56 protein-coding genes (2 of these 56 only partly in view) are annotated in these 56,430 nt (G+C 71.2%); 27 read left to right on the top strand and 29 right to left on the bottom strand.

Features of this window, described 5'->3' with window-relative positions; all coding sequences use genetic code 11:
* The 4 genes in view from LCN96_RS50060 to LCN96_RS50075 are tightly spaced (at most 31 nt apart) and all read left to right on the top strand, a layout consistent with a single transcriptional unit that may run on beyond the window.
* Positions 1-653: the final stretch of a helix-turn-helix domain-containing protein gene (locus LCN96_RS50060; protein ID WP_225269435.1), read on the top strand. It extends 1,231 nt beyond the left edge of the window; only the last 653 of its 1,884 coding nucleotides appear in the window; its start codon lies off the left edge, out of view; the stop codon is at positions 651-653.
* Between the two features lie 31 nt (positions 654-684).
* Positions 685-1,959, top strand: a complete 1,275-nt coding sequence (locus LCN96_RS50065; RefSeq protein WP_225269436.1) for an MFS transporter — start codon at positions 685-687, stop codon at positions 1,957-1,959.
* Positions 1,956-2,954: an alpha/beta fold hydrolase gene (locus tag LCN96_RS50070; protein WP_225269437.1), complete on the top strand. Its 999-nt coding sequence runs from the start codon at positions 1,956-1,958 to the stop codon at positions 2,952-2,954. Before LCN96_RS50065 ends, LCN96_RS50070 begins: the two co-directional genes overlap by 4 nt.
* Entirely contained in the window at positions 2,955-4,106 is a 1,152-nt protein-coding gene (locus LCN96_RS50075) for an alpha/beta hydrolase family protein (protein WP_225269438.1), read from the top strand.
* Here LCN96_RS50075 and LCN96_RS50080 read toward each other — a convergent pair.
* On the bottom strand, positions 4,091-6,088 hold the full coding sequence (locus LCN96_RS50080) for a glycosyltransferase family 2 protein (protein ID WP_225269439.1): 1,998 nt from the start codon (positions 6,086-6,088) through the stop codon (positions 4,091-4,093). The two genes, LCN96_RS50075 and LCN96_RS50080, sit on opposite strands and share 16 nt — an antisense overlap.
* Positions 6,089-6,166: 78 nt before the next feature.
* Complete coding sequence (locus LCN96_RS50085) at positions 6,167-6,862, bottom strand: aggregation-promoting factor C-terminal-like domain-containing protein (RefSeq protein ID WP_225269440.1); 696 nt, start codon at positions 6,860-6,862, stop codon at positions 6,167-6,169.
* 284 nt (positions 6,863-7,146) lie between these two features.
* Here LCN96_RS50085 and LCN96_RS50090 point away from each other — a divergent pair, with 284 nt between their 5' ends.
* The 3 genes from LCN96_RS50090 to LCN96_RS50100 are packed head-to-tail and all read left to right on the top strand — an operon-like array spanning position 7,147 to position 9,745.
* Entirely contained in the window at positions 7,147-7,821 is a 675-nt protein-coding gene (locus tag LCN96_RS50090; protein ID WP_225269441.1) for a response regulator transcription factor, read from the top strand.
* Positions 7,818-9,233: a sensor histidine kinase gene (locus LCN96_RS50095; RefSeq protein WP_225269442.1), complete on the top strand. Its 1,416-nt coding sequence runs from the start codon at positions 7,818-7,820 to the stop codon at positions 9,231-9,233. Before LCN96_RS50090 ends, LCN96_RS50095 begins: the two co-directional genes overlap by 4 nt.
* Positions 9,230-9,745 (top strand): hypothetical protein, encoded by a 516-nt coding sequence (locus LCN96_RS50100; RefSeq protein WP_225269443.1) that lies wholly within the window; start codon positions 9,230-9,232, stop codon positions 9,743-9,745. The genes LCN96_RS50095 and LCN96_RS50100 overlap by 4 nt, the downstream gene beginning before the upstream one ends.
* 3 nt (positions 9,746-9,748) lie before the next feature.
* Here LCN96_RS50100 and LCN96_RS50105 read toward each other — a convergent pair whose 3' ends face one another.
* The 13 genes from LCN96_RS50105 to LCN96_RS50165 all read right to left on the bottom strand — a co-directional run bounded on the left by LCN96_RS50105 (position 9,749) and on the right by LCN96_RS50165 (position 22,083).
* Positions 9,749-11,017 (bottom strand): PhoH family protein, encoded by a 1,269-nt coding sequence (locus tag LCN96_RS50105; RefSeq protein WP_318528370.1) that lies wholly within the window; start codon positions 11,015-11,017, stop codon positions 9,749-9,751.
* Positions 11,018-11,274: 257 nt separating this feature from the next.
* A complete protein-coding gene (locus LCN96_RS50110; protein ID WP_225269444.1) occupies positions 11,275-12,036 on the bottom strand; it encodes an isoprenyl transferase in 762 nt (253 codons plus the stop codon).
* Positions 12,037-12,129: 93 nt separating this feature from the next.
* The gene (locus tag LCN96_RS50115) at positions 12,130-12,642 is read right to left on the bottom strand and encodes a hypothetical protein (protein ID WP_225269445.1); all 513 of its coding nucleotides are present in this window, start codon (positions 12,640-12,642) and stop codon (positions 12,130-12,132) included.
* A 28-nt stretch (positions 12,643-12,670) separates the two neighbouring features.
* A complete protein-coding gene (locus LCN96_RS50120) occupies positions 12,671-13,552 on the bottom strand; it encodes a DUF7064 domain-containing protein (RefSeq protein WP_225269446.1) in 882 nt (293 codons plus the stop codon).
* Between the two features lie 25 nt (positions 13,553-13,577).
* Positions 13,578-14,018 carry a hypothetical protein gene (locus LCN96_RS50125; protein ID WP_225269447.1) on the bottom strand — a complete coding sequence of 147 codons (441 nt, stop codon included), beginning with the start codon at positions 14,016-14,018 and terminating at the stop codon, positions 13,578-13,580.
* Positions 14,019-14,260: 242 nt separating this feature from the next.
* Positions 14,261-15,076, bottom strand: a complete 816-nt coding sequence (locus LCN96_RS50130; RefSeq protein WP_225269448.1) for a DUF692 domain-containing protein — start codon at positions 15,074-15,076, stop codon at positions 14,261-14,263.
* A gap of 2 nt (positions 15,077-15,078) precedes the next feature.
* Positions 15,079-15,981, bottom strand: coding sequence for a TIGR04222 domain-containing membrane protein (locus LCN96_RS50135; protein WP_225269449.1), 903 nt, complete (start codon positions 15,979-15,981; stop codon positions 15,079-15,081).
* Positions 15,982-16,080: 99 nt separating this feature from the next.
* Positions 16,081-17,055, bottom strand: a complete 975-nt coding sequence (locus LCN96_RS50140; protein ID WP_225269450.1) for a TIGR04222 domain-containing membrane protein — start codon at positions 17,053-17,055, stop codon at positions 16,081-16,083.
* A 76-nt stretch (positions 17,056-17,131) separates the two neighbouring features.
* Complete coding sequence (locus LCN96_RS50145) at positions 17,132-18,925, bottom strand: phosphoenolpyruvate carboxykinase (GTP) (protein WP_225269451.1); 1,794 nt, start codon at positions 18,923-18,925, stop codon at positions 17,132-17,134.
* Positions 18,926-19,186: 261 nt separating this feature from the next.
* On the bottom strand, positions 19,187-19,708 hold the full coding sequence (locus LCN96_RS50150; RefSeq protein WP_311132128.1) for a hypothetical protein: 522 nt from the start codon (positions 19,706-19,708) through the stop codon (positions 19,187-19,189).
* A 69-nt stretch (positions 19,709-19,777) separates the two neighbouring features.
* Positions 19,778-20,932 (bottom strand): C40 family peptidase, encoded by a 1,155-nt coding sequence (locus LCN96_RS50155; RefSeq protein ID WP_225269452.1) that lies wholly within the window; start codon positions 20,930-20,932, stop codon positions 19,778-19,780.
* Positions 20,933-21,054: 122 nt separating this feature from the next.
* Positions 21,055-21,555, bottom strand: a complete 501-nt coding sequence (greA, locus tag LCN96_RS50160) for a transcription elongation factor GreA (RefSeq protein WP_043628806.1) — start codon at positions 21,553-21,555, stop codon at positions 21,055-21,057.
* A gap of 108 nt (positions 21,556-21,663) precedes the next feature.
* Positions 21,664-22,083 carry a DUF4307 domain-containing protein gene (locus LCN96_RS50165; RefSeq protein WP_225269453.1) on the bottom strand — a complete coding sequence of 140 codons (420 nt, stop codon included), beginning with the start codon at positions 22,081-22,083 and terminating at the stop codon, positions 21,664-21,666.
* A 134-nt stretch (positions 22,084-22,217) separates the two neighbouring features.
* Here LCN96_RS50165 and mca point away from each other — a divergent pair, with 134 nt between their 5' ends.
* The 3 genes from mca to LCN96_RS50180 are packed head-to-tail and all read left to right on the top strand — an operon-like array spanning position 22,218 to position 23,613.
* On the top strand, positions 22,218-23,102 hold the full coding sequence (mca, locus tag LCN96_RS50170; protein WP_225269454.1) for a mycothiol conjugate amidase Mca: 885 nt from the start codon (positions 22,218-22,220) through the stop codon (positions 23,100-23,102).
* A 49-nt stretch (positions 23,103-23,151) separates the two neighbouring features.
* On the top strand, positions 23,152-23,334 hold the full coding sequence (locus tag LCN96_RS50175; RefSeq protein ID WP_225269455.1) for a hypothetical protein: 183 nt from the start codon (positions 23,152-23,154) through the stop codon (positions 23,332-23,334).
* Entirely contained in the window at positions 23,335-23,613 is a 279-nt protein-coding gene (locus LCN96_RS50180) for a GNAT family N-acetyltransferase (protein ID WP_225269456.1), read from the top strand.
* Positions 23,614-23,647: 34 nt separating this feature from the next.
* Here LCN96_RS50180 and LCN96_RS50185 read toward each other — a convergent pair whose 3' ends face one another.
* Entirely contained in the window at positions 23,648-24,796 is a 1,149-nt protein-coding gene (locus LCN96_RS50185) for a hypothetical protein (RefSeq protein ID WP_225276237.1), read from the bottom strand.
* A gap of 106 nt (positions 24,797-24,902) precedes the next feature.
* Here LCN96_RS50185 and LCN96_RS50190 point away from each other — a divergent pair, with 106 nt between their 5' ends.
* Positions 24,903-26,924 (top strand): thioredoxin domain-containing protein, encoded by a 2,022-nt coding sequence (locus LCN96_RS50190; RefSeq protein WP_225269457.1) that lies wholly within the window; start codon positions 24,903-24,905, stop codon positions 26,922-26,924.
* 74 nt (positions 26,925-26,998) lie between these two features.
* On the opposite strand, the gene LCN96_RS50195 is transcribed toward LCN96_RS50190, so the two are convergent.
* Both LCN96_RS50195 and LCN96_RS50200 read right to left on the bottom strand, forming a co-directional pair.
* Positions 26,999-29,032 (bottom strand): transglycosylase domain-containing protein, encoded by a 2,034-nt coding sequence (locus tag LCN96_RS50195; RefSeq protein ID WP_225269458.1) that lies wholly within the window; start codon positions 29,030-29,032, stop codon positions 26,999-27,001.
* 218 nt (positions 29,033-29,250) lie between these two features.
* Positions 29,251-29,730 (bottom strand): Lrp/AsnC family transcriptional regulator, encoded by a 480-nt coding sequence (locus tag LCN96_RS50200; RefSeq protein WP_225269459.1) that lies wholly within the window; start codon positions 29,728-29,730, stop codon positions 29,251-29,253.
* Positions 29,731-29,833: 103 nt separating this feature from the next.
* On the opposite strand from LCN96_RS50200, the gene hppD reads away from it, so the two are divergent.
* From hppD to LCN96_RS50225, 5 genes are all read left to right on the top strand, one after another.
* Positions 29,834-30,943 carry a 4-hydroxyphenylpyruvate dioxygenase gene (gene hppD, locus LCN96_RS50205; RefSeq protein WP_225269460.1) on the top strand — a complete coding sequence of 370 codons (1,110 nt, stop codon included), beginning with the start codon at positions 29,834-29,836 and terminating at the stop codon, positions 30,941-30,943.
* 34 nt (positions 30,944-30,977) lie between these two features.
* The gene (locus LCN96_RS50210) at positions 30,978-31,421 is read left to right on the top strand and encodes an RDD family protein (protein ID WP_225269461.1); all 444 of its coding nucleotides are present in this window, start codon (positions 30,978-30,980) and stop codon (positions 31,419-31,421) included.
* A gap of 46 nt (positions 31,422-31,467) precedes the next feature.
* Positions 31,468-32,880 (top strand): M1 family metallopeptidase, encoded by a 1,413-nt coding sequence (locus LCN96_RS50215; protein WP_225269462.1) that lies wholly within the window; start codon positions 31,468-31,470, stop codon positions 32,878-32,880.
* 73 nt (positions 32,881-32,953) lie between these two features.
* A complete protein-coding gene (locus tag LCN96_RS50220; RefSeq protein WP_225269463.1) occupies positions 32,954-33,499 on the top strand; it encodes an RNA polymerase sigma factor in 546 nt (181 codons plus the stop codon).
* On the top strand, positions 33,496-34,149 hold the full coding sequence (locus LCN96_RS50225; protein WP_225269464.1) for a hypothetical protein: 654 nt from the start codon (positions 33,496-33,498) through the stop codon (positions 34,147-34,149). The genes LCN96_RS50220 and LCN96_RS50225 overlap by 4 nt, the downstream gene beginning before the upstream one ends.
* 53 nt (positions 34,150-34,202) lie before the next feature.
* Here LCN96_RS50225 and LCN96_RS50230 read toward each other — a convergent pair whose 3' ends face one another.
* On the bottom strand, positions 34,203-35,378 hold the full coding sequence (locus LCN96_RS50230) for an ROK family protein (RefSeq protein WP_225269465.1): 1,176 nt from the start codon (positions 35,376-35,378) through the stop codon (positions 34,203-34,205).
* A gap of 79 nt (positions 35,379-35,457) precedes the next feature.
* Positions 35,458-36,633 (bottom strand): FIST signal transduction protein, encoded by a 1,176-nt coding sequence (locus tag LCN96_RS50235; protein ID WP_225276238.1) that lies wholly within the window; start codon positions 36,631-36,633, stop codon positions 35,458-35,460.
* 198 nt (positions 36,634-36,831) lie between these two features.
* Here LCN96_RS50235 and LCN96_RS50240 point away from each other — a divergent pair, with 198 nt between their 5' ends.
* The 3 genes from LCN96_RS50240 to LCN96_RS50250 all read left to right on the top strand — a co-directional run bounded on the left by LCN96_RS50240 (position 36,832) and on the right by LCN96_RS50250 (position 41,082).
* Positions 36,832-38,196, top strand: coding sequence for a sigma 54-interacting transcriptional regulator (locus LCN96_RS50240; protein ID WP_225269466.1), 1,365 nt, complete (start codon positions 36,832-36,834; stop codon positions 38,194-38,196).
* A gap of 63 nt (positions 38,197-38,259) precedes the next feature.
* The gene (locus LCN96_RS50245; RefSeq protein ID WP_225269467.1) at positions 38,260-38,988 is read left to right on the top strand and encodes a hypothetical protein; all 729 of its coding nucleotides are present in this window, start codon (positions 38,260-38,262) and stop codon (positions 38,986-38,988) included.
* Positions 38,989-39,030: 42 nt separating this feature from the next.
* Positions 39,031-41,082 carry a vWA domain-containing protein gene (locus tag LCN96_RS50250; protein WP_225269468.1) on the top strand — a complete coding sequence of 684 codons (2,052 nt, stop codon included), beginning with the start codon at positions 39,031-39,033 and terminating at the stop codon, positions 41,080-41,082.
* Between the two features lie 115 nt (positions 41,083-41,197).
* Here the strand turns inward: LCN96_RS50250 and LCN96_RS50255 are convergent, their stop codons facing one another.
* Together LCN96_RS50255 and LCN96_RS50260 are read right to left on the bottom strand one after the other, a co-directional pair.
* Entirely contained in the window at positions 41,198-41,641 is a 444-nt protein-coding gene (locus tag LCN96_RS50255) for a barstar family protein (protein ID WP_311132652.1), read from the bottom strand.
* A 36-nt stretch (positions 41,642-41,677) separates the two neighbouring features.
* On the bottom strand, positions 41,678-42,319 hold the full coding sequence (locus LCN96_RS50260; RefSeq protein WP_225269469.1) for a hypothetical protein: 642 nt from the start codon (positions 42,317-42,319) through the stop codon (positions 41,678-41,680).
* Positions 42,320-42,404: 85 nt separating this feature from the next.
* Here LCN96_RS50260 and LCN96_RS50265 point away from each other — a divergent pair, with 85 nt between their 5' ends.
* Complete coding sequence (locus LCN96_RS50265) at positions 42,405-43,274, top strand: GNAT family N-acetyltransferase (protein WP_225269470.1); 870 nt, start codon at positions 42,405-42,407, stop codon at positions 43,272-43,274.
* A 129-nt stretch (positions 43,275-43,403) separates the two neighbouring features.
* Here the strand turns inward: LCN96_RS50265 and LCN96_RS50270 are convergent, their stop codons facing one another.
* The 3 genes from LCN96_RS50270 to LCN96_RS50280 form a co-directional block, all read right to left on the bottom strand.
* Positions 43,404-44,555 carry a serine hydrolase domain-containing protein gene (locus LCN96_RS50270; protein WP_225269471.1) on the bottom strand — a complete coding sequence of 384 codons (1,152 nt, stop codon included), beginning with the start codon at positions 44,553-44,555 and terminating at the stop codon, positions 43,404-43,406.
* Positions 44,556-44,689: 134 nt separating this feature from the next.
* Entirely contained in the window at positions 44,690-45,652 is a 963-nt protein-coding gene (locus tag LCN96_RS50275; protein ID WP_225269472.1) for a quinone oxidoreductase family protein, read from the bottom strand.
* Between the two features lie 44 nt (positions 45,653-45,696).
* Positions 45,697-46,527: a helix-turn-helix transcriptional regulator gene (locus LCN96_RS50280; RefSeq protein ID WP_318528339.1), complete on the bottom strand. Its 831-nt coding sequence runs from the start codon at positions 46,525-46,527 to the stop codon at positions 45,697-45,699.
* Positions 46,528-46,807: 280 nt separating this feature from the next.
* Here LCN96_RS50280 and LCN96_RS50285 point away from each other — a divergent pair, with 280 nt between their 5' ends.
* Together LCN96_RS50285 and LCN96_RS50290 are read left to right on the top strand one after the other, a co-directional pair.
* Positions 46,808-47,566, top strand: a complete 759-nt coding sequence (locus LCN96_RS50285) for a hypothetical protein (protein ID WP_225269474.1) — start codon at positions 46,808-46,810, stop codon at positions 47,564-47,566.
* Positions 47,567-47,582: 16 nt separating this feature from the next.
* Positions 47,583-48,890, top strand: a complete 1,308-nt coding sequence (locus LCN96_RS50290) for an aspartate aminotransferase family protein (RefSeq protein ID WP_225269475.1) — start codon at positions 47,583-47,585, stop codon at positions 48,888-48,890.
* 90 nt (positions 48,891-48,980) lie between these two features.
* Here the strand turns inward: LCN96_RS50290 and LCN96_RS50295 are convergent, their stop codons facing one another.
* A complete protein-coding gene (locus tag LCN96_RS50295; RefSeq protein WP_225269476.1) occupies positions 48,981-49,394 on the bottom strand; it encodes a DUF6292 family protein in 414 nt (137 codons plus the stop codon).
* Positions 49,395-49,533: 139 nt separating this feature from the next.
* Here LCN96_RS50295 and LCN96_RS57010 point away from each other — a divergent pair, with 139 nt between their 5' ends.
* A complete protein-coding gene (locus LCN96_RS57010; RefSeq protein ID WP_263657409.1) occupies positions 49,534-49,659 on the top strand; it encodes a hypothetical protein in 126 nt (41 codons plus the stop codon).
* A 10-nt stretch (positions 49,660-49,669) separates the two neighbouring features.
* Positions 49,670-50,101 (top strand): DUF2269 family protein, encoded by a 432-nt coding sequence (locus LCN96_RS50300; protein ID WP_225269477.1) that lies wholly within the window; start codon positions 49,670-49,672, stop codon positions 50,099-50,101.
* A 59-nt stretch (positions 50,102-50,160) separates the two neighbouring features.
* Here the strand turns inward: LCN96_RS50300 and LCN96_RS50305 are convergent, their stop codons facing one another.
* Positions 50,161-51,300, bottom strand: coding sequence for a cystathionine gamma-synthase (locus LCN96_RS50305; RefSeq protein WP_225269478.1), 1,140 nt, complete (start codon positions 51,298-51,300; stop codon positions 50,161-50,163).
* A gap of 168 nt (positions 51,301-51,468) precedes the next feature.
* Positions 51,469-51,663, bottom strand: coding sequence for a hypothetical protein (locus tag LCN96_RS50310; protein WP_225269479.1), 195 nt, complete (start codon positions 51,661-51,663; stop codon positions 51,469-51,471).
* 137 nt (positions 51,664-51,800) lie between these two features.
* On the opposite strand from LCN96_RS50310, the gene LCN96_RS50315 reads away from it, so the two are divergent.
* Entirely contained in the window at positions 51,801-52,943 is a 1,143-nt protein-coding gene (locus LCN96_RS50315; RefSeq protein WP_225269480.1) for a sensor histidine kinase, read from the top strand.
* Between the two features lie 6 nt (positions 52,944-52,949).
* Here the strand turns inward: LCN96_RS50315 and LCN96_RS50320 are convergent, their stop codons facing one another.
* On the bottom strand, positions 52,950-54,320 hold the full coding sequence (locus tag LCN96_RS50320) for a cystathionine beta-synthase (protein ID WP_225269481.1): 1,371 nt from the start codon (positions 54,318-54,320) through the stop codon (positions 52,950-52,952).
* 144 nt (positions 54,321-54,464) lie between these two features.
* Here LCN96_RS50320 and LCN96_RS50325 point away from each other — a divergent pair, with 144 nt between their 5' ends.
* Both LCN96_RS50325 and LCN96_RS50330 read left to right on the top strand, forming a co-directional pair.
* Positions 54,465-55,430, top strand: coding sequence for an SGNH/GDSL hydrolase family protein (locus tag LCN96_RS50325; RefSeq protein ID WP_225269482.1), 966 nt, complete (start codon positions 54,465-54,467; stop codon positions 55,428-55,430).
* Positions 55,431-55,505: 75 nt separating this feature from the next.
* A protein-coding gene (locus tag LCN96_RS50330) for an outer membrane protein assembly factor BamB family protein (protein WP_225269483.1) crosses the window boundary here: on the top strand, positions 55,506-56,430 show its 5' portion. Its footprint extends 419 nt past the window's final position; the window shows 925 of its 1,344 coding nt (coding positions 1-925); the start codon lies at positions 55,506-55,508; its stop codon lies beyond the right edge, outside the window.

Here is a 56,430-nt window from a genome sequence, read left to right on the forward strand (position 1 = left end):
CCAGGCACGCGGGGCAGCGCGAGCGGGCGGCGTTCTGGGCGTCCTCGCACGCCACCGTGCGGCACGGGCTGGCCACGGGCCGGGGCGACGAGGTGGTGCTGCTGCTGCCCGGCGACGACGCGGGCGGGCTGGCGCGGCGGGTGGCCCGCGAGCTGTCCTCGTCGCTGCACAGCGCCGCGACCGCGGGCGCGTCGTGCGTGGCGCTGCAGGGCGCGCCGCAGGCCCGCGACGTGGCCGCCGCCTACCAGGAGGCGCGGCGGTGCGCCGAGGCGCTCATCGCGCTGGGGCGGACGGGTGACGGCGCGAGCGCGGCCGGGCTGGGCTTCGTGGGGCTGCTCGTCGGCGACGGCCGCGACGTGCGCGGCTTCGTCGACAGGACGCTCGGCGCGGTCATCGAGTACGACGCCCGCAGGGGCACCGCCCTGACCGGCACGCTGGCGGCCTACTTCGGCACCGGCGGCTCCCCCTCGCGCACGGCCGAGACCATGCACATCCACGTCAACACCGTCACGCAGCGGCTCGACCGCATCGGCAAGCTGCTCGGCGAGGGCTGGCTGGAGCCGGAGCGCGCGCTGGAGATCCAGCTCGCCCTCCGCCTGCACCGGCTCGGCCACACAGACTCGCCGAACACTATGGGCCCCGACGCCATATGAGTGACCCCGGTCACAACCTACGGTGACCGGCATGGCCACTTCCATCAAGAAGATCGTCGCCGCGAGCCTGATCGGCACCACCATCGAGTGGTACGACTTCTTCCTGTACGGCTCGGCAGCCGCCCTCGTGTTCAACAAGCTCTTCTTCCCCGAGTCCGACCCGCTGACCGGCACGCTGCTGGCGTTCCTCACCTACGCCGTCGGGTTCGTCGCCCGCCCGCTCGGCGGCCTGGTCTTCGGCCACTTCGGCGACCGGATCGGCCGCAAGACGCTGCTGGTCGTCAGCCTGCTGATGATGGGCACGGCGACGTTCCTGATCGGCTGCCTGCCGACGTACGAGACGCTGGGCCCGGCGGCGGCGCTGCTGCTGACGTCGCTGCGGCTGGTGCAGGGCTTCGCGCTCGGCGGCGAGTGGGGCGGCGCGGTGCTGATCGTCTCCGAGCACGGCGACACGGCGCGGCGCGGCTTCTGGGCCTCCTGGCCGCAGGCCGGCGCTCCCGGCGGGAACCTGCTGGCCACCGGCGTGCTGGCGGCGCTGGCCGCCTGGCAGTCGGACGAGGCGTTCCTGTCGTGGGGCTGGCGGGTGCCGTTCCTGCTGTCGGGCGTGCTGGTGCTGATCGGGCTGTGGATCAGGCTGTCGATCAGTGAGTCGCCGGTCTTCCAGCAGGCCCCGCCCGAGGCCAGGGCCCCGATCGTCGGGGTGCTGCGCCACCACAGCAAGGACGTGCTCGTCGCGATCGGCGCCCGCCTGGCGGAGAACATCTCGTTCTACCTGCTGACCGTCTTCGTCATCACCTACGCCAAGCAGACCGGCATCGACAACTCCACCGTGCTGAACGCGGTGCTGATCTCCTCCGGCATCCACTTCCTGACGATCCCGATGTGGGGCGCGATGTCCGACCGGTTCGGCCGCCGCCCGGTCTACCTGGCGGGCGCCGCCGGCATCGGCGTGTGGATCTTCGCGTTCTTCCCGCTCGTGGACACCGGCAGCTTCCTGGCGATCACCCTGGCCGTCACCGTCGGCCTGCTCTTCCACGGCATGATGTACGGCCCGCAGGCGGCCTTCTTCTCCGAGCTGTTCGGCACCAGGACCCGCTACACCGGCGTCTCCATCGGCGCGCAGCTCTCGGCCATCGTGGCGGGCGCGCTGGCCCCCATCATCGCGGTCGCCCTGCTGCAGCAGTTCGGCAGCAGCGTGCCCATCTCGATCTACCTCGGGGTGGCGGCACTGCTCACCCTGTTCTCGGTCTACGCCGCGCGCGAGACCCGGGGCAGCGACCTGGCCGAGAGGATCCACGTCAAGTGAAGGTCACCACGCCCCGGCTCACCCAGCACGTCCTGACCGTCGAGGGCAGGACCACCGGCGAGCCCGTGCTGTTCGTGCACGGCAACGTCTCCTCCGCCGCCTTCTGGCGCGACACCATGGCCGCGCTGCCCGAGGGGTACCGCCCGCTGGCGGTGGACCTGCGCGGGTTCGGCGACACCGACCCGGCCCCCGTGGACGCCACCAGGGGCCTGCGCGACTACTCCGACGACCTCCTGGAGCTCATCGACGCGCTGGAGGTGGAGCGGGCGCACCTGGTCGGCTGGAGCATGGGCGGCGGGGTCGTCCTCCAGGCGCTGCGTGAGCGCCCCAGGGCCGTCAGGAGCCTCACCCTGGTCAACCCGGTCTCCCCCTACGGCTACGGCGGCACAGAGGGCCCTGAGGGGCGGCTGACGCACCCCGACGGGACGGGCGCGGGAGCGGGAGCGGCCAACCCGGACTTCATCGCCCGGCTGCGGGCGGGCGACCTGTCGGAGGAGGCCCCCACCTCGCCCCGCAACGTCTTCCGCTCCTCCTACGTCAAGCACCCGGTGCCCGACGAGGACTTCTACGTGCGCGCGATGCTCACCACCCGCGTCGGCGAGGCGCACTACCCCGGCGACGCCGCCACCTCCGGCGCCTGGCCGGGCGTGGCCCCCGGCAAGACGGGCGTGCTCAACGCGCTGGCCCCCACCCACTTCCGGGTGGACGACCTGGACACGATCGACCCCAAGCCGCCGATCCTGTGGATCAGGGGCGCCGACGACGTGATCGTCTCGGACACCTCGCTGTTCGACCTGGCCCACCTCGGCGCGCTCGGCGTCGTGCCCGGCTCGCCGGGCACCCCGGCCCAGCCCATGGTGAGCCAGACCAGGGCCGTGCTGGAGCGGTACGGCAGGTACCGCGAGCGCGTGCTGGACGACTGCGGCCACAGCCCGCACCTGGAGCACCCGGAGCAGTTCCAGCACCTGCTGGCCGAGCACCTGAAGGAGGCGTAGATGCTGGTCGCACTCACGCTCGTGGCGAGCTTACTGACGCCCGCGAGCCAGCTCACGGTGCCCGGCGCCGAGCACGCGACGGTCGCCGCACTGGACGACCTGACCACGGCCGGCACCGCGCTGACCGGCCACACCGACCCCGCCGACTGGGCCGGGCTGCACTCGGCCGCCACGGTCAACCCCACCGGCGTGCCCGGCGTCCAGATCGACGGCTACTTCCCCGACACCTCCACCGGCAACGCCACGCACGGCTGGAACCACGACTCCCAGTTCGTGATCAGGCTGCCGGAGAAGTGGAACGGCGGCCTGGTCGTCTCCGGCACCCCCGGCAACAGGGAGCAGTACGCCAACGACTTCACGATCTCCGACTGGGTGCTGTCGAAGGGGTACGCGTTCGCCGCCACCGACAAGGGCAACGTGGGCGTGAACTTCCACGAGGACGGCCGCCGCCCCGGCGACGCCATCGCCGAGTGGAACCACCGCCTCACCCAGCTCACAGTGGCCGCCAAGGCCGTGGTCAGGCAGCGGTACGGCAGGAAGCCGGAGCGCACGTTCGCCGCGGGCATCTCCAACGGCGGCTACCTGGTGCGGTGGCAGCTGGAGAACCGCGGCTGGCTCTACGACGGCGGCGTGGACTGGGAGGGCACGCTCTGGCGGGTCAAGGGCGACAACCTGCTGAACTTCCTGCCTCCGGCGCTGAAGGCGTACCCGGACGAGGCCGGGGTGCGGGCGGCCGGGTTCGCGGCGGGCTCGGAGTTCCTGTGGCCGTTCCACCGGCAGTACTACTGGGAGCTGACCCAGCAGCTCTACCAGAAGGAGCTGGACCCGTCGTACCAGGGCGCCGCCGCGGACTACGACTACGACGAGCGCAGACCGTACGCGGCCGTGGCGAAGATCGCGCTGACCGGCAGGATCACCAAGCCGCTGATCACCCTGCACGGCACGCTCGACACGCTGCTGCCGATCTCGCGCGACTCCGACGTGTACGCGAAGATGGTCGGCCCGCACCGGCCCTTCCGCTACCACCGGATCGAGGGCGGCAACCACCTCGACAGCCTGGTGGACCTCTACCCCGACCGGCTCAAGCCGATGCTCCCTGCCTTCAGGAGCGCCTTCGAGGAGCTGGCGGGCTGGGTTCAGTCCGCGAGGTAGCGGTACCTGCCCGCGCGCGCCAGGCGCACGATGTGCCGCGCGCCGGGCAGCCTGCGGCCGAGCCGGTACAGCGCGGTGTCGCGGCCCAGGGGCGAGCGGCGCTCCGGGTCCACGGCGGCGGCGGGGCGGGCCTCGATCCTGCCCCTGCGCATCTCCAGCGCGAACCGCAGCCCCACCTCCTCGTCGGGCGAGCGCAGCGTGCACTGCCAGCTGCCAGGCCCGAAGTGCTCGGGGCCCGGGAACAGGCGCTTGACCGGCACCTTGGCCACGAGCTGGCCGGCCAGCCTGCCCGGCACCCCGGCCTCGACCAGGGCGGGCGCGCTCACCTCGCGGGCGCGCCTGCCGGTGCTGCGCATGACCAGCTCCAGCGGCGGGCCGCCGCTCGGCGGCACGTACGGCACCGGCAGCACGACGTACAGGTGCCGCCCGAGATGCTTGACCTCCACGCCCCGCGACACCAGCTTGATCGACTCGGAGAAGGAGCGCGGCTCGATGGCCAGCCCCAGCTCGCCCGAGTCGCTCCAGCACGGCACCACCAGCCGCATCCTGGGCCGCTGGGCCAGCACGCCGAGGCAGTTGAGCGGGCCGTCGGGGTGGCTGACGCGGGTCCTGGCCTGGTTGGCGCCGCTGAACATGCGGACGTGCACCTCCCACTGGCCGGGCCGCAGCGGCTCGCCCAGGGCCGCCTTGGTGACGTCCAGGCGGGTCTCGGCCTGGATGCGGACCCTGACGCGGCGGCGGCCCGCGGGGACGCGCTCGACGTGCTGGGTGAGCGGCAGGAAGTGCACGACGCCCGTCTCGGTGTGGCGCACGTACAGCTCCAGGCGGGCCCGCTCGACGTCCTTGGTGATGTCCGTGACGTCCGGGGGCAGCTTCCTGGTCTCCAGCGAGCGCGGCGGGATCCAGTGCAGGCTGTCGCCGTCCACCTGGTACTTGTCCGGGGTGCCGTCGCCCGCCAGCACCTCGGCGGTCAGCCCGAGCACCAGGACGTGGGCGTCCCAGCGCACCTCGGTCAGGTCGGCGCGCAGCCCGGCACGCCTGGTGGAGTTGGACATGAGCACGATCTGGTCGAGGCGGCCCATGCGCACGTACCCGGCCACGACGCGGAGCTGGACCGGCAGGTGGCGGTCGAGGTGCTCGGGGAAGCGCTTGGCCACCAGCTCCTGCATGACCCGGAAGTGCATGCCCCTGTCGACGGACGAGTCGGCGAACTTGCTGGTCAGCAGGGGCCGCAGGACGGCGTACCTGAGCCAGTAGGCGTACATGCGGTCGCGCTGGCGGCCCTCGCCCACGTAGGTGTCGATGTCGTCGAGCAGCTTGTGCAGCTCCTTGACGATCGCCCGCGGCTCCTCCTCCACGTCGGGCCGCTCCCCGAGATGGCAGCAGACGTGCTCGGCCAGCACCGCGATGACCTTGGCGTGCAGGTAGGCGCGCAGCACGAACGCCTGCTCCCCCATCCGGCTGCCCGGCACGGAGAAGCCCAGCTCGTGCTCCTCCAGGAAGGCGCGCCGGTAGAGCTGCTGCGGGAGGAGCAGGGTGAGCAGCCGGTCGCGCAGGATGTCGGCCCGGGGGGTGCTGCGCCCGAAGGCGGTCATCGGCGGGCCCGAGTCGCGGATCAGGCGGCCGACCAGCACGTCCGCGTCGGTCTCCACGGCCCGGTCGTGCATGCGCTCGACGGCGTCCCGCTCCAGGCGGTCGCCGGGCCCCAGGAAGAACACGTAGTCGCCGGCGGCCGCGGCCAGGCCGACGTTGCGGGCGCGCGAGGGTGATCCCGTGTACGGCAGGTGCAGCGCGCGGACGTTCTCGCGAACGGCCGCGATGGTGTCCAGACGCTCGGCGACCCCGTCGGTGGACCCGTCGTCCACGAGGATCACCTCGTACTCGTCCGGGGGCATCGTCTGCTCCAGCGCGGAACGCATGCACGCGTCGGCGGAGTCACCCGGATTGTGGACATTGATGATCACACTGACCTTCACACCCATGCGGCCAGCGTGCGCCCGTATACAGGATCGGGCGCGACGGCTTGCCGATTGGGGAAGGAAAGTTGACCCGCTGTGGACTTAATACCAACCGACGCGCTGCGAGTGGCCCCAGGCGGCGCAGGGCGTGCCGTAGCGGCCCTTGATGTAGCCCAGGCCCCACTTGATCTGGGTGGCGGCGTTGGTCTGCCAGTCGGCGCCCGCGCTGGCCATCTTGGTGCCCGGCAGCGACTGCGGGATGCCGTACGCGCCGGAGTAGCGGTTCATGGCCCGCTCGTTCCAGCCGCTCTCCTTCTGCCAGAGGCTCTCCAGGCAGCCCCACTGGTCCGCGCCGAACCCGAACGAGGCCAGCATCGCCTTGGCGGTGGCCTTGTTGCTGCCCGGGGACGGGTCGCTGCCCGGCGGGAAGTTCATGGCGGGGAAGCCGTCGCCGCCCGGGGCCTTCTTGGGCACCACCCAGTCGAGGCCCTTGCCGGCCGCGCCCTTGCGGTCCTTCTTCATCTGGTCGGCCCGGTAGGCCTGCTCCGCCTCGGCCTTGAGCAGGTCGGCCTCGGGGTCGGGCGCGTACAGGTCGCCGCTGGCGAGCTTGCCGAGGTCGGTGAGCGACATGGGCTGCGGCGGCGGCTCGCTGGAGTTCTGCACGGCGCGGTAGGCGGTGTAGCCGCCGCCACCGAGGACGACCACCAGCGAGAGCGCGGTGATGACGATGCGTTTGGGAGTGAAGCGCGAAGGCCGGCGCGCCGAGGGGAGATCTTCCTTCGGGGGGCGCTCACTCAACTGCGGACCGGGGCTCACGATGCATGAGCTTGCCCTGTCCTAGGGGGTGGTCCGCAACCGAAACGCGGGAATCGCTTGGTGTAAATTTCACCAACCAGCAGGTTAGCCCCGCGTTTCCCGAAAAATGTGACATTCGTCACACGTTGGATGGCTTCCCTTCGGGCGCCCGTCACCGAAGGGAGGCCGCTTTCAGGGTCGCGGACCATTTTCTGGGTCTGATCCATGACTTGTCACAGTTTGGTGACACATGCCGGGTATTCGGGACATGGATTAATAATGTGCGCGTGGCTGGCATCCTCCTCGTAGAAGACGATCCCTCGGTCCGCACGGCTCTGGAGCTGGCGCTGACCAGGCAGGGACACTCCGTCACGTCGTACGCGACGGGTGAGGAGGCCCTCGACCACATCAGGGCCAGGCGCCCGGAGATCGCCATCCTCGACGTCATGCTCCCCGGCATCGACGGCGTGGAGGTGTGCCGCCGGGTCCGCAAGCTCGACCAGCTCCCCGTCATCTTGCTCACCGCGCGCGGCGACGACCTGGACGTGGTGGTCGGGCTGGAGGCCGGCGCCGACGACTACGTGGTCAAGCCGGTCGAGCCGCGCGTCCTGGACGCCCGCATCCGCGCCGTGCTGCGCCGCGCCGAGTCCGCCTCCTCCGACCGCATCACGTTCGGCGACCTCGTGATCGACCGGGGGGCGCTCAAGGTCACGCTGGCCGGCAAGGAGATCCACCTGACCCCGACGGAGCTGCGGCTGCTGCTGGAGCTGGTCAGGCATCCCGGGCAGGTGCTCAACCGCCGCTACCTGCTGCGCGCGGTCTGGGACCACACGCACATCGCCGACTCCCGGCTGGTGGACGCCTGCGTGCAGCGCATCCGCGCCAAGATCGAGCCCAAGCCGGCCGAGCCCGTCTTCATCCACACCGTGCGCGGCTTCGGCTACCGGTTCAGCCCTCCGTGATCATCCCCCGCCCCACGGGCCTGCGCGCCCGCCTGGTCATCACCTTCACCCTCGTCGCCGTCACCGCCTCCCTGCTGGTCGCCACCATCGGTTACGAGCTGGCCAAGACCGCGCTCATCAGCAGGACCGAGACCACCTCGATGGAGATCGTCACCAGGGAGCTCGGCAGCATCGACTTCCCCATCGGCAAGCTCAGGCCGGGAGAGGCCGCCCCCACCTCCAGGGAGCTCGAACGCGTGGCCCACGCGCTGGCGGGGCCGGGCCGCAGCGCGCTCGTCGAGTACGGCACCATCATCGCCTCCGAGGGCCCCATGTCGATCAGCGACGTACCCAACGAGCTGCACGGCAGGTCCAAGCAGAGCCTCGTCACCCAGCGCAAGGTCATCGACGGCGAGCTCCACCTCATCGTCGGCGCCGAGGTCTACCGCGACAACGCGGGCACGCCCGAGGCGACCGGCCTGCAGGCGTTCGTCTTCTTCCCCATGCGCGACGACGAGCGCCAGCTCGACACGCTCAGGACCACGCTGGCCCGGACGGGCCTGGTCATCGTGCTCATCGCGCTGGTCGTGGCCCTGCTGTCGGCCCGCCAGGTGCTGCTGCCGGTGCGCCGGCTCAGCGCGGCGGCCCAGGCGCTCGGCCAGGGCAGGCTGGACACCCGCCTGCCCGTGCACGGCCAGGACGAGCTGGCCGGGCTCACCGCCCGCTTCAACGACGCCGCGGCGGCGCTGGAGCTGAGCGTGTCGGAGCTGCGCTCGCTGGAGGCCATGTCCCGCCGGTTCGTGGCCGACGTCTCGCACGAGCTGCGTACGCCGCTGACCGCGATGACGGCCGTGGCCGACATGCTCTCCGACGAGGCCGACCACCTGCCGGAGGCGCCCGCGCAGGCCGTGCGGCTGGTGCTCAAGGAGATCGAGCGCCTGCGCGAGCTGGTCGAGCACCTCATCGAGATCAGCCGCTTCGACGCGGGCACGGCCACGCTCAACCTGGAGCCGGTGAACGTGGCGGACTCGATCGAGGACTGCCTGGAGGTACGCGGCTGGAGCGACCAGGTGACGGTCACCGCCTCGCAGGGCCTGACCGCCAACCTCGACCCCAGCAGGTTCGACGTCATCGTGGCCAACCTGGTCGGCAACGCGCTCAAGCACGGCTCGCCCCCGGTCGTGGTGACCGCCAGGACCACGGAGAACGGCCTGGAGGTGAAAGTGCGCGACCACGGCAAGGGCATCCCGCGCGAGGCGCTGCCGCACGTCTTCGACCGCTTCTTCAAGGCCGGCGCCGGCCGGGCCCGCAGCCAGGGCAGCGGGCTGGGCCTGGCCATCGCCCGCGCCAACGTCCAGCTCCACGGGGGCACGATCTCCGTACGCGCCCAGGAGCCCGGCACCCTCTTCACGGTCTGGCTGCCCCACGGATGAAGGCACTCACAAGCGTCGCCGCCCTGTTGCTGGCCCTGCTGACCGGGCTGACGGCGGCCTGCGGCATCTCCCCCACCGACGTGCAGGACAGGGGCGACGCGCCCACCGTCAAGATCCCGCCGCCGACCAAGACGATCTACCTGCTCAGGGACGGCGCGCTGGCGCGGGAGCCGGCCGACGTCGAGGACGACACCGTGGACAGCGTGCTGAACGCGCTCTTCGACGCCTCCTCCCTGCCGCTCGGCGACCGGGACACGGCGCTGCGCGGGTTCACGTACCTGCGGACCAGGAACTCGATCAACCCGCCGCAGCGGGACGAGATCCAGCTCCCCCGCACCTCCACGCTGACCGTCTACATCAGCGGCGACGGCACGCTGACCAAGCTCGGCAAGGCGCAGATCGTCTGCACCGCGCAGCAGGACGCGGCGTTCGAGGTGGTGAAGATCGTCAGGGAGAACGAGGGCCGCCCCCCGCAGGACGAGGGGCGGCACACGTGCGGCGAGCTCAAGTGAGCATCACATGGTGATGTCCTCGAGCATCTCGGTCACCAGCGCGGCGATCGGGGAGCGCTCGGACCTGGTGAGCGTGACGTGGGCGAACAGCGGGTGACCCTTCAGCTTCTCCACCACCGCGACCACGCCGTCGTGCCTGCCGACGCGCAGGTTGTCGCGCTGGGCCACGTCGTGGGTGAGCACGACCCGCGAGTTGGCGCCGATCCGGCTCAGCACGGTCAGCAGCACCCCGCGCTCCAGCGACTGGGCCTCGTCGACGATCACGAACGCGTCGTGCAGCGACCGGCCGCGGATGTGCGTGAGCGGGAGCACTTCCAGCATGCCCCGGTCGAGCACCTCCTCGATCACCTCGGGTGAGGTGATCGCGCCCAGCGTGTCGTAGACCGCCTGGGCCCACGGGCCCATCTTCTCGCCCTCGGTGCCGGGCAGGTAGCCGAGCTCCTGACCGCCCACGGCGTAGATGGGGCGGAAGACGATCACCTTGCGGTGCTGGCGGCGCTCCAGGACGGCTTCCAGGCCCGCGCAGAGCGCCAGCGCCGACTTGCCCGTGCCGGCCCTGCCGCCGAGCGAGACGATGCCGATCTCCGGATCCATCAGCAGGTCGAGCGCGATGCGCTGCTCCGCGGAGCGGCCGTGCAGGCCGAAGACCTCGCGGTCGCCGCGGACCAGGCGCACCGACTTGTCGGGCTGCACCCGGCCGAGCGCGGAGCCCTTGGCCGACAGCAGCCGCAGGCCGGTGTGCGCGGGCAGGTCTCTGGTCTCCTCCATGTCCACGGTGCCCGACTCGAAGAGCGTCTCGACGTCCTCCGTGGTCACCTGGACCTCGGCCATCCCTGTCCAGCCCGACTCGTGCACCAGCTCGGCGCGGTACTCCTCGGCCGCCAGGCCGATGGAGGCGGCCTTGACCCGCATCGGCAGGTCTTTGGAGACCAGCACGACGTCGCAGCCCTCGCTGGCCAGCGAGCGGGCCACGGTCAGGATGCGGGTGTCGTTGTCGCCGAGGCGGAAGCCCACGGGCAGGATGGACGGATCGCTGTGGTTGAGCTCGACCCTGATCGTGCCGTCCCCCGTCGGCATCGCCTCGTCCAGCCTGCCGTACTGGACGCGTAGGTCGTCCAGGTAGCGCAGAGCCTTACGGGCGAAGTAGCCGAGCTCCGGATGGTGCCGCTTGCCTTCCAGCTCCGTGATGACCACGATCGGAAGGACCACGTCGTGCTCGGCGAACCGGGTCATCGCCGCCGGGTCGGCCAGCAGGACCGAAGTGTCCAGCACGTAGGTGCGCTTGGCCGACTGGTGAGTAGGGTTGCTCGAGGACACTGCCACACGTTCTCCCCCGGGTGCCCCTTGGTGCGGGCACCCTGCAGACGAGGTGGGAATCGGACCGGACCCGCGTCCCCGACCGCGTACTGCCGTCGGCGCCGGAGTCCGGCCCCCCTCGGCAGATGTGGTGCAAAGGCGGGCCCTCTCCGAAATGTCCGACCTGTGATCGGACACTTCCAACGTTACGTCCTGGATACCCGAATGTCGCGTCAGGAACCGTAACGCCGGTGTCTCGCAGCGTAATCACGCAGCGCCCGCAGGAAGTCGACCTTGCGGAAGTCCGGCCAGTAGGCCTCGTGGAAGTAGAACTCTGAGTGAGCACTCTGCCAGAGCATGAAGCCGGACAGGCGCTGCTCGCCCGAGGTCCGGATGAGGAGGTCCGGGTCGGGCTGGCCGCGAGTGTAAAGATGCTCCGCGATGTGCTCGACATCGAGTACCTCGACCAGGTCCTCGATGCTCGCTCCCCTGCTCGCTTGCTCCTGGAGCAGTGAGCGCACCGCATCGGCAATCTCACGTCTTCCTCCATACCCAACTGCAACGTTCACAATCAGGCCTGGACGGTGTGATGACGCTTCTTTTGCATTTTTTAGGACATTAGCCGTGCGGTCGGGGAGCAGATCGAGCGCGCCGACCGGGCTGATCCGCCATCCCTCCGCCACCAGCTCCTGCGTCACGTCCTCGATGATGCGCAGCAGCGGCTCCAGCTCTTCCCTCGGCCGGTTCAGGTTGTCGTTGGACAACATCCACACCGTGACCACCTCGACGCCGGTCTCCCGGCACCAGCCGAGCAGCTCGGAGATCTTGTCCGCGCCCTTGCGGTGACCCGTGGCCACGTCGCGGATGCCCATGGCGCGCGCCCAGCGGCGGTTGCCGTCGATGATGACCCCGACATGCCGGGGAATGCTGTCCTTCGACAGCTTGGCCTCCAGCCGGTGTTCGTACAGCCGGTAGACCAGATCGCGCAGGCCCACGGAGTGCCTCCCCAGCGGTGCTTGTGCCCCATTGGTCGTTTTGCCCCAACAGGCAATTATCACCGCGAAACGCCCGTGCCCGCTCCCTCTACGCTAATCCTGCGCAGACTCTCTACTTTTCAGACACCCTTCCGCCTCATCCACCAGCTCGCGGACGAACACCGACAGCTCGGCGGAGGTGAGCACCGCCCGCATCCCCACGCCCGTCGAACCCCAGGCCTCCACGTACGCCCTCCTGGTCAGCCGCCACTCGCCGGGCCCCGGCTGCCACACGGGGATGGTGCGCAGCTGGCAACGCAGCTCACCGCCGCCCAGGCCGGCCCTGGTCAGGTAACGGAAGGAGAACAGCTCGCGGTCGGCCTCGTCGCAGGGGAAGCGGTCGTCGGGGTCGGCCCAGCGCCTGCCCGCCCCCGCGCCCCTGCGGGCCTCGTCCACCCCGCGCGCCAGGCGCGCCAGCAGATGGCCGCAACGCTCCCCGACGCTCCCGTAGGGGGTGCCGTCGCGGTGCAGCTCCAAAGTGATCTCGTACGGCGCGCCCACGCTGTCGGTGCACGCCACAGGCGTCACGGTCAGATACGACCCGTCGACGCAGCGCAGCCCTCCCACGTCTCCCCCGTATCCGCGCTCCCGGTCGCTAAACCCCCGGCTCCCAGGCGTGCTCCCGCCAGGCCGGCGGCTGGTGCCACTCCGTCCAGCCGTGCCCGGTGCGCCCGTCCTCGGTCTCGTACGCGCACAGCGCCCTGGGGAAGTGCGCCGGCACACCCTCCGGCGACGTCAGCGTCACGGGGGCGAACGCGATCGGCCGCACGGTCGTGACGCAGCCGGGGAAGTACAGCACGCTGCGCGCCGGCCGGTCCCCGTCGAAGGCCGTGGCCGCCCGGAAGCCCTCGACGTGGGCCAGGTCCCCCTCGGCCGCCAGGAACGCGGGCCACGGCAGCTCCATGCCCAGGTTGGCGCGCATGCCGTGCAGGTACGTGCCGTCGTCCAGGCGGGCGCTGCTCCACAACCACGAGATCGACCACCAGTCGCGCACGCCCCAGCTGTGGTCGCGCTCGCCGTGCCCGCGGAAGGGCACGCCGCCGATCGTGCCGGTGACCTCGCAGGGGATCTCGTAGCGCGGGGTGATCGCGTAGCCGTAGACGCCCGCCGCGGTGCTGAACTCCAGATCCAAGGTCAGCTCCGCGGAGCTCAGGTGGATCCGGGCGCGCTCGAAGGGGTCGGTGATCAGGTGGCCGGCCGTGTAGTCCCGGCCCGCCACCGCGAGGTCCGCGCCGGGCAGCGGCGCCTCGTGGTCGAGCACCGCGACGCGGTGGCCGTCGGCGGTGACCAGGCAGGCCCAGTACCAGGCGCGGCCCCAGCCGGGATAGAGGCCGAGGCGGACGTAGCCGCCCGTCCGGCCGTCCTCGGAGACGAAGTCGAAGTACCAGGACTCGTTCCACAGCGGCTCGGGGCCGGGGTCGTGCCGGTGCTCGTCCTCCTGGTCCAGGGGCCACTCGCCCATGTTGACGATCCGCATGCCGCCTCCCAAGCGCTTGCTGCGATCAGCGTATGCCAGGGAGGCGCGACCACCAGCGGCGCCTGGGCGCCGGCTCCTCCGGCAGCCGTCCGCGCTCGCGCAGCCAGGCGGCGAAGTCGGCGGCGTCGGTGCGGTAGTCGGGGGGCGGGGTGGTGCGGGCGGCGGCGTACGCGGCGAACTCGGCGGCCAGGTCGGAACCCGCCGCCGCGGCCGTGTCGGGGCGGATCCTGGCCACGATGGCGCGGCGCTTGGCGAGCAGGCTGAGCGCCTGGGCCCGCATGCGCTCCGGGTCGAAGCCCTCGGGCACCTCCGCCCCGGCCACCAGGGCCGCCACGACACGCCCCTGCGCCTCGGCCAGCCGCCTGCGCCGCTCCTCACCCCCCAGATCCTGGGGCTCGGCCGTCCGTCGCGGCGTCTCCTCCACCTCGGCCGGCTCCTGAAGCTCGGCCGCCTGTCTCGGCGCCACGACCTCCTCCACCTCGGCAAGGACCTGCGGCGCGGCAGGCGGTCGCGGCGCGGCAGACTCCAACGGCGCGGCAGGCGGTCGCGGCGCGGCAGACTCCAACGGCGCGGCAGGCGGTCGCGGCGGGGCAGGCGGTCGCGGTGCCGGAAGCTCTTGCGGCGCGGGCGGCGGCGCGGGCTCGGCGGGCCGTGGCGGCTGCGCCGACGGCCCCTGTGCGCCGGCGAGCCGCCGCGCTTCTCCCGGACTCATCCGGCCTCTCCGGCCGCCGCCATCGCGGCCCTGATCCTGGACAGCTCGTTCGCCAGCACCGCGTCGCTCGGGTACTCGTCGTCCCACTCCAGCAGCACCCCCGGCGGGCTCACTCGCGAGCACAGCTCGGTGAGCAGGTCGAGCACGACCTGGGGCGCCGCCGTGGTGTGCGTGTCGTGCCAGATGCCGTGGTGCTCGTACCCGCCGGCGACGTGCACGTAGGCGAGGTGCTCCAGCGGCAGCGTGTCCAGCGCCGCCACGGCGGGCAGGCCCAGGTTGACCTGGTTGGTGTAGAGGTTGGCCACGTCGATCAGCAGCCCCACGCCGGTCGCGTCCACCAGCTCGGCCAGGAACTGCGCCTCGGTCAGCTCGTCCTCCGGCCAGCCGAAGATGGCCGCCACATTCTCCAGGGCCAGCGGCACGGGAAGCGACTCCTGCGCCCGGCGCACGTTCTCGACGACGACCTTCAGCGACTCCCTCGTACGGGGCACCGGCAGCAGGTGCCCCGCCTCCACGCCACCGCCCCGTACGAACGCCAGGTGCTCGCTGACCAGCGGCGCGTCCAGTGCCTGCGCGCACGCGGCCAGGTGGGCGAGCCGGGCCGGTGAGGACGGCTCCGCGCCGCCGACCCCGAGCGAGACCCCGTGCGGGATCACCGGCAGGCCCCTGGCGCGCAGCACGCGCAGGGACTCGGGCAGGTGGGCGGGCCTGATGTTCTCGGCGACCACTTCCAGGAAGCCGACGCCCGCCATCCGCTCGATGGTCAGGTCCAGCTCGGACCGCCAGCCGATGCCCACTCCCAGCCCCGCCATGGTCAGCTTCCTCCTCCGCAACCACCGCCGCCGCAGCCGCTGCCCCCGCCGCAGCTCGAACTGCTGCTGTAGGTGGCGCAGCCACCGCCGCCGGACCCGGCCCCGGAGTACGACCCGCCGCGACTCCTGCGAGGCCGCGCCGGCGCCGCCGCGTGCGTGCTGCGCAGTCCGTCGCGCAGCTCGGCGTCGCGCACCTGGCTCAGACCGTACAGCGCGAGCTGGACGGGCCCCTCCTCGCCCTTGGGATGTGCCCGCGTGGCCGCGCCCAGGGCCTCCCGTCCGTACGGGGTCAGCTTCGCCCGGGCGTCGTTCCGGCGGCCGCTGAGCACGAACTCGGTGCCGATCACCGTACCGAGGCAGACCACGGTGGCGAGCAGGGCGGGCAGGTTCGGGGCCAGCACGGCGGTCAGCCCCTCGACGACGACGCCCGCGTACGCCGCCACGGACAGCACCCGCAGCCGCACGCGCAGCCTGCGGACCTGGACGAGGACGCCGTCCGACAGGACCAGCCCCCACGCGGTGAGGCGCTCCTCCAGCCGCTGCATCGGCAGGCTCCTGTAGACCCTCTCCTTGAGCGACGTCACCGGCAGGCCCGATTCCTCGGCCACCCGGTTCAGCACGTGCTGCTCGATGGGGTCGTCCGCGAGCGTGCTCGTGACGACCTTGTGCACCAGCCCGCCGCGTGAGACGCGCAGGTCGTTGCGGCGTGCCAGGAGAGCGATGGCGGTGTCGGCGACCCGATCCGAGTCCCCGGCCAGGAACGCCAGTTCGTAGTGGCCGAGGTCCCCGGATCGGGTGCCCCCGGTGTCGGCGCGAGTCCCGATGCGCGCCCGATGGATCGCCGAGGCGGTGACGGCGGCGTAAGCCGCGATGGCCACCGATACGATGAGCAGGAACAGGTCCATGTGCGGCCTCCCCTCGTGCGGCCGATCAGCCTGCGTGTCAGAAAAGACACTTGTTCGCAAGGTAAAGGCCCGGCCCGCCGGGGCCCAGGTTTTGCTCCTTTAGCTCCCGCTGGATCCGCCCCCGCAGCTCGATCCGCCGCCACAGCTGGAACCACCGCCACTGCTCGACCCTGCGCCACAGCTCGACGAGCCGCCGCCGAAGTCCAGCCCGCCGTAGGAGTCGCTGCCGTACGTCGTGCCCTCGCCGCCGTGCGAGCCGCAGGAGCCGGCGCAGTCGCCGTTCGGGTCGCCGGCCGAGAGCCCGTCGCACAGGGTCCGGTCGTCCAGGTCGCTCAGCCCGTACAGGGCGACGGGGATGCCGACGGCGGTGACCAGCGTGCGGTGGTCGCGCACGCCCCTGCGGTGGTAGTCGCGCGCGGAGACCAGCACGTCGCGGCCCTCGCGGGTCAGCACGTTGCGCAGCCGCCTGCGCTGCCGGAGCAGCGCCGCCACGCCGGAGATCGCGGCGAACCCGGAGATCAGGAACGTGCCGAAGAGGTAGCTCTCCTGGCCCGCCACGCCGATCGCCGTCAGCAGGACCAGCAGCACCAGGTAGCCCAGCGCGCCGCACACCGCGAGCTTGAGCCGGTCCCTGCGCCGCCACGCGGCGCCGAACGCGTCCTCGCGCACGATCAGCCCGCGCGCTTCGAGCCCTCCGGCCAGCGACAGGAGCGCCGGATGCGACTCCAGCGCCCGCCGCAGCTCACTCGCCCGGTAGCCGCCCGGCCTGGCGGCCAGCGCGTCGAGCACCGCCTGCTCGATCGGCTCGGACGACGGGTGCGCGCCGTGCACCGGGGTGACCAGAGAGGCGCGCGACACGCGGACGGCGCCGGCCGTCGCGAGGACGGCCAGCGCCGTGTTGGCGGCCCGCCTCGGGCCGCCGGAGAGATAGGCCAGCTCGTAGTGGGAGAGCTGGTGCCCCGTGCCGCTCGGCGTGGCCTCGCTGATGCGCCTGCGCTCCCGCTCGACGCGCTGCTCGGCGGCGCTCACCAGGAAGAAGACTCCGAAGGCTGCGATGAGCAGGACGAGATCCACGGCAGCCCCTCCCGAGCGGCGGTACGGCGTCCGGCCAAGCTAGACGGCCGGGCCGTACCGCACAAGGGAGTCGCGCTCAGCCGAGGCGGTCGAGCAGCGCGTTGTACTCGTCCCACAGCTCCTTGGGCAGGTGGCTGCCGAAGGTGTCGAAGTGGCCCGGGATCAGCGCGGCCTCCTCGCGCCAGACCTCCCGGTCGACGGTGAGCAGCGTGCGCAGGTCCTCCTCGGACAGGTCGAGGCCCTCGGTGTCGAGGTCGGCCGGCAGCAGGCCGATCGGCGTCGGCACGGCCTTGGCCTCGCCGTTGAGCCGCTCCACGATCCACTTGAGCACGCGGCTGTTCTCGCCGAAGCCGGGCCAGACGAACGTGCCCTCGTCGTTCTTCCTGAACCAGTTGACGTAGTAGATGCGCGGCAGCCGGGCGCCCTCACGACGGCCGATCTCCAGCCAGTGGCCGAAGTAGTCGCCCATGTTGTAGCCGCAGAACGGCAGCATGGCGAACGGGTCGTGGCGCAGCTCGCCGACCTTGCCCTCGGCGGCGGCGGTCTTCTCGGAGGCGACGTTGGCTCCGAGGAAGACGCCGTGCTGCCAGCTCAGCGACTCCGTGACCAGAGGCACGGCGGTGGCGCGGCGACCGCCGAACAAGATCGCTGAGATGGGCACGCCCTTGGGGTCCTGCCATTCGGGCGCGATGGTCGGGCACTGCGAGGCAGGCGTGGTGAAGCGCGCGTTGGGGTGGGCGGCGGGCTCGTCGCTGCCGGGCGTCCAGGAGCGGCCCTTCCAGTCGGTCAGGTGCGCGGGCGGCTCCTCGGTGAGGCCCTCCCACCACACGTCGCCGTCGTCGGTGAGCGCGACGTTGGTGAAGATGCTGTTGCCCCAGAGCGTCTTGATGGCGTTGGCGTTGGTCACCTCGCCGGTGCCGGGGGCCACGCCGAAGAAGCCGGCCTCCGGGTTGATGGCGTACAGGCGGCCGTCCTCGCCGAAGCGCATCCAGGCGATGTCGTCGCCGATCGTCTCGACCTTCCAGCCCGGGATCGTGGGCTTGAGCATGGCGAGGTTGGTCTTGCCGCAGGCGCTGGGGAAGGCGGCGGCGATGTAGCGGGTCTCGCCGGAGGGCGGGGTCAGCTTGAGAATGAGCATGTGCTCGGCCAGCCAGCCCTCGTCGCGGGCCATCACGCTGGCAATGCGCAGCGCGTAGCACTTCTTGCCGAGCAGCGCGTTGCCGCCGTAGCCGGAGCCGTAGGACCAGATCTCGCGGGTCTCGGGGAAGTGGCTGATGTACTTCGTGGAGCTGCACGGCCACGGCACGTCGGCCTGGCCGGGCTCCAGCGGCGCCCCGACGGAGTGGACCGCCTTGACGAAGTCGCCCCGCTCCTCGATCAGCCGCAGCGCCCGCTCGCCCATGCGCGTCATGACGCGCATCGAGACGGCCACGTACGCGGAGTCGGTGATCTCCACCCCGAGCTGGGAGATCTCGCCGCCCAGCGGGCCCATGCAGAACGGCACCACGTACATGGTCCGGCCGCGCATGCAGCCCTTGAACAGCTCGCCGAACGTCTGGCGCATCTCGCCGGGCGCGATCCAGTTGTTGGTGGGCCCGGCGTCCTCGCGGCGCTCGGAGCAGATGAAGGTGCGGTCCTCGACCCGTGCCACGTCGGTGGGGTCGGACTTGGCGTAGAAGCTGTTGGGCCTGGCGGCCAGGCGCGTGAGGGTGCCCTGCTCCACGAGGAGGTTGGTCAGCCTTGTCCACTCCTCCTCGGAGCCGTCGCACCACTCGATGCGGTCCGGCTGGGTGAGGGCCGCGATCTCGTTCACCCACGCGGCCAATTCGCGATTGCTGGTGGGCGCTTCTACTTCCACGGAAACGGACACGACTTGACTCCTCCACTCTCTCAGGGCCCAGTCATCATTAACGACGGAGCGCCCCGAAAGCCAATTGGCGTAGACCTATTGTCTGGGTGCGTCGCCGCAGGCAGCGGCCCTGACGATTGGGGGAGCCTACCCACGCGGAGGAGATTTAAAAGAGGTATTTTTCACCCTGCCGGACCCCAGTGGTCCAGTCCAATTAAGCTGGTCTAAACCAATTGTCGAAGTGGTTTAGTCCATTCCCTGAGCCGTTTCCGCTGGCCGCTCTCATGAATGGACGTCGGGCCCCGCGGAGCGGACGCGGTCCACGTGCTGCAAGGCGTCGCGCAGCTCGGCCAGCCACTCGTCGGTGTTCTTGCCGACCAGGCGCACGCACCAGGCGAGCGCGTCGCTGCGGCTCCTGGCCACACCGGCGGCCACCAGCGTGTCGAGCACCTGACGCTCGGCCTGGCGCAGGCGCGTCATGACGGGCACGGACAGTGTGGTGAACATCACAGTCTCGCCGCCGCAGACCACGCCCCAGGACACCTTCTGGCGGAACCGGTGCTCGGCCTCCCTGGCGATCTCGATCCGCCGCTCGCGTGTCTCCTCCCTGAACCTCCTGGCCAGCCCCTCGATCAGGGCCTGCCGCTCGGCCTCGGGGGTGTCGGCCGGCGGGTCGGGCAGGGTGCCGAGCACCGCGATCTCCTCGCGGTCCCGGACGATCTCCGGCGCCCCGGTGAACCAGCCCTCGGGCAGCCGGCCGGTGAACCAGCCGCGTACCTGCGCGGTCGCCTCATCTGTTGCCATGTAATCAACATTACATTCTTGCGGCCCGAATGCACGTGCAGACAGGAGGACCTGTCGGTCAGGGAAGGGTCAGCGGACCTTGGCCGCCGCGATGGGGCTCACCCGGACGACCCCGGCCAGGTTCCTGGTGCTCACCGGGACGATCTTCACCACGTCACCGGTGCGCGGCGCGTGCAGCATCTTCCCGTCGCCCCAGTAGATCGCCACGTGCGAGATGTAGTCGGGGTTCGTCGGGTCGTTGCGCCAGAAGAGCAGGTCGCCCGGGTGCGCCTGCGAGTAGGGCACCTGCGGTCCCGTCACCCACTGCTGGTGCGTCACGCGGGGCATGCGCACCCCCGCCTGCCCGTAGGCCCACTGGACCAGGCCGGAGCAGTCGAAGGTCTCGGGGCCCTCGGCGCCCCACACGTACGGGCGGCCCAGCTTGGACACCGCCGCCCTGAGCGCCACCGTGAGCTGCTCGCCGGTCATGAACGAGCCCGCCGGCCAGTTGCGCTGGGTCACCTTCTGCTGCGGCTGGGGCAGCACCGGGTTGACCGTGGCCACCTGCGTGCCCTTGCCCAGCGCCTTCATGATCCGCTTGCTCAGCGTGGCGGAGTTCGCCTTGGGCGCGCTGACGATGAGCGCGTTGTCGCGGGGCAGCCCCAGCGCGCGGCCGACCTCCTTGGACACGACCGCGTCCACGGCGCCGAAGCCCGTGGTGGCGTACGCGCCGATGCGCAGCCGCCCGGCGCCGCCCGCCGACACCCGGCTGTGCAGCGCCAGCCCGCCGTCGTTGCCCAGCACGAACGAGACCGCCACGTCGCCCGCCGCGACGTTCTGCCACAGCGCGTCGGAGGAGGCGGTCACCTTGGGGGTGTACGAGCGGAACGTCGAGGGGTTGACCGCCAGCGTCTGCACGCGCTTGCCGTCGAGCGTGACCGAGGCCGCGTCGGCCAGCTCCAGCGCCCGCACGCCGGACAGCTTCGCGACCTTCTGCAACATCTCGTTGGTGAACGGCTTGCGCGTGAGCACGAACAGGTTGGGCTTGTGCAGCTTGCTCAGCGGCGCCACCGGCTGCGCCGTGGGGAGCGCCTGCGGCTGCTGCATCGGCCGCTTCTGCGCCAGCGGAGTCTGCCGGGGAGTGGCCCGCACCACCTCGCCGGGGGCGAGGGTGGCCTCCGGCTGCGTCAGTAACAGCACATCGGCCGTCAGCACCGCGACCAGGGTCACCACGATGAACGGCACGAGTTTGTAGGTATTACGCCGTTTACGGGTCTTGACTAAGAAACTGAGGTCTTGCCGGATTCCGGACCCATGCGAAAATTCCGCCGGGCCAACGGGGGCCCGGCGGTCGTGGTCCAGGGGGGTCAGTTGCCGATGTACGGCACAGCCTCGAGGATCTCGACGGTGTTCTGCCGTCCGTTGGGCAGGGAGTACGTGGCCTTCTCACCGATCTTCTTGCCGTTGATCGCCGCCCCGAGGGGGGACTTGGGCGAGTAGACGTCGATCGGCGCGCCGCTCTCCTCGCGGGAGGCGAGCAGGAAGGTGACCTCGTCGTCGTCGCCGACGAACCGGATGGTCACGGTCATGCCGGGGCCCACCACACCCTCCGCCTTGGGGGCCTCTCCCACCTGGGCGTTGTCGAGAATCTGCCGGAGGTGGAAGATCCGGGCCTCCATCTTGCCCTGCTCGTCCTTGGCGGCGTGGTATCCGCCGTTCTCGCGCAGGTCGCCCTCTTCACGGGCGGCCTCGATCTTCTTGGCGATGTCGACGCGCCCGGGGCCAGAGAGATACTCGTACTCCGCCTTCAGGCGGTCGTACGCCTCCTGCGTCAGCCATGTGACGTTCTCATCGCGAGAGTCGGCCACGGGTTCTCCTTGCTTGCCTAGGGGGCCCTGAGATCATCTGAGGTTGCGTACGGTTGAATTGCGAAAGGCTAACAAGTTAACCGCTCGAACGCTTCCCCAAATGTCTCACTATACGAGATTGCAGTACTGGATGTGGACGGAAGTCGCCTGACCACTCGTGTCGAGGCTTTCCTTGAGCTGCTTACTACCCTCACCAGGCGGGATTCTTACTTCCTTGCTGCCCACTTCCGCATGATTGACGTCCAGAGCCCTGATCCGGCAGACGGCCACCCTATCGTCTGGCTTGTAGACCTCAAAGGTGATCTCGGCCCTGCTGGGCCCGTTCACCTTGAACGTCACGACCTGGGCCGGCGCCTCCGAGCCCCCGGCCGTCATCGACCACATCACGTAGCCCCAGCCACCTGCGATGATGGCCACGAGCACGCCGATCACCACGTGGACGACAAGCCGGCCACCTCGTCTGGGTCGGTCTGGAAAGTCGTCGGGCGTGCCGAGAACTGGCCCGTTCCCGGCATCTCTGGTGACCATGGCGGAATCTCCCTGCACTCCCTCAGCGTTATCCGAGACAATTGTCGCCCGCGGGGGGTGTGCCCTCGCGACCGCCCAGCAGAAACTAACCTCTCTGGGCGACTGACCGGTCCCGACTGAGGAGCTTCGAGCCCGTGAGTGCACCGCTGAGGCTGATGGCCGTTCACGCCCACCCCGACGACGAGTCGAGCAAGGGCGCCGCCACGATGGCGCGTTACGTGCGTGAAGGCGTGGAAGTGCTGGTCTGTACCCTCACGGGCGGTGAGCGCGGATCCGTGCTCAACCCCAAGATGGACCGGCCTGAGATCGTCGCCAACATCGGGGAGGTGCGCAAGGCCGAGATGGCCAGGGCGCGCGAGATCCTCGGTGTCGAGCAGCGTTTCATGGGTTTCGTGGACTCCGGGCTGCCGGAGAACGAGGACGAGCAGCTTCCTGAGGGCTGCTTCGCCCTGCAGAAGCTGGAGGACGCCTCGGCGCCGCTGGTGGCGGCCGTCCGCGCGTTCAGGCCGCACGTGATCATCACCTATGACGACGACGGCGGTTACCCGCACCCCGACCACATCATGACGAACAGGGTCTCCGTGGAGGCGTTCGAGGCGGCCGGCGACCCCGACCGCTACCCGGGCACCGGCGACCCCTGGCAGCCGCTCAAGCTCTACTACCAGATGGGCTTCACCAAGGAGCGCTTCGAGGCGCTGCACGAGGCGATGACCGAGCGCGGCCTGGGCTCCCCGTACGCCGACTGGATCTCCCGCTGGGAGGACCGCCCGGCCAAGTGGCCGGTGACCACGCGGGTGCCGTGCGGCGAGTACTTCGAGATCCGCGACGAGGCGCTGAAGGCGCACGCCACCCAGGTCGACCCCGACAGCTGGTGGTTCGTCTGCCCGCGCGAGCTGCAGCAGGAGATCTGGCCGACCGAGGACTACCACCTGGCGCGCTCGCTGGTGGACACCGAGCTGCCGGAGGACGACCTGTTCGCGGGCATCCACGCCGACGAGGTCGAGCCCGCCTGCCACTGAGCGGACCGCTGGCCGGACCACGGCACCTCGGTGGCAGACTGGAGGGGTGATGGTTCTAGCAGCAGGTGAAGTGAGCCCGGGCCTGCTCGGGTTCGTCGTCGTGGCCCTGCTCGGGTTCGCCCTGTACATCCTGATCAAGTCGATGAACAAGCAGATGTCGAAGATCCAGGTGCCGCGCGAGGGCGAGATCGAGGCCGAGGCGGCCCGCGAGGACGAGAAGGCCAAGAAGTAGATGGCAATCGAGATCGTCGACAACTCGACGCAGAGCCGGTTCGAGATCCTCGTGGACGGCAAGGTCGCCGGGTTCGCCGACTACCTGCTGCTGCCCACGAAGATCATCTTCACGCACACCGAGGTGCTGCCCGCCTACGAGGGTCAGGGGCTGGCGGGCAAGCTCGTCGGGCACGCCCTGCAGGCGAGCGCCGACACCGGCCTGCGGGTCGAGCCGCGCTGCCCCTACGTCGCCAAGTACATCGAGCGCCATCCGGAGTTCCAGAGCCTGGTGGGCTGAGCCCCAACCCCTGGGCGCCCGGTGGGCCGAGCGGTCACTCCTGCGCGGGCGACCAGGCGCGTTCGAGCGCCTTGGGCAGCCCCCACCAGCCCAGCGGGGTGAGCACCTCGTCGTCGTCCACGACGCCGAGCAGCCGCCACAGGCTCACCACCGACTCGAACAGGCCCTCCGTCGCGTCGAGGTCGTCCTCGTCCTGCTCGTCGATGTCGATGTCCTCCGACTCGGCGATCAGGCGCGCCATGCGCTCGGGCGAGGCCAGCACCCCGGGGCCCAGCCGCACCAGCGCCGCCACCCCGGCCAGCCAGTCGGCGTGCTGGATCGCGCAGAGGTTGGCCAGCGCGGCGTCCTCCTCGCTCAGGTCCCCGTCGAGGTCGGTGAACTCCTCCAGGACGTCCTCGCCGTCCGACAGGTCCGAGATCGGCCCGGCGATGCCCGCCGCCACCGACAGCCACAGCTCCATGTCGTCGTCGGGCACCGGCCGGTCGCCGAACCCGGCGCAGGCCCGCAGCACGTTGGCGGGATAGCCGGGCAGGGCCAGCAGCGCGCGCAGCCGCGTGGCGGCCGCGTCCAGCGCCGCGACGGGCACCTCGGGCTGCTTGGGCAGCTCCGCCAGGATCCGCCGCAGCTCCGACAGCGCGAACGCCTCCTCCTCGTCCCAGGCCGCGAACAGCTCCTCGTCCTGCTCGTCGCTGACCGCGAAGCCCGGCACCCGCCCGTCCGGCAGCGCCGCGCCCAGCCAGCGCTCCTGCAGCTCCTCGTAGGCCGAGCGGGCGTCGGGGTCGCCGGCGGCCAGCGCGTCGGGGTCGATCTCCCCGGCCGCCACCCGCTCCTCCAGGTAGGCCACCAGCCGGGCGAACATCTCACTCGCCACGGGCCCGCGCTCGTCCTCCTCCGGCCAGACGAAGTAGCTGGGCGTCATCAGGATCGGCTCAGTGCCCGTGGACTCCACCCACCGCTGCACGTCGCCCACCGTGGCCACCCCGGCCTCGATCGAGCTCAGCGTCGCCTTGGCGGAGTCCCAGAACGCCAGGGAGAGCGGGTTGCCCGCAGCCATCATGGCCCGCCGCAGGTCGGGCAGCGCCACGAGCGCCACGCCCGACGGCACGGCGAGCAGTGCCCGTGCCACGTCTCTGCGCGTGAGGGCCGTCGCCGGACGACCGGCCTGGGCGCAGACGAAGTCCATATCCACGCACGTAACCTACGCCGTGGCAGCCCGCTCAGTCATCGTCGCGCACCGGGCTGCCGTGGCGGCGAGCCGCCGCCGTCTAGGGTGGGCGGTGGAGGTCCTGATGAACCGCTTGAAAGACGCGACGAGCCCTTACCTGCTGCAGCACGCGGACAACCCGGTCGACTGGCACCCGTGGGGCGAGGAGGCGTTCGCGCAGGCCCGCCGCCGTGACGTGCCGCTGCTCATCAGCGTGGGGTACTCGGCGTGCCACTGGTGCCACGTCATGGCCCACGAGAGCTTCGAGGACGCCGAGACGGCGCGGCTGATGAACGAGCACTTCGTCAACATCAAGGTCGACCGCGAGGAGCGGCCCGACGTGGACGCCGTCTACATGGGCGCCACGCAGGCCATGACGCACCAGGGCGGCTGGCCGATGACGGTGTTCGCCACGCCCGACGGCCACCCGTTCTACTGCGGCACCTACTTCCCGCGCCCGCACTTCCAGCGCCTGCTCACCGAGGTGCACCGCGTGTGGACGGGCGACAGGGAGTCGGTGCTCAAGCAGGGCGCGAAGGTGGTGGAGGCGCTCAACGCGAACACCACGCTGCCCACCGGCCCGCTGCCAGGCGAGGAGACGCTGCGGCAGGCCGAGCACAACCTGCGGGAGTCGTTCGACGCGGCGAACGGCGGGTTCGGCGGGGCGCCGAAGTTCCCGCCGTCGATGGTGCTGGAGTTCCTGCTGCGCTCGGGCGAGCGCGAGATGAGCGGCAAGACGCTGGCGGCGATGGCCAGGGGCGGCATGTACGACCAGCTCGGCGGCGGGTTCGCGCGCTACAGCGTGGACGCGCGCTGGGTGGTGCCGCACTTCGAGAAGATGCTCTACGACAACGCCCTGCTGCTGCGCGTCTACACGCACTGGTGGAAGGCGGGCGGCGGCGAGCTGGCCAGGCGGGTGGCGCTGGAGACGGCCGGCTGGCTGCTGCGCGAGCTGCGCACGCCGGAGGGCGGCTTCGCCTCCGCGCTCGACGCCGACAGCGAGGGCGTGGAGGGCAAGTTCTACGTCTGGACCCCCGAGGAGCTGCGCGAGGTCCTCGGCGAGGACGACGGCCGGTGGGCCGCCGGGCTGTTCGAGGTGACGCCCGCGGGCACGTTCGAGCACGGCGCCTCCGTGCTGCAGCTCCTGCGCGACCCCGAGGACCCCGGGCGTTACGCGGACGTGCGCGCGCGGCTGCTGGCCGCCAGGGAGCGCCGGGTGCGTCCCGGGCGCGACGACAAGGTCGTGGCCTCCTGGAACGGCCTGGCGATCGCCGCCCTGGCCGAGACCGGGGTGGTGTTCGAGCGCCCCGACCTGGTGACGGCGGCCACCGAGGCGGCCGAGCTGCTGGCCCGCACCCACCTGGCCGACGGCAGGCTGCTGCGCACGTCCAGGGACGGCCGGGCGGGCACCAACGCCGGGGTCCTGGAGGACTACGCCGACCTGGCCGAGGGCCTGATCTCCCTGTACGGCGTGACGGGCGAGGCCCGGTGGCTGCGGCTGGCGGGCTCGCTGCTCGACACCGTGCTCGACCGCTTCTCCGACGGCGAGGGCGGCTTCTACGACACCGCCGACGACGCCGAGCGGCTCTTCCAGCGCCCGCAGGACCCCACCGACAACGCCACCCCCTCCGGCCAGTACGCCGCCGCCGGCGCCCTGCTCTCCTACGGCGCCCTGACCGGCTCCACGCGGCACCGTGAGGCCGCCCAGGCCGCGCTCGGCACCGTGTCGGTGCTGGCGGCCGGGCACGCCAGGTTCGCCGGGTGGGGGCTGGCCGTGGCGCGGGCAGCGCTGTCGGGGCCCGTGGAGGTGGCCGTCGTCGGGCCCGCCGACGATCCGCGTACGGCGGCGCTGCACCGGGAGGCGCTGCTCGCCGACGCGCCCGGGCTCGTGGTCGCGCTCGGCCGGGGCGACACCGCCGACCGGGGCACCGGCGACCGGGGCACCGGCGATCCGCTCGTGCCGCGCGAGAGCGTCTTCCCCGCCCTGCTGGAGGGTCGCGGGCCGGTCGGTGAGGCGCCCGCCGCGTACGTGTGCAGGGGGTTCACCTGCCGGATGCCGGTGACGACGGTGGAGGAGCTGCGCGCGGAGCTCGGCTCGGGCGGCTGACAGGAAAGGCGGCTCGGGGCGCCTGACGGCCCGCGTGCCTCGCGCGCGGAGCCCGGCTCAGGCCCTGCCCGGGCCTAGCGGTTCACCTGCTGGGGGCGGCCGCTCCTGCCGTCGCCCTCCTCGGTCTCCTGCACCGACGGCTGGTCGGGGATCTCGGTGTCGGGCGGGGACGTCTGCTCCGGCTGCTCCTCCGGCCCGTCGTTCTCCGGCGCCTCGGTCATGGGCGGGTCGGTGAACGGCGGCTGGCTGGAGTCGGGCTCGGGCCCGTCCCAGTCGTCCTGGCTCGGCGGCGGCGAATACTGCTGCTCGGGCACGTCGCTGTCGCGGTCGGGCTCGGAGTAGCCGGACGACCAGCCGTACTCCGACGGCTCGGGGAACTCCTCGACCGGCTCGCCCTCCATCGCCTCGGTCATGAACGCCCGCCAGATCTGCGCGGGCAGCTGGCCGCCGAACTGCGTGCCGTACCCGGGGATGGAGACCGTGGCGTTGTCGTCGCGGAACATGTTCACCGCCACCGCGAGCTGCGGCGTGAAGCCGTTGAACCAGACGGACCTGGAGTCGTCGGTGGTGCCGGTCTTGCCCGCCACCGGACGGTCGTAGAGGCGGGCGGCGGTGCCGGTGCCGTACTTGACGACCTGCTGCATCGCATAGATCGTGTCGGCCGCGGCCTGCTCGTCCACCACCTTGGTCTCGACCGGCTTGACCATCTCCTTGCGGCCCTCCGCGTCGGTGACCGACCTGACCACGTGCGCCTCCACGTGCACGCCCTTGTTGGCGAAGGTGGAGAAGCCCGAGGCGTTCTGGACGGCGCTGACGGAGGAGACGCCGAGCGGGAAGGAGGCGGCCTCCTTCTGCTTGTCGAGCTGGGCGGCGGGGATGCCGGCCGCCTCGGCGGTCGCGGCCACCTTGTCCAGGCCGACCTTCTGGCCGAGGTCCACGAAGGCGGTGTTGACGGAGTTCTGGGTGGCGCTGACCAGGTTGATCTGGCCGTAGGAACGGTCGCCGTCGTTGGGGATCGCCTGGGACGCCGAGGCGACGCGCAGCGGCGAGTTGCCGTCGACCCTGGTGGACAGGTCGAAGCCGTTGTTCAGCGCGGCGGCCAGCGTGTACGGCTTGAACGTGGACCCGGCCATCACCTTGGCCGAGAAGGCGCTGTCGTAGTACTTCGACTGCGACGGCCTGCCCCCGTAGAAGGCGATGACCTCGCCCGTGGCGGGATCGACGGCGGCCAGGCCCGTGCGCACCTTCTTGGGCGTGCTGTCCGGCAGCGTGTCCTCCACCGCCCGCTGGGCGGCCTGCATGAGCTTCTTGTCGAACGTGGTGACGATCTTGAGGCCGCCGCTGTTGATGTCCTCGTCGGTGTAGCCGCGCCGGTTCAGCTCGGCCGTGACCTGCTCCAGCATGTACTGGGCCTGGCCCTTGAGCTCGAACGGCTTCTTCGGGGCCGCCAGCTCGGGGAAGCGCTGGGCGGCCACCTGCTCGGTGGTCAGCGAGCCGGTCTGGCCCATCGCGTTGATCACCGACTGCCAGCGTTCCCTGGCCGCGACCAGGTCGGAGCCCTTGGGGTCGGCGAAGCGGCTGGGCTGCTGGATCACCGCCGCCAGGTACGCCCCCTCCGAGACCGACAGGTCCTCGACGTCCTTGCCGAAGTAGGCGCGGGCGGCCGACTGCACGCCGTTGGCGCCGCGGCCGAAGTAGATCGTGTTCAGGTACTGCTCCAGCACCCAGTCCTTCGACTTGGACTGGTCGACCTTCATCGCGATGAGGATCTCCTTGAACTTCCTGGTGACGGAGCGTTCCTGGCTGAGCCCGCTGTAGTAGTTGCGCACGAGCTGCTGGGTGATGGTGGAGCCGCCCTGGAGCTGCTGGCCGGTCACGGTGGACCAGACGGCCCGGCCGGTGCCCTTGAGCGAGACCCCGGCGTCCTCGTAGAACGAGCGGTTCTCGGCGGCGATCACCGCGTCGCGCACGTGCTTGGGCACCCGGGCCAGCTCGACCTTCCTGCGGTCGATGCCCTGCCGGGCGAGCACGCTTTTCCCGTCGCGGTAATAGATCACCGAGCCCTGCGCGGTCGCCTGCTTCTGGGTCGTATCCGGAATCGGAGTCAAAGCCCAGGCAATGGCGAAAAGCCCGGCCAGTACGACGATTCCCGTGCCGATCGAAACCAGGAGAACCCGGAGAATCCGCCGCCGTTTCCGCATTCCGATACCACCGCCACTCCGCACCCTCGACCCCCCTCGTCAAGCCTCGCCCAACCCCCGCAAGCTGGGCGAATGGTAAGGGTAAACGATCGACAATGGTGCCTAGTCCCTCAGCGATAGTACGTCTACCCGGCCCCCCGATGCGGAACATCGGCGACCAAAGGCAGCACTCGGTAGGGAACCGGGGTGTCGAGTGCGATGATCGAATTAGTCCGGAGTACGCCGTGAACATCGACGATCCGATCGATAACCCGCTGTAAATCGGCGTTCGTTCTGGCGACCACGCGGCACAGCAGATCGCTGTCACCGGTGATCGTGTGCACCTCCAGCACCTCGGGGATGGCGGCCAGCCGGTCGGCCACCGGATCGTGCCCGGCCACCTGCCTGATCTCCATGCTGACGAACGCGGTCACGTGGTAGCCGAGCGCGGCGGGCGACACGTCGGGGCCGAAGCCCGTGATCACCCCCCTGTCCATGAGCCGGTCGAGCCGGGCCTGGACCGTGCCGCGGGCCACGCCGAGCCGCCGCGAGCACTCCAGCACGCCGAGCCGGGGCTCGGCGGTCAGCAGGGCGATCAGCCGGGAGTCGAGCTCGTCGATTGTCATGCTGTACAGAATTACCCGAAGAGGCCGCCCACGACTAGACAGATTGTGCACTCATTGAGGTAACTGTTGCGCAAGTCGTCCAGGGAAATCAACAGTTAAGGGTATGAGAGATGTCTTTCCGGTCAACGGCATGCACGCCGTGGTGTTCGCTGTCGGCAACGCCAAGCAGGCGGCCCACTACTACTCGACCGCGTTCGGCATGCGGCTCGCCGCCTACAGGGGCCCGGAGAACGGCAGCCCCGACATGGCCGCGTACGTGCTGACCTCGGGCAGCGCCACCTTCGAGCTGCGGGCCTCGATCAGGCCGGGCACGGACCTGGCGCGGCACGTGGCCGAGCACGGTGACGGGGTGATCGACCTGGCCATCGAGGTGCCCGACGTGGAGGCCGGTTACGCCTACGCCGTCGCCCACGGGGCCCAGGGGCTGGTGGAGCCGTACACGATGGAGGACGAGCACGGCAAGGTGGTGCTCGCGGCCATCGCCACCTACGGCGAGACCCGCCACACGCTGGTCGACAGGTCCAACTACGGCGGCCCCTACCTGCCCGGCTACGCGCCCGCCGAGCCGCTGGTCGCGCCGCCGGCGACCAAGCACGGGCGGCTCTTCCAGGCCGTGGACCACTGCGTCGGCAACGTCGAGCTGGGCAAGATGGACGAGTGGGTGGAGTTCTACCGCAAGGTGATGGGCTTCACGAACATGGCCGAGTTCATCGGCGACGACATCGCCACCGAGTACTCCGCCCTGATGTCGAAGGTCGTGGCCGACGGCACGCGCAAGGTCAAGTTCCCGCTCAACGAGCCGGCCGTCAGCCGCAAGAAGTCGCAGATCGACGAGTACCTGGAGTTCTACGGCGGCCCCGGCGTGCAGCACATCGCGCTGGCCACCAACGACATCCTGACCACGGTGGACCACATGCGCGCCGCCGGGGTGAGCTTCCTTCAGACGCCCGACTCCTACTACGACGACCCGGAGCTGCGCGCCCGCATCGGGCGGGTCAGGGCCCCGATCGAGGAGCTGAAGAAGCGCGGCATCCTCGTGGACCGCGACGAGGACGGCTACCTGCTGCAGATCTTCACCCAGCCGGTGCAGGACCGGCCCACGGTCTTCTTCGAGCTGATCGAGCGGCACGGCTCGCTCGGGTTCGGCAAGGGCAACTTCAAGGCGCTGTTCGAGGCGATCGAGCGGGAGCAGGAACGCAGGGGCAACCTTTAGTTTGTCCCGACTTGGTGGTGGTCATCCAGACATCATGGGACTGCCGCCACCGGGCTTGGCGGGACGCTGGCGGCGGTTGTTCGCCGGCGTCCTCGACTGGCTCGTCATCAACCTCGCCGCCGCGCCGTTCAACTGGACGAGCTGGCACCACGTCTGGGACGAGAGCAGGGGCGACTGGGAGCGTTATCCGGTCGAGCACACCTTCGTGGCCGGTCTGGTGGCCTTCCTCTACTTCTGGCTGCTGCACGCCTTCTGGAACGGTCAGACCCTGGGCAAGAAACTGTTCGGTCTCCGTGTCGTGTCCGAGTACGGCGGGAGGATAGGGGTCGGGCAGGCAGCGGTCAGGCAGGCCGTCTTCAGCGTGCTCGGCTGGCTGTGCTGCGTCGGCCCCCTCGTGGATCTCGGCTGGATCCTCTTCGACCCCCGTAAACAGGCCGTACACGACAAGGCAGCCAGGACGGTCGTCGTGAATGCCTGACTCAGCGTAATATTCAGGTCACGATACGAAGGGGGCTCGTACGCACATGCGTGTCAACAGGCGCGGGGTGGCCATGCTGGCGACGCTCATCAGCGTGCTGGCCTGCTCACCCGCAGACGAGCCGACCCCGCCGGCCGCCGGGCAGAGCGCGGCCGACCGGCGCGCGGGCGCGCCCGGCATCGGCGACCCCGACTTCCCCCGCGACGGCAACGGCGGCTACGACGTCGCGCACTACGACCTGAGGGTCGACTACACGCCCGCCACCAAGCGGCTCGACGGCGTCACCACGATCGACGCCGCCGCCACCCAGGAGCTGTCCAGCTTCAACCTCGACCTGACCGGGCTCGACGTGCGCGAGGTCGCCGTCAACGACGCGCCCGCGACATTCACCAGGAAGGGCGACGAGCTGACCGTGCGGCCCGCGCGGGCGCTCACCGAGGGCGCTCCGTTCACCGTCAAGGTCGCCTACACCGGTCAGCCCAAGCCGGCCAGCGACAACGCCAACCTCGGCACCTACGGCTTCATCCCCACCCCCGACGGCGCCTTCGTGGCCTCCGAGCCCAACGGCTCCAAGACCTGGTTCCCCAACAACGACCACCCCGCTGACAAGGCCACCTTCGACTTCACGATCACCGTGCCCGCCGGGCTGACCGCCCTGGCCAACGGCGAGCAGGCCGGGCAGCCCACCACCGCGGGCGGCAAGACGACCTACCGCTGGCGCGAGCGCCATCCGATGGCGACCTACCTGGCCACGGCCACGCTGGGCAAGTTCAGCCTGCGCCAGGGCAGCACCGCCGCCGGCATCCCCAACCTGGCCGCCGCCGACCCCAGGTTCGCCGGCTCGCTCGACTCGCTCTACACCCTGTCCGGGCAGATCACCGACCACTGGGCGACGGTGTTCGGCCCCTACCCGTTCTCCTCGACCGGCGGCGTGGTCGACGACTACTCCGCCGGCTACGCCCTGGAGAACCAGACCAAGCCGCTGTACGGCGGCTTCCAGCCCGACGAGTCGATCATCGCGCACGAGCTGGCGCACCAGTGGTTCGGCAACAGCCTGACGATCAAGCGCTGGAAGGACCTCTGGCTCAACGAGGGCTTCGCCACCTACGCCGAGTGGCTGTGGGCCGAGCACAAGGGCACCAAGACCGCCGAGGCCACGTTCCGGGAGCTGCTCAAGCGCCCCGCCACCGACCCGATGTGGAAGTATCCCCCGGGCCGCGCCAAGCCCGACGACCTGTTCAACCAGTCCGTCTACACGCGCGGCGGCATGACCCTGCACGCCCTGCGCGGGGCCATCGGCGACCCCACGTTCTTCGCCCTGCTCAAGGCGTGGACCACCGAGCATCGCTACGGTCATGTGACGACCGAGCAGTTCGTCGCGCTCGCCGAGCGCCTGTCCGGCAAGAGCCTCGACCCGCTCTTCGACGCCTGGCTCTTCCAGCCACGCAAACCCGCCTGACCTTCGCGGAAACGCTTCGCGCCGCCCGGTCCAAGAACAGGCGTAAGGGCGAACGACGAAGGGAGCGGGGCCGGTGCGCCTCCATGAAGACCCTGCGGCCTTTGAGGCCTTCTATCGCCGCCACGTCGATGCCGTGCTGAGGTTCGTGACCCGGCGGGTGAGTGATCCTCACCTCGCCGCCGATCTGACGGCGGACATCTTCCTGGCGGTCCTGGACTCCGCGCAGACGTACCGGCCGGGGCGCGGCAGCGAGGTCGCCTGGCTGTACGGCATCGCGCGCAACGTCGTGTCGGCCCAGTACCGCAGGGCCACGCGCGAGGCGCGGGCGACCGGCCGCCTGGCCGGGCGCCGCCTGATGGACGACGACGACCTCGTCCGGATGGAGGAGCGGATCGACGCCGAGCGCCGGATGCGCAGCGCTCTGGAGGCCATGCGGGGCCTGCCGGAGGGTGAGCGGGCGGTGCTGGAGCTGGTGGCGATCGACCAGCTCACCGTCACCGAGGCGGCGCAGGCGCTGGGCATCAGGCAGGTCACCGCGCGGGTCCGGCTGCACAGGGCCAGGCGTGCCCTCGGCCACTTCACCTCGCCCTCGGCCGTGTATCTGGAAGGAAAGGCATGAGCGACTTCGAAGATCGCCTTCTCGGTGCACTCAAGGAAGAGATCGCGACGAGGAAGGCGGACGACAGGATGACGACGGTGACACCGGCCCGGGACGGCTCCCGGCGGCGGATCGTGGGGCTGTCCGCCGCGGTGGCGGGGGTCGCGGCGGCCGCCACCGCGGTGGTGGCGGCCACCGGGGTGCTCGGCGGGCCCGCGTACGCGGTGACCAGGGACGCCGACGGCGGGGTCAGCGTGCGGATCCACGCGTTCACCGACCCTGGCGGGCTGGAGGCCGAGCTGGCCGAGGCCGGGGTCAGGGCCGTGGTGGACTACCTGCCGCAGGGGCAGACCTGCAAGCGGCCGCGCGGCACGCACGGGGGCGGCTCAGGGGAGTTCGCGGCGGGTATCGGGCGCGATGGCGACGGGATCGGCTTCGAGATCGAGAAGGGGCAGGTGCCGGAGGGCTCGACGCTGGTGCTGACCGTCTCCAAGAGCGAGGACGGGGACGATCGGCCGCCGTTCGCGACCACACTGGAGATCGTCGAGGGCGCGGTGGCGGACTGCGAGCCGGTCTCCATGCCCGTTCCGGGTGAAGGCGACGGGTCGGGCTTCGACACGAGCACGGACGAGGAGGGGCAGGGGCCGAGCCTCAACAGCAGGACCGGGTGAGCTTGGCGCACCCGCATCGCCCGGCGGCCCTCCCGAGCCGCCGGGCCTGTGCGTCAGGAGTCGCGGGCCGGCCAGTAGGTGTCGCCTGCCAGGAGCAGCGCCGCGGCGCCGATGAGGCCGGATTCCTGGCCGAGGGCGGCCGGCAGCAGCTTGACGCGGCGGGCGAAGCCGAGCCTGGCGTGCTCGCGCAGGGCCTCCTCCATGGGGCCGAACAGGGTTTCGCCCGCCTGGGACAGGCCGCCGCCGATCGTGATGACGTCGAGGTCGCACAGATGGGTGGCGGAGGCGATGGCCACGCCCAGCGCCCGTCCCGCGCGGCGCATCGCCCGTGAGGCGACGGCATCGCCCGCCCGCGCGTCGGCCGCCAGCTGGCGCGCCGTCACGGGGCGGTCCTCCGGGTACGCCCCGCCTACGGAAGCGTCGACCCCGGTGTCCTGGCTGGTCACACTTCGTGCGGTGAGCACGCCGCCGCCGTCCTCGGCCCGCGCCGGTCCGCCGTGCCGCTCCGCCACGGACCGGCCGCTTCCGACCGCCCCGGGCCGGCGCCCGTCGGTGCCGCTTCCCATCGCCTCGGGCCGGCGCCCGTCGGTGCCGCTTCCCATCGCCTCGGGCCGGCGCCCGTCCGTGCCGCGTCCCACCGCTCTCGGGACCCAGCCCTGCTCCAGGGCCCACGTGACCAGCGCCGGCCCTCGGGCGACGGCCTCCAGGCAGCCGTGCCCGCCGCAGCCGCACCGGGGGCCACCCGCCTGCTCGACCACCACGTGACCGATGTGCCCCGCGTTCCCGGTACGCCCGTGATGCAGCCGCCCGTTGAGGATCAGCCCGCCGCCGACCCCCGTCGACACGACCATGCCGAGCATGTCGTCGCTCCCCTGCCCGGCTCCCCGCCAGTGCTCGGCCACGGCCAGGCAGACCGCGTCGTTGTGGACCCGTACCGGCACGGAGGGGAATGTCGCGGCCAGCCGGGCGCGCAGCGGGAAGCCGCGCCAGCCTGGGATGTTCAGCGGCGACACCTCCCCGTCGGGCCAGCTCAGCGGCCCGCCGCAGCCCACGCCCACCCCGTCGCAGCGGCCGGCGAAGGGCGCCACGAGGTCGGCTAGCGCGCGCCACAGGGTCTCCGCGTCCGCGCCCTGCGGCGTCGCGGCCCGCCGGGGCTCGGTCACCGTGCCGTCTCCCGCGACCAGGCCGGCGGCCAGCTTGGTGCCTCCGACGTCGATGGCGAGGATCACGGGCGGCGGCCGGACGCGATCGGAGCCCGCCGGCGACGGCCGTCCATGACCACGGCCCGCCTGATGCGGCCGGACGCGATCACGGCCCGCCCGACGCGCTCGAGAACACCAGGACGGACGCGGTGAACCCGTGCACATGGTTGTGCCCCGCCACCGGTCCCACCTCCCCGGCCGCGAAGAACCCCGCCACCCCGATGGGCCCCAGCGTGTCGCGCAGGGCGACAGGATCGTGGTCGGCCGTGCCGAACATCGCCGACCCGCGCCCGTTGCAGGAGAACAGCAGCGCCCCGTCCACCTTCCCGAGCTCCTCGCGGTGGGCGTCCAGCAGGTCGTACAGGTCCTCGTCGGCGGTGGCCGCGTCACGGACCTGGAAGCGCACGGTCCTGCCGACCTCCACGATGTCGCCGATGGCCACGGCCTCGCGGTCCGGGTCGATGCCGATGACCCCCCTGATGAGGAAGTCGCCGCGCTCGTGGCGCTCGGCGTACTCGTCCATGGCCAGCCCGATCTGGAGCCCGGAGGCGACCAGCTCGCGGTCGTCCTCGTCCAGCTCGCTGACGATGTCCTCCAGCCTGGCAAGCGCGGGTTGCCCGGCCAGCTCCAGCAGCAGGTTCTCCTCGGAGGCGGTGACCACCATGCTGGGCCCGATCGGCCTGCAGCCCTGGCTGACCACCGTGCTGACCTTGATCGGCCCGCTCAGCAGCACGCCGATGGCCCCCTCGGTGTAGATCTCGCCGTCGGCGAACAGCCGTACGGATCCCCGTCCCTGGAGCCCGTTCGCCAGGCCGCCGATCAGCGGCAGGTCGCCCAGGACGTCGACCGAGCGCTCGACGAAGGCGTCGGTCGGGAAGCTGTACGGGTCGGCCAGCAGGATCGCCACGTGATCGTCGCCGCCGCGCTCCGGCAGCCCGACCACCACGAACCGGTCCTCGGCCGTCAGCGTCTCCAGGGCGAACGTGGTCAGCCTGGCCCCGTCCAGGGTCGCCGCCCACGCGCTCACGGCAGGTGTCAGCTCCACCCCTTGCCCGTCGCCGATCACCCCCGTGGCACTGCATCCGATCACGTGCGCCTCGGGCGCGAGCTTCATCGCGGCCTGCCCGGCGCGGGCGACGTCGTCGGGATCGTCACCGCAGATGAAGAAGCAGACCAGGTCTGCTTGGCCGCTGAGCCTCGACAGTGCCTGACCGACGGCGTTCTCCGCGGCCTCCACCAGGTCGGAACCCACGGCGAGGCCGTCGGCGAAGCGGCTTGTCATCAAGGCCACGGATCTCGCCTCCCTCGACATGTCCAAGTTCCCTAGGCCCGATTCTCCCCACTAAAGGGACAAGCACGCGCACGAACCGTCACGCAATAGTCAAGATCCGAAATCTCCGCCAGATGCGAAAGTCTCTGCCACATTGCTCGCAGGGGACGTAGTCTCGATCCCGTGCATCAGCCACGTATTCTCCGCGAGTTGCGAGAGAGCGGCCACGTTCATCGCACCGTCAAGGCCGAGATCCGGGAAAACCTGCTGGCCAGGCTGCGCGCGGGTGAGCCGCGCTTCCCCGGCATCGTGGGCTTCGACGACACCGTCCTGCCCCATCTGGAACGGGCCCTGCTCGCCGGGCACGATCTGGTCCTCCTCGGTGAGCGGGGCCAGGGCAAGACCCGGCTCATCCGCACCGTCACCGGGCTGCTCGACGAATGGACGCCGGTGGTCGAGGGCTGCGAGATCAACGACCACCCGTACGCGCCGGCCTGCACGCGCTGCCAGAAGCTGGCGCGCGAGCTGGGCGACGAGCTGCCGGTGGCGTGGAAGCACCGCGACGAGCGCTACGGCGAGAAGCTCGCCACGCCCGACACCTCCGTGGGCGACCTGATCGGCGACGTCGACCCCATCAAGATCGCCGAAGGGCGCACGCTGGGTGACCCCGAGACCGTGCACTACGGCCTGGTGCCGCGCACCAACCGGGGCGTCTTCTCCGTCAACGAGCTGCCCGACCTGGCCGAGCGCATCCAGGTGTCGCTGCTCAACGTGCTGGAGGAGCGCGACATCCAGGTGCGCGGCTACAACCTGCGCCTGCCCCTCGACATCCTGCTGATCGCCAGCGCCAACCCCGAGGACTACACCAACCGCGGCCGGATCATCACGCCGCTGAAGGACCGGTTCGGCGCCGAGATCCGCACCCACTACCCGCTGACCGTCGAGCACGAGCTCGCGCTCATCCGCCAGGAGTCCATGCCGGACATCGGGGCCGACGTGCCCGAGCACCTGGTCGAGGTGATCGCCCGCTTCACCCGGCTGGTCCGCGAGTCCACCGCCGTGGACGCCCGTTCCGGCGTGTCGGCCCGCTTCGCCATCGCCGCGGCCGAGACCGCGGCCGCCTCGGCCGTGCGCCGGGCGGCGATCGCCGGCGAGGAGCAGGCGGTCACCCGGGTCGTGGACCTGGCATGCGTGGTGCACAGCCTGCGGGGCAAGGTGGAGTTCGAGGTCAGCGAGGAGGGCAGGGAGACCGAGATCCTGGCCCACCTGCTGCGCCGGGCGACGGCCGAGACGTTCAGGAGCCGGCTGGGCGGCATGGACCTGTCGGCGCTGACCGACAAGTTCGCCGAGGGCAACCAGGTGGAGTCCGGCGAGCTGGTGCCCGCCGGTGAGCTGCTGCACCGCATCGGCCCCGTGGCCGGGCTGGCCAAGGTCATGTCGCGGCTGGGCATGGGCGCGGGCGAGGAGTCCCCCGGGCACGCGGCGGCGGCCTTGGAGTTCGCCCTGGAAGGGCTTTACCTGATGCGGCGGCTGTCCAAGGAAGACCTTGACGGGGTCAGCGTTTACCGGACGTGAACACATCGGCGGTCTTCCGCGTCAAAGTGGATAGCTGATCACTTTGTACGGGGGAGACCGTTCATGCGCCTGCTCGTCGCCTTCGCCACCGCCGCCGCCGCTGTTTCCCTGAGCGCGCCCGCCGAGGCGGCCACCGCCGTGTACGGCTTCGCCTGGGCCGACGGCAAGGGGCACCTGCGGATCGTGCCGAAGTCCGCCACCCGCGACAGCCGGGTGACGTACGTGCTGAAGTCCCTGCCCAAGGCCAAGGAGCTGCGGCTCGACCACACCAAGGCGGCGTACGGGCGGGTCACGGTCGCGTGCGACCTGAAGGAGACCGAGGGCCGGGTGTCCGTGGACGCCAAGGGCCTGGGGCGCACGGCGTGCAAGCCCCGCCACCTGGCCGACCAGCTCGGGCGCGGCCCGGTGGCCGTGCGCGTCGAGTACACCGGCGGCAGGGCCACCAGGGTCAACGAGATCCTGGTCGCCGACTGGGGCACCCCGCGCACGGCCCGCGGCACGATCGAGCGCGTCGGCGACACCGCCGTCCTGTTCGCCACCGGCGGCAAGACGATCAAGCTCGGGTACACGTACACGACGGCCTTCCACCGCACCACGGCCAGGTGCGGCGACGGCTGGCTGACCGGTGAGCCGGTGAACGCGGACAGGAACGGCCTGGGCAAGAAGCCGTGCGGGTGGACGCACCTCACCAAGGCCCTCAAGGGCACCCGCCACCCGGTGCTGGTGAGGGTCGACTACACCCCGGGCGTGAACGCGCTGAACGAGGTGTGGGAGGTCTTCGGCGACGCCTGAAACGACCCGCCGGGGGGTTTCTCGGGTTAGCGTGGGTTTGTGATGGCCTTTCGCTATGGCGAGTACCACGACGGCCCCGACCCCCTGGCTCCTCCGTACGACGTCAGGGCGGCGCTCGACGAGATGGGCGACGCCATCCTGTCGGGCTCGACGCCGGTCCACGCCCTGCGCGACCTGCTCAAGCGCGGCCTGCCCGGCACGCAGGAGCGGCGCGGGCTCGACGACATGCTCAGGGAGGTCCGCAAGCGCCGCCGCGACCTGCGCGAGCGCGGGCGGCTCGACGGCACGCTGGAGCGCGCCAGAGCCCTGCTGGACAAGGCGATCGGGCAGGAGCGGGCCGAGCTGTTCCCCGACCCGTCCGACGAGGCGCGGCTGCGGGAGGCGGGGCTCGACGCGCTGCCCGAGGACACGGCCAGCGCCATCCAGGAGCTGAGCACGTACGACTGGCGCTCGGCCGCGGCCCGTCAGACCTTCGAGGAGCTGCGCGACCTGCTGCGCAGGGAGGTCCTGGACAGCCAGTTCAAGGGGCTGCGCGACGCGCTGGCCAACCCGGACCCGCAGGCGATGGAACGCATCCGGCAGATGATGTCGGACCTGAACGACATGCTCGACAAGGACGCCAGGGGCGAGCACACCCAGGCCGACTTCGACGCCTTCATGGCCAGGCACGGCGACCTGTTCCCCGAGAAGCCGCGCAACCTGGAGGAGCTCGTCGACATCCTGGCCCGCCGCGCCGCCGCCACGCAGCGCATGCTGGCCTCGATGACCCCGCGCCAGCGCGAGGAGCTGAGCAACCTCATCAACCAGACCCTCGACCAGGCGGGCCTGTCCGACCAGATGCGCCGGCTCGGCGAGGCCCTCTACGCCCGCCGCCCCGACCTGGCCTGGAACGCCCCCGAGCGCCTGACCGGCGAGGAGCCCCTCGGCATGGGCGACGCCGTGACGGCCCTGGAGGAGCTGGCCGACCTCACCCAGCTGGAGACCGCCCTGCGCCAGGACTACCCGGGCGCGCGGCTGGACGACATCGACGAGGCCGCCGTACGCCGTGCGCTCGGCCGCTCCGCGGTGGACGACCTGGAGGCGCTCAAGCGCATCGAGCGGGAGCTGGAGGAGCAGGGTTACCTGCTGCGCCGCCGCGGCAAGCTGGAGCTCACCCCGAAGGCCGTGCGCCGCCTGGGCGAGACCGCGCTGCGCCGGGTCTTCTCCTCCCTCGACGCGGGCCGCCGCGGCGACCACGACCAGCACGACGCGGGCTCGGCCGGCGAGCTGACCGGCTCGTCGCGGCCGTGGCGGTTCGGTGACGAGCAGCCGATCGACGTGGTGCGCACGCTGGTGAACGGCGTGCGCGGCGGCGGCGTGGCCGTCGGCTCCCCGCGCGGCGGCGACGGGGCGCGTGTCGGGGACGGGGCGCGTGTCGGGGACGGGGCACGCGTCGGGGACGGGGCACGCGTCGGGGACGGGGCACGCGTCGGGGTGCGGCTGTCGGTGGACGACTTCGAGGTGGCCGAGACCGAACGGCGCAGCGCCGCGGCCGTCTGCCTGCTGGTGGACCTGTCGTACTCGATGGCCCTGCGCGGCACCTGGGCCGCCGCCAAGCAGACGGCGCTGGCCCTGCAGGCGCTGGTGGCCTCCAAGTTCCCGCAGGACGCCGTGCAGATCATCGGCTTCTCCAACTACGCCAGGGTGCTGCAGCCCGACGAGCTGGCGGGCCTCGACTGGGACATGGTCCAGGGCACGAACCTGCACCACGCCCTGCTCATCGCCGGCCGCCACCTCGACCGTCACCCGGACTTCGAGCCGGTGGTGCTGGTGGTCACCGACGGCGAGCCGACGGCGCACCTGATGCGCAACGGCCGGTCGGCGTTCGAGTGGCCGCCGTCGCACGAGACGCTGGAGCTGACGCTGGCCGAGGTGGACAAGATGACCAGGCGGCGGGCCACGATCAACGTCTTCATGCTGGCGGCGGACGACCGGCTCAAGGAGTTCGTGGACGAGGTGGCCCGCAGGAACGGCGGCCGGGTCTTCTCACCGAGCGCCGAACGGCTCGGCGAGTACGTGGTCAGCGACTTCCTGCGGCTGCGCCGGGCTCGCTGAGCACCGCCGGCGCACCCGACCACTCGGCGTCCGTCATCCGGGACCGGGCCCAGGCGGCCCGGTACGCGTACGAGTCGGGCCTGGTCCGCCCCGGCGACCCGCCGACCGGCTGAGCTCAGCGCAGCTCCACCTCGACGCGCGAGTCCGCCAGCGTGCCGAGCAGTTCCTCCATGGTGGTGGCGGCACCCCAGCACCGCAGATCGTACGGCGGCCGGTCGAAGCCGGGGACGAGGTGGCGCCGGGCCACGTCCGAGTCGTGCCACACGATCCGGAACGGCGGCTCGGCTCCCCATCGGCCTCTCAGGCAGTCGCCCAGGGCGGCGAGGTTCCAGCCGAAGTAGCCGCCGGGGCCGTTGATCGCCTCCCCGATCGCGCAGTGGAAGCCCTCGATGTCGGTGACGAAGCGGCCGTCGAGATGGTACGTGGTCCCGGCTGGCCGGTCGGGGGAGGCCCCGCGGTGGGTGGTCCCGGCGGGCGGGCCAGGAGAGGTCCGGCGGCGATGGTGGAGTGCCGCTCCCTCCCACTCGTGCCGCAGCCCGCGGTCGTAGCGGGCCCACAGGTTGCGGTGGGCGGGGCCGCCGGCGTACCAGAGGTCCTAGATCTCGCGGGCTCCGGACGGCATGGGACGGAACACGCCTTCGTCCAGCGCGATGTCGAGCAAGCCCTCGCCCAGCCGCGAGGGCCGTGCCCCCGTCACCTTGCCGGACACCGAGCTGAGGCTGCCGACCAGCCGCTCCCCCGCGCCGCCGAGGGCGTACACGGTGGCTCGGACCGCACGCCGCCTGACGGACGTGGCTTCGACGGCGGCGATCAGCGCGGGCTCGGGCAGACACCCCACGAGGGTCGCCGGCGGCCTGAGCGGCTCGGCCCGCTCGCGGAGGACGCCGCCGGCCTCCCGGCAACTCCCCAGCCACTCATCGTCCATCCCCGACAGCCGGAACCCCCGCCGCCCCTCCTCCACCCCTCCCCCCGCCTCGGACCCGACGCGCGCGAACCCCTGCAGATCGATGTCGACGAGCCCGGGCGCACCCGCCGACGGGAGCATGCCCAGCACCTGGACGTCCACGAGATCCACCGTGCACCAGCAAGGGGCGCCGTCGCCCGGACACCCGCGCCGCGCCGCCTGCCTCGCGTCGTGCACGGGAGTCACCCCGATCAGCGGCAGCCACGCCCCGCAGGCGCCACCGACCGCACCGGCCAGCGGCACCGCCCGTTCTCCGGCCCCACGCTGCTCCACCTCGCCTCCTCTCGGACATGATCAGCCCTGCGCCGGTCCGCGGGCAACGGGAGAGTGTCGGTGCCGGGTGGCAGACTCGCTCGCCATGGACGACGTCGTGCTGCTCAGAGACGTGACCGAAGCCGACCTGGAGGTACTGCTGGAGTACGAGCACGATCCGGAGGCCGTGCGGCGCTCCCGGTTCCCGCCACGGGAGCGGGAGGCGTTCATGCACCACTGGAAGACGCGGGTCCTCGGCGACCCGACCGGGCTCGTGCAGGCCGTCACGGTGGGAGGCGAGCTGGCGGGCAACCTGGTGGCCTGGTGGGAGGGCGATCGGCGCTTCATCGGCTACTGGTTGGGCCGGGCGTACTGGGGGCGCGGCGTCGGCACCCGGGCCCTGGGGCTCTTCCTGGAGAAGGAGCAGGTCCGGCCGCTGTACGCCGACCCCTTCCACGAGAACCTCGCGTCGGTGCGGTTGCTGGAGCGGCACGGGTTCGAGCGGACGGGGACGGTGTGGCACGACGAGGACGAGCACATCCTGCTGGTGCTGCACCCGTCACGGGAGCCGGGTGAGGCCGGCGGCCGCCGCACGGACGAGACCGCCGCGAGCCGGCGGGCCGCGCACGCCTACGTCGAGAGCGCCGAGCGTCGTGACTGGGAGTCCTTCGCCGCCCTGCTCGCCGAGGACGTGGTGTACGAGATGCCGCAGACCCGGGAGCGCATCCGCGGCAAGGCCGCCTTTGTGCAGTTCAACATGGACTATCCCGGTGACTGGCATCTGGAGGTGCGGCGCATCGTCGCGGACGGCCGTCGGGCCGCGGCCTGGTTGGCTGCCCGGGTCGGTGATGAGCGGCAGGACGCCTGCGTGTGGTTCGAGTTCTCGGGTGCGGGGCTGATCAGCCGGGTCACCGATTTCTGGCCCGAGCCGTACGAGCCGCCGGCCGGGCGTGAGCACCTCGTGGAGCGCTGGTAGCTCGTGGAGCGCTGGTAGGAGGACGCCCGCTGAGCGAAGTCTCGCCTCGAACGACACCCTGAGCCGGGTCCAGGCCGGTTTCTGCTCTTCTCCGTGGTGGCTGAGCACGCGCTCGACCTCAGGGCAAGGTCAACCCTCCCACCCGGCACTGAACCGCCAGAAGTCCCGCATCCACGGGTCGGGCGTCGGGTTGCCCATCGCGACTTGGGTGAGCAGGACGGCCACCGTCCCGGTGGACGGGACGAGGTGCGCCGTGGTGCCCGTGCCGCCGACCCATCCGTACCGTCCTGGGATGTTCCACGGCTCGGTGGGCGTGATGTCCACCGAACCCCCGAACCCCCACCCCTGCCCCTCCAGGAACAGCTCGCCGACCTTCCGCTGCGCCACGGTGGTGTGATCGCTGGTCATCAAGCGCACCGACTGGGCCGACAGGAGCCGCCGCCCGTCACCCGTGACGCCGCCGGCGAGCAGCATGCGGCCGAAGGCGAGCCAGTCGCGGGCGGTGCCCACCAGCCCGGCGCTGGCCAGCGGGAAGGCGGGCAGGCCGCTCCACTGACCGTCGGGCCCGTCGGCCTGCTCCAGCCCGCCGTCCCCGCCGGCGCGGTAGAGGGTGGTGAACCGGTCGCGCTCGGCCGCCGGGACCTCGAACGCCGTGTCCACCATGCCCAGCGGCTCGAACAGCCGCTCCCGCAGGAAGTCGGGCAACGACCGGCCGGCGACGCGCGAGATCAACACGCCCTGGAGTGTGGAGCAGGTGTCGTACAGGTACGCCTCGCCCGGCTGGTACAGCATCGGGACCTCGGCGAGCTCCGCCAGCCACACGTCCGCCGCCGGGAAGCTGCCCACCTCCCGGCCGTCCCGCTGCACCGCGAACAGCCGCCGCACCGCCGGCAGCGAGAAGTCGGACGCGAAGCCGTACCCGGCGGTGGAGGTGAGCAGGTCGTAGACGGTGATGGGCCGCGCGGCCGGGACCACGTCGTCGATCTCGCTGGACGGCGTCCGTACGACCATCGGCGCGGCGAGCTCCGGCAGCCAGGTGCGGATCGGCTCGTCGAGGGCGAGCAGACCGTCCTCCACCAGCATCATGACCGCCGCGGCGGCGATCGGCTTGGTGATCGAGGCGAACCGGAAGATCGAGTCCGCCGCCATCGGGGCGCCGCCGACGGCCAGCGAGCCCGCGACCGCCACCTCGACCTGATCGCCGCGCGCCACCAGCCCCACCGCGCCCGGCAGCGACCCGTCGTCCACATACCCCTGGAGAAGGCCCCGCAGGTCCGCCATCGTCGTGCTCCCCTCGTGCGTCGTCGGTGAGAAGACCGCCGCCGCACCCGGAACTCATCGCGCCGGCGAAGATCCGCGGCTGGGAAGGGCGTACCGCCGCCAGGGCTGTCCGTCGCGCAGGACGGCGCGGGCGATCAGCGCCGTCCCACGTCGAGCACCAGCTTGCCGGTCGTGCGCCCGGACTCGATCCGACGGTGCGCCTCCGCCGCCTGCTCCAGCCGCAGGGCCTCCACTCCCACCCGCAGTTCCCCGCTCGCGCCCCCGGCCACGGCCCGGCGCAGCGCCTGCCCCGCGTCCTCGGGGAACGCGGCGGAGAAGGCGGCCAGGTTGAACCCGGAGACCGTCTTGTTGGTCAGCCACAGCTCGTTGGCGGGGATGCCGACGTCCTCGGCGCCGGAGGCGTTGCCCAGCACGACCATCCGTCCCATCGGCGCCAGCAGGTCGAGGCTGGCCCGGCGTGACGCGCCACCGACCGTGTCCACCACGACGTCGAACCGCCCGGCCTCGGCCGCCTGCTCGCGCAGCACCACCTCGTCGTACCCGTACGCGCGGGCCGTCTCGATCTTGGCGGCACTGCCGACGGTGCCCACCACGCGACCGGCTCCCACCAGCCGCGCGGCCTGGCCGAGCTGGCTGCCCAGCCCTCCGGCGGCGGCGTGCACGAGCACGCTCTCCCCCGGCTCGATGCGGGCCACCCGGTCGAGCACCAGGAACGCCGTGGTGCTGTTGGACGGCAGCGCCGCCGCCACGCCCAGCTCCAGGTCGTAGCCGTCCAGCGGGGCCACCAGCGCGGCGGAGGTGACCACCACCTCGGCGTACCCGCCGCTGTCCACGATGGTCAGCGCGGCGACCGGCTGCCCCACCCGCAGCCCCTCGACGCCGTCGCCGAGCGCCCGGACGTGGCCGGACACCTCGATCCCCGGCACGAACGGCAGCGGCACGTCCGCCAGGCCCTGCCGGTAGAGGATCTCGGCGAAGTTCGCCCCCGCGTACGCCACGTCGATGGAGACCTGACCGGGGCCGGGCTCGGGGATCTCCACCTCGTCCAGCCGGAGCACGTCGGCGTCGCCGAATTCGGGAATCGTGATTGCCTTCATGCCGTCCATCGTCGCGGGACGGCTCCGGACCAGGCAGTGTCAGCTCATCCTGGGTGTACGGCCACCAGGCTCTCGACCTTCTCCTTGGTGTCGGTGTCGGGATCCGGCGTGTGCAGCACCACGTTCAGGTCCGCCCGATCCGGCAGCCGGAACAGCGAGTACTCGAAGACCAGCTCCCCGACCTCGGGATGCGTGATCGCCTTGACGCCCTGCGAACGGGAACGCACCTCGGGCCGCGCCCACAGCTCGGCGAACTCCGGACTGACCGCGCGCAACTCCGCGGCGATCTCCCCGAACACCGGATCGTCCGGATACCGGGCCGCCCCCGCGCGGAAGTCGGCCACCATGTCCGGCGCGAACTCGTGCCACGCCGTGAACCGCCCCCGGTAGATCGGATGGGTGAAGAACGCCACCATGCAGTTGCGTACGTCGTCGTCGTAGCCGAACACCCACCTGGACGCGTCGTTCATCGCCACCAGGTCGTAATGCCGGTCCAGCACGTGCGCCGGGTTCGGCATCCACGCCTCCAGCACGGATCTGAGCTGGTCGTTCACCGGTGCACCAGGCTGCCCGGCGGGGTCCGGCGGGTTCAGCCCGGCGAGCACGTACAGGTGCGTCCGCTCCGCCTCGTCGAGCCTGAGCGCGCGGGCGACCGCGTCCAGCACGGCGTCGGAGACCTTGATGTCCCGCCCCTGCTCCAGCCACGTGTACCAGGAGACCCCGACCCCGGCGAGCACGGCCACCTCCTCCCGCCGCAATCCGGGGGTACGGCGGCGACCGGCGGCGGGCATGCCGACGTCGGCGGGCGCGAGCGCTTCGCGCTTGGCGCGCAGGAACTCCTTGAGCTGGTCACGGCGGCGTTCACTGGCAGACACAAACCACACCATAAGCGACGCCTCGCGCCTTCCGACCACGGCGGACGCGGGCCAGGACGGTGACGCGGGAACGGCCGTCTTGACCGGCGCACACTGAAGATCGACCACCCGAGCCACACTCCCGTGGACCTGCGCGAACGCCCGGCAAGCACGGCAGAGGGGCCGGCACCGGCGCCTCGGCACTCTGTGTAGCGGTGTCGTGATCCACCGCGATGGCGCAGATGTAGCCCACGTCCAGGGCGTAACACCACTGCCCACCTCGGCTGAAGGGATCCTCACCATGGGCCGACGTCACCGCAACCGTTCGGGGCGAGTCGCCACCATCGAGCCGAAGCCCGTGCTGGAGCCCAAGCCCGAGCCCGTCCAGGCGGTGCCCGAGCCGTCCCCCGCGCCCGGGTCACCCGCACGTGAGGCCATGAGAAAGGGCTGGCTCGACGCGTTGCAGCTCTGGCTCGGTCTGGCGACGGGGACGATCGCCCTCATATTATCGATCATCAACTGGGTCACGCTGAACCGCGACCCGGAAGTGAGCCTCAGCCTGCCGTCCATCCTCCGGATCGCCCAGGGCGACAACGTGTGGTTGTACCTTCAGCCGACCTTCACCACCATCAGGAAGACCGAGACCACGGACTACATCACCGGTATGGAGCTCCGCGTACGCCCGCCTGCGGGCTCCGGCGCGGCGCCGACTCTGGTGTGGGACGAGACGGGGACCTGGGTGTACGACTCGAAGACCCAGGAAGCGGACTATTCATACCAGTCCGATCCGCAACCCATGCTCGTCTCACAGGACACCCCGCAGTCACCGACGATCCTGTTCGAGGCCACCGGCTGGCAGTTCCGGCCGGGCCGCTACGAGCTGGAACTGAGGGCCACCAGAAGCAGCACCGACACTCCCCTGGCGGCGACCTTCTGCCTCGACATCACCGCGGACGATGACGCCGCCTTCGCCCAGGAGGGACAGTATCGCTGGATCGGCTTCCAGCGCACTCGCACAGGCTCTGCTTCGTCGCCCGCGAAGGCATGCTACCGATCGTAGAAAGGGATGGCCGTCGTTGGACAGCACCTTCTGGGAAGGAGCCGACCGGCTCCTCGTCCGCTACGGAGCCGGCTTCACCCCGCGGGTCATCGAACGCGCCACAGGCACGTACGTCTTCGACGACCACGGCACGCCGATCCTCGACTTCACCTCGGGCCAGATGAGCGCCATCCTCGGCCACGCCCACCCGGACATCGTGGCCACGGTCTCATCCGCGGTGGCGTCGCTGGCCCACCTCTACAGCGGCATGCTCAGCCCCCCGCTGCTGCAACTCGCCGACAGACTCACCGCCACCCTCCCCCCGTCACTGAGCAAACTGCTCCTACTCACCACAGGCGCGGAGGCGAACGAGGCCGCGATCAAAATGGCCAAGCTCGCCACCGGCCACTACGAGATCGTCTCCTTCGACCGCTCCTGGCACGGCATGACGCAGGGAGCGGCCTCCGCCACCTTCTCAGCCGGCCGCCACGGCTACGGCCCACCCACCCCGGGCAACCTCGCCCTCCCCGCCCCCAACGCCTACCGCTCGCCGTTCCGTCACCCCGACGGCTCGCACGACTGGGAGACCGAGCTCGACTACGGCTTCGCCCTGGTGGACCAGCAGTCCACCGCCAGCCTCGCCGCCTGCCTCATCGAGCCCATCCTGTCGTCGGGCGGCATCATCGACCTCCCGCCCGGTTACCTGCGCCGCCTCAAGGAGCTGTGCGACGAACGCGGCATGCTTCTCATCCTCGACGAGGCCCAGACCGGCCTCGGCCGCACCGGCACCATGTACGCCTTCGAACGCGACGGCGTCACCCCCGACCTCCTCACGCTCTCGAAGACCCTCGGCGCCGGCCTGCCGGTCGCGGCCGTCATCACGACCGCCGAGATCGAGCAGACCTGCCACGACCGCGGGTTCCTCTTCTACACCACCCACGTCTCCGACCCCCTGGCCGCCTCCGTCGGCCTGACGGTCCTCGACGTCATCGCCCGCGACGGCCTCGTCGAACGCGCCGCCCACCTGGGCGCCCAGCTCACCGCCCGCCTCCTTGCGCTCCGCGACACCTACGAGGTCGTCGGCGACATCCGCGGCCGCGGCCTGCTCCAGGGCCTGGAGCTGGTACAGGACAAACACACCAAGACACCGGCGGACGCGCTGGGCCACGCGGTCACCTCGGCCTGCCTCGAACGGGGCCTCCACATGAACATCGTCCAACTGCCGGGGATGGGCGGCATCTTCCGCATCGCCCCACCGCTGACGATCAGCGAGGACGAGCTCCACACCGGCATGGACATCCTGGAAGCAGCTCTCAAGGCGGTCCTCGACGACACCGCCGGTTGACGGCTGCGCGGGCAGCGTTCGGAACGGCCCATCAGGCTTCCCCGCAAGACCAGCCCGAAGCCGCCCCGCGCAGGCCCAAGCAGTTACCCCTCAAGCCAAGGCATAAAAATCCAGGGCAACATCGAACCCGTCCCGACAGTTGCGATGCGACCGGTAGCAGGGCCGCCAAGCCGAGCTGGCCCCCACCCCCGCCCGCGCGTCCCGCAGCGCCGACGGCACACGTTCGGGCCGCGGGATCAACCCGTGCCCCAGGTAACGAACCCCCGACAGCTCCGTGTGCCGGCCGCGGTCGCCCGAGACGAAGGTGCCCAGCCGCCAGCCGCTCTCCTCGTCCCAGACCAGCGCGGTGTCGTCGGTGAGCCGCAGCGTGGCGTCCCTGGGATCGCACGGGCCTTCCCACCAATCCGCGACCTCAGCCCCGAGCAGGTCGACGACCTGCTGGACGTAGCTGATCGGCTGCTGCAGCCACTCGTCGGTGTACGGCTCGACGTGCCGGATGGCCACGGACGGCACCCCCTTGTGCCCAGACGGTAAGGAAAAAACGGCGAGAAGCAACGATACCCGCGACGAACTTATTCCGTTGCACAACCGTCTAGTCATTACGGACGATATTTACGTCCGAGACGGGGAAGGAGGGGTTCCCATGATTGCCGCGGTACTCCTCATCGTGCTGATGGTCGTCGCAGTGGCGACCACGGAGCTGTGCATGCGCTGTTCTGCGGACGGCAAAGAGAGTGTCGAGTCCCCCAGCGAGATCACCGGGGACTAGTCTCTCTGCCATGCCGTCCCTGCTTCTTTGGCTGCACATCGGATTCGCGATCTTCACGATCGGGCCGGTCACCGCCGCGACGATGTCCGCGCCGCGCGCCATCCGCACCAAGAACGTGCCCGCACTGCAGTTCATGCAGCGCATCACGAGGATCTACAGCCTCGGGAGCCTGGGTGTGTTCGTGTTCGGGCTGGTGCTCGGCATCGTGCTCGGCGACGGGCTGCTCGGACGGTGGTACATGACGGCGTCGATGACGCTGTTCATCGTGGCCGCCGTCCTGCTGGTGATCATCGACCGTGATCTGCGCACCGCCGTACAGGCGCTCTCCAGCGAGAGCGCCGACGACGACGCCAAGGTGCAGAACGGGCGGATCGCCGCGATCAGCGGGCTGCTGTCCGTGATCTGGCTGGTGATCCTGTTCCTGATGGTGGTGCCTGAGTAACGCGTGCCTGAGCAACGCGTGCCTGAGCAACGCCTCAGCCCCGTGCCTGGGTAACGCGATCAGCCCAGCGCCCGGGTGAGGTCGGCGAGCAGGTCGTCGATGGTCTCGATGCCGACCGAGAGGCGCACCAGGTCGGCGGGCACCTCCAGCGGGGAGCCCGCCGCCGAGGCGTGCGTCATCCTGCCCGGGTGCTCGATGAGCGACTCGACCCCGCCGAGCGACTCCCCCAGCGTGAACAGCTCGGCCCGGTCGCACACCGCGACGGCCGCCGGCTCGCCCCCGGCGACGCGGAACGACACCATGCCCCCGAACCGGCGCATCTGCTTGGCCGCCACCTCGTGCCCCGGGTGGTCGGGCAGCCCCGGGTAGAGCACGTCGGTCACGCGCGGGTGCGCGAGCAGCAGGTCCACGACACGCTCGGCGTTGTCGCAGTGGCGGTCCATCCGTACGCCGAGCGTCTTGAGCCCCCGCAGCGTCAGCCACGCGTCGAACGGCCCGGCCACCGCGCCCATCGCGTTCTGGTGGTAGGCCAGCTCCTCCCCCAGCCCGGCGTCGGCGGCCACCAGCGCCCCGCCCACCACGTCGGAGTGCCCGCCGACGTACTTGGTGGTGGAGTGCACAACCACGTCGGCGCCCAGCGCGAGGGGCTGCTGCAGGTACGGCGAGGCGAACGTGTTGTCCACCACGAGCAGCGCGCCGTTGTCGTGGGCGAGCTGCGCCAGCGCGGCGATGTCGGCGATGCCGAGCAGCGGGTTGGTGGGCGTCTCGACCCAGACCACCTTGGTCTTCTGCGTCATGGCCGCGGCCACGGCGTCGAGGTCGTGCAGCGGCACGGGGTCGTAGTGCAGGCCCCAGCGCTCGTGCACCTTGGCGAACAGCCGGTACGTGCCGCCGTACGCGTCGTTCGGGATGATCACGTGGTCCTGCGGCTTGCACACCGTACGCAGCACGGTGTCCTCGGCGGCCAGCCCTGAGGCGAACGCCAGCCCCCGCGCCCCGCCCTCCACCGCGGCCAGCGCGGCTTCGAGCGCGGTCCTGGTGGGGTTGGCCGAGCGGCTGTACTCATATCCGGAACGCAGGCCGCCCACGCCGTCCTGCTTGTAGGTGGAGGTGGCGTAGATCGGCGGCACGACCGCGCCGGTCAGCGGGTCGGGCTCCTGACCTGCGTGGATGGCCAAAGTTTCGAAACCGTTGCTCATACAGGCAACGTTACAGGCCGCGTTCGCGCGGACGGCCCATGATCCAGCCCTCCCGAACGCGGACGGCCCGCGATCCGGTCCCCTCCGGATCGCGGGCCGCTCACGGGAGCCCGTCCCCACGAAACTCCCGTGCTGGCTCGCGCACCATGCCCGCGCGAGCCGGGTCGGTCAGGCCGCCTGGGGCTCGTGCCGGTCCTCGCCTGACCGGGGCGAGAGCCGGACCACGTCCGCCTCGATGAACCGGCCGCTGCCGCCCTCCGCCTGCTCCCCGTTGATGCGGGAGAGCAGCACGGGGTCGGCCAGCGCGAGCAGCACACCCACGACCAGCCCGACCCCCAGCAACGCGAACCCGATGGCAACCATGTCTTCTCCCCTTCCGACACCTCCAGCATCGGTCAAGCCCCCCGCCCGCCGCCTCCGCTGAAGGGCTGGTCTGCGCGAGGCGCCCTCGGCCGAACGGTTGATACGAGATGTCCGACTTCCGGCTTAGGCTCGACGCCGTGGGGGACTCGAAGCGCATCCTGTACTGGCTACGCCGGCTGAGCGAGATCGCGATGTACGGCTGGCTGGGCCTGCTCCTGCTGCTCGACCTCGTGCTGGCCGGCGTCGTGGGCGGCGTCCAGTGGCTCGTGCTGGCGTGCGGGGTGGGCGGGATCGCGGCCGTGGTCCTACGCCGCAGGTACCGGGTGGAGGGCTTCGCGTGCATGCTCGCCCTGTCGTTCGGCACCTCGCTGCTGATCGGGAGCACCGGCTTCGCCGCCGCGCCCGGCATGGCGGAGACGGGCTCGCTGCTCATCCTGATCATCGGGGTGCTGCGGCACGTCGAGCCGGTCCGCCGCGCGGCGGTGCTGGCGTGCGTGGGGCTGATCGTGCTGATGACCGAGGCGAGCGCGCGCGACTACCAGAGCGCGGGGCTGGCGTTCGCGTTCCTGCTGTTCGCGAGCTGGTCCACGGCCGCCGGCATCGGCGGCTACCTGCGTTTCCAGCAGGAGCGCCGCACGGAGGCCGTGCATTCGGTACGCCGGGCGGAGCGCCTGGAGCTGGCCAGGGAGCTGCACGACCTGGTCGCCCACCACATCACCGGCATCGTCGTGCAGGCCCAGGCCGCCCGCACGGTCGCCGAGACCAAGCCGGAGGCGGTGATGCCCGCCCTGGACGCGATCGCCACGGCCGGCTCGGACGCGCTGACCTCGATGCGGCGCATGGTCGCGGTGCTGCGCACGGAGGACGACGCGGACCGCAGGCCGGGCACCACGCTGGCCGACCTGCGCATGCTGGCCGACCGCTTCTCCGTGGACGGGCCCAAGGTGGCGTTCGAGATCGGCGCCGGGCTGGACGACCGCACGCTGCCGCCCGAGGTCATGACCACCCTGCACCGGGTGCTCCAGGAGGCACTGACGAACATCCGCAAGCACGCCGCCCGCACCGCCTGGGTGGAGGCCGACCTGCGCCGCCACGAGCGGGTCGCGGTGCTGCGCGTGCGCAACTTCGGGTCCGGGTCGGACCCGAAGGTGTCGCGGCTGGGCGGCGGGTTCGGGCTGGTCGGGATGGCCGAGCGGGTGGAGGCGCTGGGCGGGCGCCTCTACGCGGGGCCGTCGCGGGAGGGCGCCTGGGAAGTGATCGCCGAGTTCCCCCTCCCCTGACCGCGGCTAGTGGTTGGCCAGGAACGCGAGCAGGTCCTGCCGGGTGATCAATCCGGCCGGCTTGCCGTCCTCCAGCACAACAGCCGCATCCGCCTTCTCCAGCGCTTCCACCGCACGCGCCACAGGTTCACCACTGCCGATCGTGGGTAGCGGCGCGGACATGTGATCGGAGATCGGATCGTCGGAGGAGAGCCTGCCGTGGTAGAGGGCTTCGAGGAGGTCGCGCTCGACGATGGAGCCGATCACCTCCGCCGCCATGACCGGCGGCTCCTCCTTCATCACCGGAAGCTGGGACACCGAGTACTCGCGCATGATCGCGATCGCGGTGCCGACCGACTCGTGCGGGTGCGCGTGCACGAACTCCGGCATCCCCGGCCCCTTGCGCGCCAGCACGTCGCCGACCAGCCCCTCGTCGGAGGTGGTGGTCAGGAAGCCGTAGTCGGCCATCCAGTCGTCGTTGAAGATCTTCGACAGGTAGCCGCGGCCGCCGTCGGGCAGCAGCACGACCACCAGGTCGTCGGGCCCCGCCGCGGCGGCCACCTTCAGCGCCGCCACGACCGCCATCCCGCACGAGCCGCCGACCAGCAGCCCCTCCTCGCGGGCCAGGCGGCGGGTCATGGTGAAGGAGTCCTTGTCGGACACCGCGATGATCTCGTCGCAGATCTCGGTGTCGTACGTGGCCGGCCAGATGTCCTCGCCGACACCCTCGACGAGGTACGGGCGGCCGGACCCGCCGGAGTAGACCGAGCCCTCCGGGTCGGCGCCGATGATCTTCACGCGCCCGCCGGAGATCTCCTTGAGATAGCGCCCGGTGCCGCTGATCGTGCCGCCGGTGCCGATGCCCGCCACGAAGTGCGTGATCCGGCCGTCGGTCTGCTCCCACAGCTCGGGGCCTGTCGAGTGGTAGTGGGAGTCGGGGTTGTTGACGTTGGAGTACTGGTCCGGCTTCCAGGCGTTGGGCACCTCGCGGGCCAGCCGGTCGGAGACGGAGTAGTAGGAGTCGGGGTGGTCGGGCGAGACGGCGGTCGGGCAGACCACGACCTCCGCACCGTACGCCCGCAGCACCGCGATCTTGTCCTGGGCCACCTTGTCGGGCACCACGAACAGGCACCGGTACCCCTTCTGCTGGGCCACGATGGCCAGCCCCACGCCGGTGTTGCCGGACGTGGGCTCCACGATCACGCCCCCGGGGCGCAGCTCGCCGGACTTCTCCGCGGCCTCGATCATCCGGACCGCGATGCGGTCCTTGACCGATCCGCCCGGGTTGAAGTACTCGACCTTGGCCAGCAGCTGGGCGGACACTCCCCTGTTGACTTTGTGCAGCCGGACGAGCGGAGTGTTCCCCATGAGGTCGACGAGGGAATCGTAAACGCGCACCGAGGTGTTCACCTTCTTCACCGAAGCTTGGTCAGCTTGCCAACGGCCGAGATCCAGTGGGGGTGGCAGGCCCTCGGCTAGTTCCAAGCAAACGCTACCGCCGAGTTGGACCGAGGAGGGACGTACGTGGTCTGGGCAGCTGGCATGGCACGCGCAGCGCGGAGGATCGCCACCGCGGCGGCGCTCGGAGGCGGCGGGCTGACGGCTCTGGGAGCCACGGCATACGGCCTGCTGATCGCGGAGGGGCTGCTGGCGCGCAAGGCGATCGGCCAGCCGCACGGCCTGGACGGCCCGCCCTCCGACGGCGTGTACGGCCAGTTCCCCGGCGAGCCGCTCAAGATGGCCATGCTCGGCGACTCCACCTCCGTGGGCCTGGGCGTGACCGACCCGGCCAAGACCCCCGCCGTGCTCCTGGCCAACGGCCTGGCCGCCGTGGCCGAGCGCCCGGTGCGGCTGGTCGTGGCGGGCAAGTCCGGCGCCCCCTCGGCGGAGCTGGGCGAGCAGGTGGACGTGGCGCTCGCGATGGGGGCCGACGTGGCGGTGATCTTCGTGGGCGCCAACGACATCATCACGCAGACGCCGCCTGCCATCGCCGTGCGGCATCTGACCAAGGCCGTGCGGCGGCTGCGTGACGCGGGCGCCGAAGTGGTCGTGGGCACCTGTCCCGACCTGGGCACCGTGCGGCCCATCGCGCAGCCGCTGCGCTGGGTGACGCGGCGGTGGAGCCGGCAGCTCGCGGCGGCGCAGACGGTGGCCGTGGTGGACGCGGGCGGCCGTACGGTGGCGTTCGCCGACGTCCTGGGCCCGGAGTTCGACACAAACCCGACAGAGATGTTCGGACCCGATCGTTTCCATCCATCTGACCGAGGTTACGCGCAGGCCGCTTACGCGGTGCTACCGTCGGTGTGCGCTGCGTTGGGGCTGTGGCCTGAGCCGCGGCCCGCACGCGACGAAGCTCTGCAACCGATCTACCTCGCGGCGGCTACGGCCGCGGAGGAGCCCGGCACCGAGGTCACCGCGACCCGGGTCGACGGGCGGGCGACGGGCCTGCACGGGAAGTGGGCGACGTTGTTCCGTCGCCGACTCGGCGAGGCCGTCAACGACACCTGACGCCCGCACGCCTTCAGCCGGTCACTCTGCGCGCCGGAGCCGTCACTCCCCCATCCTCTTTGGAGTGAATTGCCCGTGCTCCGGCCCCTCTGGAAAACGTCCATCGCTCTCGCCGGAACCCTCGCCGCCACCGCCTGCTCCGGCAGCGACGCGGCCACCTCGAAGTTCCCGACCTGGCACAACACCCAGGTGAATGCCGTCAGCCGGATGGCGGTGGCCGGCGGGGTCGTCGCCGTCACCTCGATGAAGCCCGACGGGGCCCTGGAGACCGTCGCCGTCAACCTGCGCGACGGCAAGCGGCTCTGGGCCCACCCCGCCACGATGACCGGCCGCCTGCCCGGCATGGGCGTCTCCGCCCCCGCGCTCGTGCAGGCCGCCGGCGGGCAGGGCGTGGTCGTCGCGCTCGACCCGGCCAAGAAGGGCAGGTGGAACGCCACGCTCATCGCCCGCGACGCCCGCTCGGGGGCGCAGCAGTGGACGCGGCCGGTCCACTCGACGTTCGGCCCGCAGCGCTGCGGGCCGTACGTGTGCCTGTCCGAGCACACCGCGCTGGCCAAGGCCCGCATGGTGGTGCTCGACCCGATGACCGGCAAGCAGCTGTGGAAGCTGCCCGGCATCTCCGAGGTGGAGTGGTCGGACCAGGGCCGCGTCGTGCTGCTCCGGCTGGCCGCCAACCCCATGGTGGAGTCGTACGAGGTCAAGACCGGCAAGCTGCAGTGGCAGCAACCGATCGAACAGGCCCTCGGCCCCGGGACGGACCTGTCGGGCGGGTGGGCGTTCGGCGCGGCGGGTGACGACCTGGTCGGGTACGTCGCCCCGTACACGAACCCGCGCACCAAGAAGGTCTCCACCTTCGGCCTGTTCTCGGTCGGCATCGCCGACGGGACGATCAACTGGATGCGGCCGTCGGTCGTCCGCGTCTATCCCAGCGGCTCCCCCGGCTTCGCCCCGGTCGTCCGGCCGGTGGACCAGCAGGGCACCTACGGCGGGTTCGCCCGGC

It is taken from the genome of Nonomuraea gerenzanensis (assembly GCF_020215645.1).
Classification (GTDB): Bacteria; Actinomycetota; Actinomycetes; order Streptosporangiales; family Streptosporangiaceae; genus Nonomuraea; species Nonomuraea gerenzanensis.

What these genes read in the sequence shown, in the direction of transcription:
- LCN96_RS50310 (WP_225269479.1), bottom strand. Translation starts at nt 51,663, where the DNA reads ATGGTTGCCATCGGGTTCGCGTTGCTGGGGGTCGGGCTGGTCGTGGGT.
- LCN96_RS50225 (WP_225269464.1), top strand. Translation starts at nt 33,496, where the DNA reads ATGAGCGACTTCGAAGATCGCCTTCTCGGTGCACTCAAGGAAGAGATC.
- LCN96_RS50150 (WP_311132128.1), bottom strand. Translation starts at nt 19,708, where the DNA reads ATGGCAACAGATGAGGCGACCGCGCAGGTACGCGGCTGGTTCACCGGC.
- LCN96_RS50080 (WP_225269439.1), bottom strand. Translation starts at nt 6,088, where the DNA reads ATGGGTGTGAAGGTCAGTGTGATCATCAATGTCCACAATCCGGGTGAC.
- LCN96_RS50275 (WP_225269472.1), bottom strand. Translation starts at nt 45,652, where the DNA reads ATGAAGGCAATCACGATTCCCGAATTCGGCGACGCCGACGTGCTCCGG.
- LCN96_RS50250 (WP_225269468.1), top strand. Translation starts at nt 39,031, where the DNA reads ATGGCCTTTCGCTATGGCGAGTACCACGACGGCCCCGACCCCCTGGCT.
- LCN96_RS50210 (WP_225269461.1), top strand. Translation starts at nt 30,978, where the DNA reads ATGGGACTGCCGCCACCGGGCTTGGCGGGACGCTGGCGGCGGTTGTTC.
- LCN96_RS50235 (WP_225276238.1), bottom strand. Translation starts at nt 36,633, where the DNA reads ATGACAAGCCGCTTCGCCGACGGCCTCGCCGTGGGTTCCGACCTGGTG.
- LCN96_RS50190 (WP_225269457.1), top strand. Translation starts at nt 24,903, where the DNA reads ATGAACCGCTTGAAAGACGCGACGAGCCCTTACCTGCTGCAGCACGCG.
- LCN96_RS50075 (WP_225269438.1), top strand. Translation starts at nt 2,955, where the DNA reads ATGCTGGTCGCACTCACGCTCGTGGCGAGCTTACTGACGCCCGCGAGC.
- LCN96_RS50175 (WP_225269455.1), top strand. Translation starts at nt 23,152, where the DNA reads ATGGTTCTAGCAGCAGGTGAAGTGAGCCCGGGCCTGCTCGGGTTCGTC.
- LCN96_RS50215 (WP_225269462.1), top strand. Translation starts at nt 31,468, where the DNA reads ATGCGTGTCAACAGGCGCGGGGTGGCCATGCTGGCGACGCTCATCAGC.
- LCN96_RS50065 (WP_225269436.1), top strand. Translation starts at nt 685, where the DNA reads ATGGCCACTTCCATCAAGAAGATCGTCGCCGCGAGCCTGATCGGCACC.
- LCN96_RS50185 (WP_225276237.1), bottom strand. Translation starts at nt 24,796, where the DNA reads ATGGACTTCGTCTGCGCCCAGGCCGGTCGTCCGGCGACGGCCCTCACG.
- LCN96_RS50165 (WP_225269453.1), bottom strand. Translation starts at nt 22,083, where the DNA reads ATGGTCACCAGAGATGCCGGGAACGGGCCAGTTCTCGGCACGCCCGAC.
- LCN96_RS50120 (WP_225269446.1), bottom strand. Translation starts at nt 13,552, where the DNA reads ATGCGGATCGTCAACATGGGCGAGTGGCCCCTGGACCAGGAGGACGAG.
- LCN96_RS50270 (WP_225269471.1), bottom strand. Translation starts at nt 44,555, where the DNA reads ATGGCGGACCTGCGGGGCCTTCTCCAGGGGTATGTGGACGACGGGTCG.
- LCN96_RS50300 (WP_225269477.1), top strand. Translation starts at nt 49,670, where the DNA reads ATGCCGTCCCTGCTTCTTTGGCTGCACATCGGATTCGCGATCTTCACG.
- LCN96_RS50100 (WP_225269443.1), top strand. Translation starts at nt 9,230, where the DNA reads ATGAAGGCACTCACAAGCGTCGCCGCCCTGTTGCTGGCCCTGCTGACC.
- LCN96_RS50245 (WP_225269467.1), top strand. Translation starts at nt 38,260, where the DNA reads ATGCGCCTGCTCGTCGCCTTCGCCACCGCCGCCGCCGCTGTTTCCCTG.
- LCN96_RS57010 (WP_263657409.1), top strand. Translation starts at nt 49,534, where the DNA reads ATGATTGCCGCGGTACTCCTCATCGTGCTGATGGTCGTCGCAGTGGCG.
- LCN96_RS50200 (WP_225269459.1), bottom strand. Translation starts at nt 29,730, where the DNA reads ATGACAATCGACGAGCTCGACTCCCGGCTGATCGCCCTGCTGACCGCC.
- LCN96_RS50180 (WP_225269456.1), top strand. Translation starts at nt 23,335, where the DNA reads ATGGCAATCGAGATCGTCGACAACTCGACGCAGAGCCGGTTCGAGATC.
- LCN96_RS50285 (WP_225269474.1), top strand. Translation starts at nt 46,808, where the DNA reads ATGGGCCGACGTCACCGCAACCGTTCGGGGCGAGTCGCCACCATCGAG.
- LCN96_RS50130 (WP_225269448.1), bottom strand. Translation starts at nt 15,076, where the DNA reads ATGGCGGGGCTGGGAGTGGGCATCGGCTGGCGGTCCGAGCTGGACCTG.
- LCN96_RS50325 (WP_225269482.1), top strand. Translation starts at nt 54,465, where the DNA reads ATGGCACGCGCAGCGCGGAGGATCGCCACCGCGGCGGCGCTCGGAGGC.
- LCN96_RS50305 (WP_225269478.1), bottom strand. Translation starts at nt 51,300, where the DNA reads ATGAGCAACGGTTTCGAAACTTTGGCCATCCACGCAGGTCAGGAGCCC.
- LCN96_RS50265 (WP_225269470.1), top strand. Translation starts at nt 42,405, where the DNA reads ATGGACGACGTCGTGCTGCTCAGAGACGTGACCGAAGCCGACCTGGAG.
- LCN96_RS50135 (WP_225269449.1), bottom strand. Translation starts at nt 15,981, where the DNA reads ATGGACCTGTTCCTGCTCATCGTATCGGTGGCCATCGCGGCTTACGCC.
- hppD (WP_225269460.1), top strand. Translation starts at nt 29,834, where the DNA reads ATGAGAGATGTCTTTCCGGTCAACGGCATGCACGCCGTGGTGTTCGCT.